Source organism: Neorhizobium sp. P1_A6 (assembly GCF_056406795.1).
This window is the reverse complement of record NZ_JBFTZM010000001.1, coordinates 57,672-115,342: the sequence shown is the minus strand read 5'-3', so window position 1 is coordinate 115,342 and position 57,671 is coordinate 57,672. Positions and strand designations below refer to the sequence as shown.

Annotated in this window: 46 protein-coding genes (2 of these 46 cut by a window edge); 24 read left to right on the top strand and 22 right to left on the bottom strand. The window is 60.0% G+C overall.

What is annotated here, in order from left to right; all coding sequences use genetic code 11:
* Both AC1D3C_RS00475 and AC1D3C_RS00470 read right to left on the bottom strand, forming a co-directional pair.
* On the bottom strand, positions 1-1,469 hold the 5' portion of the coding sequence (locus tag AC1D3C_RS00475; RefSeq protein WP_477481528.1) for an autotransporter family protein. Its footprint begins 1,141 nt before the window's first position; only the first 1,469 of its 2,610 coding nucleotides appear in the window; it begins with the start codon at positions 1,467-1,469; the stop codon falls past the left edge of the window.
* Positions 1,470-1,826: 357 nt separating this feature from the next.
* Entirely contained in the window at positions 1,827-2,867 is a 1,041-nt protein-coding gene (locus tag AC1D3C_RS00470; protein WP_477481527.1) for an SMP-30/gluconolactonase/LRE family protein, read from the bottom strand.
* A 346-nt stretch (positions 2,868-3,213) separates the two neighbouring features.
* Between AC1D3C_RS00470 and AC1D3C_RS00465 the strand changes: the two genes are divergently transcribed.
* Entirely contained in the window at positions 3,214-5,136 is a 1,923-nt protein-coding gene (locus AC1D3C_RS00465) for a methyl-accepting chemotaxis protein (protein WP_477481526.1), read from the top strand.
* A gap of 32 nt (positions 5,137-5,168) precedes the next feature.
* On the opposite strand, the gene AC1D3C_RS00460 is transcribed toward AC1D3C_RS00465, so the two are convergent.
* Positions 5,169-6,101, bottom strand: coding sequence for a GlxA family transcriptional regulator (locus AC1D3C_RS00460; RefSeq protein ID WP_477481525.1), 933 nt, complete (start codon positions 6,099-6,101; stop codon positions 5,169-5,171).
* Positions 6,102-6,196: 95 nt separating this feature from the next.
* On the opposite strand from AC1D3C_RS00460, the gene AC1D3C_RS00455 reads away from it, so the two are divergent.
* The 3 genes from AC1D3C_RS00455 to AC1D3C_RS00445 are packed head-to-tail and all read left to right on the top strand — an operon-like array spanning position 6,197 to position 8,995.
* Complete coding sequence (locus AC1D3C_RS00455) at positions 6,197-7,342, top strand: DJ-1/PfpI family protein (RefSeq protein WP_477481524.1); 1,146 nt, start codon at positions 6,197-6,199, stop codon at positions 7,340-7,342.
* 53 nt (positions 7,343-7,395) lie between these two features.
* A complete protein-coding gene (locus AC1D3C_RS00450) occupies positions 7,396-8,625 on the top strand; it encodes a flavin-dependent oxidoreductase (RefSeq protein WP_247035783.1) in 1,230 nt (409 codons plus the stop codon).
* A gap of 10 nt (positions 8,626-8,635) precedes the next feature.
* Positions 8,636-8,995, top strand: a complete 360-nt coding sequence (locus AC1D3C_RS00445; protein WP_477481523.1) for a hypothetical protein — start codon at positions 8,636-8,638, stop codon at positions 8,993-8,995.
* Position 8,996: 1 nt separating this feature from the next.
* Here the strand turns inward: AC1D3C_RS00445 and AC1D3C_RS00440 are convergent, their stop codons facing one another.
* Both AC1D3C_RS00440 and AC1D3C_RS00435 read right to left on the bottom strand, forming a co-directional pair.
* Entirely contained in the window at positions 8,997-10,460 is a 1,464-nt protein-coding gene (locus AC1D3C_RS00440) for a sulfatase family protein (RefSeq protein WP_477481522.1), read from the bottom strand.
* Positions 10,461-10,476: 16 nt separating this feature from the next.
* Positions 10,477-11,430, bottom strand: a complete 954-nt coding sequence (locus AC1D3C_RS00435) for a dihydrodipicolinate synthase family protein (RefSeq protein WP_477481521.1) — start codon at positions 11,428-11,430, stop codon at positions 10,477-10,479.
* Positions 11,431-11,562: 132 nt separating this feature from the next.
* On the opposite strand from AC1D3C_RS00435, the gene AC1D3C_RS00430 reads away from it, so the two are divergent.
* The 9 genes from AC1D3C_RS00430 to AC1D3C_RS00390 all read left to right on the top strand — a co-directional run bounded on the left by AC1D3C_RS00430 (position 11,563) and on the right by AC1D3C_RS00390 (position 20,344).
* Positions 11,563-12,285, top strand: coding sequence for a FadR/GntR family transcriptional regulator (locus AC1D3C_RS00430; RefSeq protein WP_477481520.1), 723 nt, complete (start codon positions 11,563-11,565; stop codon positions 12,283-12,285).
* A 32-nt stretch (positions 12,286-12,317) separates the two neighbouring features.
* Positions 12,318-13,904 (top strand): ABC transporter substrate-binding protein, encoded by a 1,587-nt coding sequence (locus tag AC1D3C_RS00425; RefSeq protein WP_477481519.1) that lies wholly within the window; start codon positions 12,318-12,320, stop codon positions 13,902-13,904.
* 73 nt (positions 13,905-13,977) lie between these two features.
* Positions 13,978-14,937: an ABC transporter permease gene (locus AC1D3C_RS00420; RefSeq protein WP_477481518.1), complete on the top strand. Its 960-nt coding sequence runs from the start codon at positions 13,978-13,980 to the stop codon at positions 14,935-14,937.
* Entirely contained in the window at positions 14,903-15,814 is a 912-nt protein-coding gene (locus AC1D3C_RS00415) for an ABC transporter permease (RefSeq protein WP_477481517.1), read from the top strand. The genes AC1D3C_RS00420 and AC1D3C_RS00415 overlap by 35 nt, the downstream gene beginning before the upstream one ends.
* Before the next feature lie 10 nt (positions 15,815-15,824).
* Complete coding sequence (locus AC1D3C_RS00410; protein WP_477481516.1) at positions 15,825-16,742, top strand: dihydrodipicolinate synthase family protein; 918 nt, start codon at positions 15,825-15,827, stop codon at positions 16,740-16,742.
* Positions 16,743-16,744: 2 nt separating this feature from the next.
* Complete coding sequence (locus AC1D3C_RS00405) at positions 16,745-17,755, top strand: ABC transporter ATP-binding protein (protein ID WP_477481515.1); 1,011 nt, start codon at positions 16,745-16,747, stop codon at positions 17,753-17,755.
* 3 nt (positions 17,756-17,758) lie between these two features.
* Positions 17,759-18,727 carry an ABC transporter ATP-binding protein gene (locus tag AC1D3C_RS00400; RefSeq protein ID WP_477481514.1) on the top strand — a complete coding sequence of 323 codons (969 nt, stop codon included), beginning with the start codon at positions 17,759-17,761 and terminating at the stop codon, positions 18,725-18,727.
* A gap of 557 nt (positions 18,728-19,284) precedes the next feature.
* Positions 19,285-19,446, top strand: a complete 162-nt coding sequence (locus AC1D3C_RS00395; protein ID WP_157885335.1) for a hypothetical protein — start codon at positions 19,285-19,287, stop codon at positions 19,444-19,446.
* Positions 19,447-19,747: 301 nt separating this feature from the next.
* Entirely contained in the window at positions 19,748-20,344 is a 597-nt protein-coding gene (locus tag AC1D3C_RS00390; protein WP_477481513.1) for a hypothetical protein, read from the top strand.
* 20 nt (positions 20,345-20,364) lie between these two features.
* On the opposite strand, the gene AC1D3C_RS00385 is transcribed toward AC1D3C_RS00390, so the two are convergent.
* Together AC1D3C_RS00385 and AC1D3C_RS00380 are read right to left on the bottom strand one after the other, a co-directional pair.
* A complete protein-coding gene (locus tag AC1D3C_RS00385) occupies positions 20,365-21,441 on the bottom strand; it encodes a glycosyltransferase family 4 protein (protein WP_477481512.1) in 1,077 nt (358 codons plus the stop codon).
* Between the two features lie 7 nt (positions 21,442-21,448).
* The gene (locus AC1D3C_RS00380) at positions 21,449-22,867 is read right to left on the bottom strand and encodes an NAD(P)-binding protein (protein WP_477481511.1); all 1,419 of its coding nucleotides are present in this window, start codon (positions 22,865-22,867) and stop codon (positions 21,449-21,451) included.
* A gap of 304 nt (positions 22,868-23,171) precedes the next feature.
* Here AC1D3C_RS00380 and AC1D3C_RS00375 point away from each other — a divergent pair, with 304 nt between their 5' ends.
* Both AC1D3C_RS00375 and AC1D3C_RS00370 read left to right on the top strand, forming a co-directional pair.
* Positions 23,172-25,136 carry a hydrolase gene (locus tag AC1D3C_RS00375; protein WP_477481510.1) on the top strand — a complete coding sequence of 655 codons (1,965 nt, stop codon included), beginning with the start codon at positions 23,172-23,174 and terminating at the stop codon, positions 25,134-25,136.
* 86 nt (positions 25,137-25,222) lie between these two features.
* Positions 25,223-26,659, top strand: coding sequence for a lipopolysaccharide biosynthesis protein (locus AC1D3C_RS00370; protein ID WP_477481509.1), 1,437 nt, complete (start codon positions 25,223-25,225; stop codon positions 26,657-26,659).
* Between the two features lie 5 nt (positions 26,660-26,664).
* Here AC1D3C_RS00370 and AC1D3C_RS00365 read toward each other — a convergent pair whose 3' ends face one another.
* From AC1D3C_RS00365 to AC1D3C_RS00350, 4 genes are all read right to left on the bottom strand, one after another.
* Positions 26,665-27,753 carry a glycosyltransferase family 2 protein gene (locus AC1D3C_RS00365; protein ID WP_477481508.1) on the bottom strand — a complete coding sequence of 363 codons (1,089 nt, stop codon included), beginning with the start codon at positions 27,751-27,753 and terminating at the stop codon, positions 26,665-26,667.
* Entirely contained in the window at positions 27,750-29,423 is a 1,674-nt protein-coding gene (locus tag AC1D3C_RS00360; RefSeq protein WP_477481507.1) for a Wzz/FepE/Etk N-terminal domain-containing protein, read from the bottom strand. The genes AC1D3C_RS00365 and AC1D3C_RS00360 overlap by 4 nt, the downstream gene beginning before the upstream one ends.
* Complete coding sequence (locus AC1D3C_RS00355; protein ID WP_477481506.1) at positions 29,420-31,450, bottom strand: glycosyltransferase; 2,031 nt, start codon at positions 31,448-31,450, stop codon at positions 29,420-29,422. Before AC1D3C_RS00355 ends, AC1D3C_RS00360 begins: the two co-directional genes overlap by 4 nt.
* Positions 31,451-31,739: 289 nt before the next feature.
* Entirely contained in the window at positions 31,740-32,459 is a 720-nt protein-coding gene (locus AC1D3C_RS00350) for a sugar transferase (RefSeq protein ID WP_080719378.1), read from the bottom strand.
* Between the two features lie 285 nt (positions 32,460-32,744).
* On the opposite strand from AC1D3C_RS00350, the gene AC1D3C_RS00345 reads away from it, so the two are divergent.
* From AC1D3C_RS00345 to AC1D3C_RS00335, 3 genes are all read left to right on the top strand, one after another.
* A complete protein-coding gene (locus tag AC1D3C_RS00345) occupies positions 32,745-33,863 on the top strand; it encodes a glycosyltransferase (protein ID WP_477481505.1) in 1,119 nt (372 codons plus the stop codon).
* A gap of 27 nt (positions 33,864-33,890) precedes the next feature.
* Complete coding sequence (locus AC1D3C_RS00340; protein ID WP_477481504.1) at positions 33,891-35,225, top strand: polysaccharide biosynthesis/export family protein; 1,335 nt, start codon at positions 33,891-33,893, stop codon at positions 35,223-35,225.
* A gap of 140 nt (positions 35,226-35,365) precedes the next feature.
* Positions 35,366-35,659: a hypothetical protein gene (locus AC1D3C_RS00335; RefSeq protein ID WP_247135172.1), complete on the top strand. Its 294-nt coding sequence runs from the start codon at positions 35,366-35,368 to the stop codon at positions 35,657-35,659.
* Positions 35,660-35,703: 44 nt separating this feature from the next.
* Here the strand turns inward: AC1D3C_RS00335 and AC1D3C_RS00330 are convergent, their stop codons facing one another.
* Both AC1D3C_RS00330 and AC1D3C_RS00325 read right to left on the bottom strand, forming a co-directional pair.
* Positions 35,704-36,717 carry an NAD-dependent epimerase/dehydratase family protein gene (locus AC1D3C_RS00330; protein WP_477481503.1) on the bottom strand — a complete coding sequence of 338 codons (1,014 nt, stop codon included), beginning with the start codon at positions 36,715-36,717 and terminating at the stop codon, positions 35,704-35,706.
* Positions 36,701-38,347 carry a GMC oxidoreductase gene (locus tag AC1D3C_RS00325; RefSeq protein ID WP_477481502.1) on the bottom strand — a complete coding sequence of 549 codons (1,647 nt, stop codon included), beginning with the start codon at positions 38,345-38,347 and terminating at the stop codon, positions 36,701-36,703. Before AC1D3C_RS00325 ends, AC1D3C_RS00330 begins: the two co-directional genes overlap by 17 nt.
* Before the next feature lie 199 nt (positions 38,348-38,546).
* Here AC1D3C_RS00325 and AC1D3C_RS00320 point away from each other — a divergent pair, with 199 nt between their 5' ends.
* The gene (locus AC1D3C_RS00320; protein ID WP_477481978.1) at positions 38,547-39,671 is read left to right on the top strand and encodes a glycosyltransferase; all 1,125 of its coding nucleotides are present in this window, start codon (positions 38,547-38,549) and stop codon (positions 39,669-39,671) included.
* 42 nt (positions 39,672-39,713) lie between these two features.
* Positions 39,714-40,643, top strand: coding sequence for a glycoside hydrolase family 16 protein (locus AC1D3C_RS00315; RefSeq protein WP_477481501.1), 930 nt, complete (start codon positions 39,714-39,716; stop codon positions 40,641-40,643).
* Between the two features lie 22 nt (positions 40,644-40,665).
* Here the strand turns inward: AC1D3C_RS00315 and AC1D3C_RS00310 are convergent, their stop codons facing one another.
* Both AC1D3C_RS00310 and AC1D3C_RS00305 read right to left on the bottom strand, forming a co-directional pair.
* Positions 40,666-42,069 (bottom strand): hypothetical protein, encoded by a 1,404-nt coding sequence (locus tag AC1D3C_RS00310; RefSeq protein ID WP_477481500.1) that lies wholly within the window; start codon positions 42,067-42,069, stop codon positions 40,666-40,668.
* Positions 42,070-42,097: 28 nt separating this feature from the next.
* On the bottom strand, positions 42,098-43,213 hold the full coding sequence (locus AC1D3C_RS00305; protein WP_477481499.1) for a sterol desaturase family protein: 1,116 nt from the start codon (positions 43,211-43,213) through the stop codon (positions 42,098-42,100).
* Positions 43,214-43,769: 556 nt separating this feature from the next.
* Here AC1D3C_RS00305 and AC1D3C_RS00300 point away from each other — a divergent pair.
* Complete coding sequence (locus AC1D3C_RS00300) at positions 43,770-44,696, top strand: ArsR/SmtB family transcription factor (protein WP_477481498.1); 927 nt, start codon at positions 43,770-43,772, stop codon at positions 44,694-44,696.
* A 40-nt stretch (positions 44,697-44,736) separates the two neighbouring features.
* Here AC1D3C_RS00300 and arfA read toward each other — a convergent pair whose 3' ends face one another.
* The 7 genes from arfA to AC1D3C_RS00265 all read right to left on the bottom strand — a co-directional run bounded on the left by arfA (position 44,737) and on the right by AC1D3C_RS00265 (position 53,413).
* On the bottom strand, positions 44,737-46,284 hold the full coding sequence (gene arfA, locus AC1D3C_RS00295; RefSeq protein ID WP_477481977.1) for an arabinosylfuranosidase ArfA: 1,548 nt from the start codon (positions 46,282-46,284) through the stop codon (positions 44,737-44,739).
* Between the two features lie 45 nt (positions 46,285-46,329).
* Positions 46,330-47,226, bottom strand: a complete 897-nt coding sequence (locus tag AC1D3C_RS00290; RefSeq protein WP_477481497.1) for an ABC transporter ATP-binding protein — start codon at positions 47,224-47,226, stop codon at positions 46,330-46,332.
* Complete coding sequence (locus AC1D3C_RS00285; RefSeq protein ID WP_477481496.1) at positions 47,223-48,290, bottom strand: ABC transporter ATP-binding protein; 1,068 nt, start codon at positions 48,288-48,290, stop codon at positions 47,223-47,225. The genes AC1D3C_RS00290 and AC1D3C_RS00285 overlap by 4 nt, the downstream gene beginning before the upstream one ends.
* A complete protein-coding gene (locus AC1D3C_RS00280) occupies positions 48,290-49,150 on the bottom strand; it encodes an ABC transporter permease (RefSeq protein ID WP_477481495.1) in 861 nt (286 codons plus the stop codon). Before AC1D3C_RS00280 ends, AC1D3C_RS00285 begins: the two co-directional genes overlap by 1 nt.
* Positions 49,147-50,154, bottom strand: a complete 1,008-nt coding sequence (locus AC1D3C_RS00275) for an ABC transporter permease (protein ID WP_247135161.1) — start codon at positions 50,152-50,154, stop codon at positions 49,147-49,149. The genes AC1D3C_RS00280 and AC1D3C_RS00275 overlap by 4 nt, the downstream gene beginning before the upstream one ends.
* Positions 50,155-50,218: 64 nt before the next feature.
* The gene (locus AC1D3C_RS00270; protein WP_477481494.1) at positions 50,219-52,117 is read right to left on the bottom strand and encodes an ABC transporter substrate-binding protein; all 1,899 of its coding nucleotides are present in this window, start codon (positions 52,115-52,117) and stop codon (positions 50,219-50,221) included.
* A 264-nt stretch (positions 52,118-52,381) separates the two neighbouring features.
* Positions 52,382-53,413 carry a LacI family DNA-binding transcriptional regulator gene (locus AC1D3C_RS00265; RefSeq protein WP_162182364.1) on the bottom strand — a complete coding sequence of 344 codons (1,032 nt, stop codon included), beginning with the start codon at positions 53,411-53,413 and terminating at the stop codon, positions 52,382-52,384.
* Between the two features lie 178 nt (positions 53,414-53,591).
* On the opposite strand from AC1D3C_RS00265, the gene AC1D3C_RS00260 reads away from it, so the two are divergent.
* The 3 genes from AC1D3C_RS00260 to AC1D3C_RS00250 all read left to right on the top strand — a co-directional run.
* Positions 53,592-55,976: a CaiB/BaiF CoA transferase family protein gene (locus AC1D3C_RS00260; RefSeq protein WP_477481493.1), complete on the top strand. Its 2,385-nt coding sequence runs from the start codon at positions 53,592-53,594 to the stop codon at positions 55,974-55,976.
* 3 nt (positions 55,977-55,979) lie between these two features.
* Positions 55,980-56,819 carry a hypothetical protein gene (locus AC1D3C_RS00255; RefSeq protein WP_477481492.1) on the top strand — a complete coding sequence of 280 codons (840 nt, stop codon included), beginning with the start codon at positions 55,980-55,982 and terminating at the stop codon, positions 56,817-56,819.
* Positions 56,820-57,063: 244 nt separating this feature from the next.
* Positions 57,064-57,671 carry the 5' portion of a mandelate racemase/muconate lactonizing enzyme family protein gene (locus tag AC1D3C_RS00250; RefSeq protein ID WP_477481491.1) on the top strand. It continues 505 nt past the right edge of the window, so only the first 608 of its 1,113 coding nucleotides appear in the window; it begins with the start codon at positions 57,064-57,066; its stop codon lies off the right edge, out of view.

The following is a 57,671-nucleotide window of genomic DNA, read 5'->3' as shown; positions in this document are numbered from 1 at the left end:
GCGCCCCCGACATCGACGATCTTGATGCCCTCGACGGTCTGCCCTCCGCCGCCGCCGAGATTGGTGACCGTGACGTTGGTCGTGCCTGCGGTATTGCCCGTCACCACGAGGAGGTCGGTCGGCGAGGCGTCGCCGCCGAGCACGGTTTCGATCGCGAGCGTGCCGCCGGCGCCGGTATAGTTGCCGGCGATCGTCAGCGTGCCGATCGAATTGCCGGGCGCCACCACGCCGGCATTGGTCACATCGCCGAAGATCGTGCCGGTGCCGCCGAGAATGCCGGCCCCCGAGGTCGCGACCGGGCTGGTGATCGAGCCGTTGACGGCCAGCCTGCCGCCGCTCACCGTCGTCGCGCCGGTATAGGTGTTGACGCCCGAAAGCGTCTGGCTGCCGCCGGTGACGGTCAATCCGCCCGTGCCGCCGATGACGCCTGCGAACGTGTCGTTGGCATTGGTGATCGTCAGGGTTTGCGCCCCGAGCAGCACGGAGCCGCTGCCGGCGAGGCTGCGGATGGTCGGGGTCGCGGCTGCCGAAACGTTAAAAGTGCCGTTTGCGACGACCCGGCTGGAATTGGCGACGGCGCCGACGCCGGTCAGGGCGAGGCTGCTGCCGAAGTCGATCTGGGTCTCGCCCGAATAAATGCTGTTTGCCTGCAGGTTGAAAATGCCGCCCCCGGTGACGGTCAGGCCGCCGATGCCGCTGAAGCCCGACGCCGCGTCGGTTCCCACGGCAAAGCCGGCGGTATCGATCGTCAGCCCGCCGGTGAGCAGGTTGAGCTCGGTGCCGGAAAATCCGTTGATGAAGGTCGCGTTGGCGGCCGTCGCGCGCAGAATGCCATCGTTGAAATTGGCCTGGCTCGCGCCGCCGCCGCCCCGCAAGGACTGCGTCTGCAGGATGCCTCCGCTGCTGATGTTGAGCGTGCCGGAAGAAGGCGAGGGGCCGCTGCCCAGCACTGTACCCAATGCCGTGGTGACTTGACCGCCGTCCGCGATATTCAGCGTGCCGGTGCCTAGAAAGCCGATGCTGAAAGTGCCGGCGGATAGGTTCCAAAGAGACCCCGGTCCGGTGACGTTGACGATCCCGGTGCTGCCGGCCGCTCTCCCTATCCGGGAGGTGACGGTGCTTGTCAGGCTGCTGCCGTTTTGGATCGTGAGGACGCCGGGCACTGTGCCGCTATCACCGATAATGATAGCCGCGACCGAGACACTGACCGGGCCACCAATGCCGAGGACGGTCTCCTTTTGCGGCGGTATGGCCGTCGTACCAATGGTAGGGTTTTGACCGGGGATGGGAGCGATTCCGGTTGACCAGTTACTCCCGTCTGTCCAATCCGCGCTTGTCGCTCCGGTCCAAACTGCGACCTGGGCCGAGGCCGGCGTTGCGAAGCAGAAGCCCAGAAGCAGCGCCGTCCCGCAGACGCCCGAAAGCAGCGCCGGTTTCCTGGTTTCGTGAAACCCACAGCCAGTCCGCATAACGTAACCCCCGTAAAATGCACTCAGAAATTGATTTCGGATAATTTGATCAAGATTCGTATCTGCTTGATAAGAAAAGACAAATGTTAAGAAAGTATGACTGACCCCTCAAAAAATGGGGGTCCGAAGGAAAAAGTGGCGACGAGGTGGCGCCCGGCGCCGCAAGGCGCCCAGCCTGATCCACATGTATTTCCTGAACAGCAACGTTCTGAAGCGGCCTGTCCGGATTCTCAAGAATCTGACGAAGCTCCGACCGCTGTCGGCGGGATACAGAAGCGAGTTTTTTGGGCTTTCCGCCGGAAAGACGGAGTAGCGGCCGGACCTGACGGCCGGCCGCTCCGGATTTCGTCGCAGTGATTAAACGGCGCCGTGGGTTTCCACGTAGATCGCGTAGACCGAGTGGCTGCTCGCCATATAGAGGCGGTTCTTCTTCGGGCCGCCGAAGACAAGGTTCGGGCACCGCTCCGGAAGCTTGATGAAGCCGATCGCCTTGCCGGCCGGGTTGAATATCTTGACGCCGTTCAGATCCTCGGGCCTGGCCCCTGCAGCGCCGTTCGATCCCCAGCCGCACCAGAGATTGCCATCGATATCGATCTTGAGGCCATCGAGAGCGCCGTTGTCGTCGGCCGTCACCAGCGCCGTCTTGTTCGACAGCTTCGCGCCGTCTGCACCGAGGTCGTAGCTCCAGATGATGCGGAATGGCGATGCGCGGCCTTCGACGATGTAGAGCTTCTTCTCATCCGGCGAAAATGCGAGCCCGTTCGGGCCTTTGAGCTCGTCGGTGACGAGGCCAAGCTTGCCGTCCGGCGATATGCGATAGACGGAATGCGGCAGCTCCGCCGTTGCCTTGTCTCCTTCCCACTCGCCGGCAATGCCGAAGGGCGGATCAGTGAACCAGATGGAGCCGTCCGACTTGCAGACAATGTCGTTCGGGGAGTTGAGCTTCTTGCCGTTGTAGTTGTCCGCGAGCACGGTGATCGAGCCGTCATATTCGGTGCGGGTGACCCGGCGGGTCAGATGTTCGCAGGAAAGCAACCGGCCCTGGCGGTCGCGGGCGTGGCCGTTGGCATAGTTGGCGTTGGCGTTGTAGACGCTCCAGCTCTCGTTAGCCTCGTCGTAGCGCATGACCCGATTGTTCGGAATGTCGCTGACAAGAAGATAGCGGCCGTCGCCGAACCAGACCGGGCCTTCCAGCCAGCGAGCGCCGGTTGCGACCTGTTCGAGCGAGCTGCTGGCGACGCGATATTTCGCAAAGCTCGGATCGAGGATTTGGATAGCCGGATCGGGGTAGATCGGGTTCGGCGTAAAGCCGATCGCTTGCGCGGATGCCATTTTCGGGAAGGTGGTTGCCAGGGCGGCCGCTGAAAGCGTCATGATGTTGCGGCGTGAAAAATTCACGTTGAAGTCCTTTGATTATGGATAGTTGATTTCATATCAATTTGCCGGGTTTGACGGGGAACCGAGACGATGGTCCGCCTCCAATTAAAGGCAGTCCATTGTGCGTCGCAACAAACAAGATTGCCTTCTGCAGCCTTTGGTTAAGCAGTGGTGAAAACCACCTGAAAGTCAGAATGTGCCTTTGATGCGCTGCGGCAAGAGTAAGATTTTATTATGAAAAAGCGCTTATGAAAAACGGAGGATCAAGTTCGATCACCCTGCGCATGATGTGCACCGTCCGGCACGGCTCCGGCATTTTTCACTTTTCGATGCACTGTCGCTCTTTCAGCGTTTTTTGAGGTATCTGATGCTCAAGAACTTAAAGATTAAAACAAAATTTCTGATGGCGATTGCCATCCTCGCGGTCATTTCCCTTGCAGGCCTGATGTATGTCACCAGCAAGTTCAGCGCCGCCAACGAGGCTTATTCCGGCTTCCTGCAGAAGGAAAGCAACGCTGCGACATTCGGACCCCGCGGCGCTGCCGGCATGTGGACCGCGACGACATGGCTGAGCCGCGCGCTGGCCCAGGACCCGGCAAGCGCGGCGTTCCAAGATCTGTCCGGCCGGTTTTCCAAGGAATTTGCTGGCGCCCGTGACCGGTTGAGCCAGATCCCGGCGCTGGTGCCGAGCCGCAAGGCTGCGATCGACGAACTGCTTGCCGGCGCCGACGCGCTGAAGGCAGTCGGCGACGATCTTCTCAAGGCCCATACCGCAGGCGACCAGGAAAAGGTCCGTACCCTTTCCGCCAAGCTCGACCAGGCCATCGTCGATCTCTCGCCGAAATTCGGCGCCAATAACGGCGCCATGGCCGAAATCCTCAACAATGGCGCCAAGACGTTGAGCCAATCGGTCTCCAGCACGATCACCTATGCGATCTGCGGCATGCTTTTAGGCATCGCGATCGCCGCCGTTCTGTCCATGACCATCGCCCACAAGGGCATCACCGCGCCGATGGCCCGCCTGCGTGAGCGCATGGCTTCGCTGGCCGCCAGCCAGACGGAAGCTGCCATCGACGGCCTCGACCGCAAGGACGAAATCGGCGAGATGGCCAAGGCCGTCGCCATCTTCCGCGACAACGCTCTGGAGCGTGCTCGCCTGGAACGTGAAGCTGAAGACAATCGCGGCCTGTCGGAGCGCGACCGCATGGAGCGCGAAGCCCAGAAGACGCGCGAAGCCGCCGAGATCAAGTTTGCCGTCGACAACCTGGCAGAGGGCCTGAGCCATCTGTCCGATGGCAACGTCTCCTATCGCATCGAAAGGCAGTTCACCGCGACGTTGGACGGTGTCCGCAACGATTTCAACGTCTCGGCCACAAAGCTGCAGACGGCCCTGGAGCAGGTGGCGGAGAATGCCCGCAGCATCCAGGCCGGTTCGGCAGAGATCAAGGCCGCCGCCGACGATCTGGCCAAGCGCACCGAGCAGCAGGCAGCTTCCGTCGAGGAAACCGCCGCAGCTCTCGAAGAGATCACCACTACCGTCAAGGACGCCACCAAGCGTGCTCAGGAGGCCGGCGCGCTGGTTGCCCGCACCCGCAGCGGCGCCGAAAACTCCGGCGAGGTCGTTCAGCGTGCCGTCAAGGCGATGGAACAGATCGAGAAGTCCTCAGGCGAGATTTCCAACATCATTGGCGTCATCGACGATATCGCCTTCCAGACCAATCTTCTGGCACTCAACGCCGGCGTCGAAGCGGCCCGTGCGGGCGATGCAGGCAAGGGTTTTGCAGTCGTCGCCCAGGAAGTGCGCGAACTCGCCCAGCGTTCCGCCAAGGCCGCCAAGGAGATCAAGGCGCTGATCACGACGTCGAATGAACAGGTCAATGCCGGGGTGCAGCTGGTGGGTCAGACCGGACAGGCGCTGGTAACGATCGTTGCGGAAGTGCAGGAAATCAACCGGCACGTCAACGCAATCGTGGAGTCGGCCCAGGAACAGTCTTCGGGCCTTCAGCAGATCAACACGGCCGTCAACCAGATGGACCAGGATACCCAGAAGAATGCCGCGATGGTCGAGGAATCGACCGCCGCAAGCCATGGTCTTGCCCGGGATGCTGCATCGCTCAACGAACTGCTGGCCCAGTTCAAGCTGCCCGGTCAGCGCCACGTTCCGCGCCCGGCTGATCGCCGCGACACGCCGGCTGCCTCGCCGGCCCGCAATCTGGCCCGCAGGGTTGCCACCGCCTTCTCCGGCGGCTCCTCGGCCGCTGCGGTCAGTAACGATTGGCAGGAGTTCTAGGCGCGCACTTGACCGGCGATCTGCGTCCGAGGCTATTTGTAGCCGCGCCTGAGCGCTTGCGGAGGCTGTCCCAGGCTTCTCAGGAACGCCCGCCGCATTCGGCCGGCGTCGCCGAAACCGGCGGCCTCGGCAATGTGTTCGAGCGGCAGGTGGCCGGTTTCGACCGCCACCCGCGCCGTTTCGAGGCGCAGGCGCTCGACAGCCTTGGCCGGCGTTGTGCCGGTTTCGGCTGCAAACGCCCTGGCAAAGTTGCGCGGGCTCATCGCCGCCTGGTCGGCGAGGCGCTCGACGGTCAGCTGGTCGGCCAGATGCTCGCGCATCCAGCCGATCAAGGCCGAGAACCTGCCCGTGTGCCCTCCAAGATCGACAAGCGCTGAAAACTGGGACTGGCCACCGGGCCGGCGTTGATGAACGACGAGCTGTTGGGCGGTTCTGCGCGCGATATCCGCGCCCAGATCATCTTCGATAAGGGCAAGCGCCAGGTCGATACCGGCAGATATTCCGGCTGACGTCCAGACATGACCGTCCTGGATATAGATACGCTCCGCATCGAGCTCTATCTTCGGGTAGCGGCGGGAAAAGTCGTGCGAACTGCCCCAATGCGTCGTGGCCCGACGTCCATCGAGGAGCCCGGCTTCGGCGAGCAGATAGGCCCCGGAACACACACTCGTCACGCGCCTTGCGCTCGTGCGTTTCAGCCATTCGAGAATTTCGCGCACTGCCTCCATGGAGCGGATGATCTCGCCGCCCGAGATCATCACCGTGTCGAAAGGCCCATCCCGGAGCGGGGCAGCCGACAGCTTGAGGCCCGACGAACTCTCGATCTCGCCGCCACCCGGCGCCATCAGGATCAGGTCGTAACTGCCCGGCCGGAATCGCTCCGCCATCTCGAAAGCCGACGTCGGCCCCGCCGTATCGAGAAGCTGGAAACCGGGATGCACGACAAGAGCAACTGTGCGAGCCATGGCAGTTTTTGCCCGATTAATGTCATTTCAGTCAGACGATAGCAGCGGTAACTTTCCCTGCAAACAGGGCAACCGATCGATCGGGCGAAACTATCATGACGTGGCGGTTTGTTCTTACAGGCGGGTTTGGGCTTGCTGCGGTCTTCCTGGTGGTCGCCGGGGGCTGGATAGTCTCTCTGCCGTCTGCGTCGCCGGCCGGGACCGTCAAGCCTATTCCCGGCGAGGAGACACGCGCCACAATCGAGGCTTTGAAACCGCCCAAACGCGTCCGCCCGGTGATCGCGATCGTCGGCATCAACGACGGGACGGAGATCACCGACTACCTGATGCCCTACGGTATCCTGCGCCGCGCCGATGTCGCGGATGTCGTGGCGCTGGCGACGCAGCCCGGGCCGATGGTTCTCTATCCGGCGTTGAAGGTCGAGCCGCAGGCGACGATCGCGGATTTCGATGCGCAGCATCCGGAAGGCGCCGATTACGTCATCGTCCCGGCGATGGTCCGCGAGGACGATCCGGCGGCATTGCGCTGGATCAGGAGCCAGGCGGAAAAAGGCGCGCTGATCGTCGGCGTCTGCGTCGGTGCCAAAGTGGTTGCTGCCACCGGCCTTCTCGACGGCCGGAAAGCGACGACCCACTGGTATTCGCTGGACGCCATGCTGAAGGAACATCCGAGCATCCGCCATGTCGCCGACCGCCGCTTCCTCGTTGACGGTCGCGTTGCGACGACGACGGGGATCAGTGCCTCCATGCCGATGTCGCTGACGCTGATTGAGGCGATCGCCGGGCAGGAGAAAGCCGAGGCTGTCGCGGCCGATCTGGGCGTCGCGAATTGGGATGCGCGACACGACAGCGGCGCCTTCACGTTCACGCGTCCTTTCGCATTGACGGCGATCGGCAATTCGCTCGCCTTCTGGCGCCGCGAAACGCTCGGCATCGAACTGTCGAAAGGCGTGGACGAGGTGTCGCTTGCGCTTGTCGCGGATGCCTGGTCGCGCACCTACCGCTCGCGCGTGATGACCTTCGCAGCCAGCGCGGATGCGGTGGAGAGCCGCAACGGCATCCGCATCATCCCCGACAAGGTGAGCGCGTCGACAACGCGCGTGCCGGCAGCGCCGCTGGGCAGCAAACCGGCGGAGGCGCTGGACGATACGCTGAAGGCCATCGCCGACCGCTATCGGGAAAACACGGCCGATTTCGTGGCCATGCAGCTCGAATACAGGAGACGAGTGACGCCGCAATAGATCGTCGCGGCTTACATCCTGCCGCTCGTCCCGCAAACGAGAAAGGACCAGTCATGAAAGCTCTCATCGCAGGCGCCGGCATCGGCGGATTGACGACCGCGCTTCAACTCCACGAAGCCGGGATCGAGGTCGAGATCTTCGAACGCGTCGGCGAGGTTCGTGAACTCGGGGTCGGCATCAACATGCTGTCGCATGCCGTGGCGGTGCTGGCCGATCTCGGACTGCAGGCCGGCCTCGACGCTGCAGGGATCCGTGTGCGGGAACTGATTTATACCAACCGTTTCGGTCAGGTCGTGTGGCAGGAATTGCGCGGCCTGGACGCCGGTCAAGAGGCGCCGCAGGTCAGCATCCATCGCGGCAAGCTGCTCGGCGTGATCCATAGGGCGGTGATCGCTCGTCTCGGACCCGACGTCATCAGAATGGGTTGCCGGGTGGAGGGCTTCGAGCAGACGGAAGATGGGGTCGCGGTTCATTTCAGCGGAACGGATGGATGGCGCGGCACGGCCCGCGGGGATCTGCTGATCGGCGCCGACGGCATCCATTCCGCGATCCGGGCGCAGCTCTATCCCGATGAGGGGCCGCCGATCTGGAGCGGGATCATGTTATGGCGCGGCGCCACACGCTGGCCGATCTGGCGCGATGGCCGGACGATGGTGATATCAGGCGGCAATTTCGCAAAATTCGTCTATTATCCGATCGGAGCCGATCCTGCGGAGCCTGAAATGCGGCTGACGAACTGGGCCGTGATGGCCAAGGTGGGCGAGCCTGGCACATCGCCACTACGCCGCGAGGACTGGAGCCGGTCCGGCCTGTCGGACGAGGTGTTGCCCTTCGTGCGCGACCGTTTTCACCTCGATTTCGTTGATCCTGCCTCCATCATCCAGGCCACCGAAAATTTCTACGAATACCCGAATTGCGATCGGGATCCCTTGCCCCGCTGGTCGTTCGAGCGGGTCACGCTGCTCGGCGATGCCGCCCATGCCATGTATCCGGTCGGTTCCAACGGAGCGAGCCAGGCAATCCTCGATGCACGCTGCCTGGCACGGCATCTCCAATCCGGGGACGGTATCGAGGCGGCCCTTTCCCGCTACGATGCCGAACGGCGGCCGGTCACGTCGCAAATCGTTCTCTCCAACCGCCTGGGCGGTCCCGAAGGGGTCATCGACATGATCGAGGCCCGTGCGCCCGACGGTTTCGACGACATCGATACCGTGGCCTCGTTCGAAGAACGTAAAGCAACGGTTCGTGGTTACGCTTCGCTCGCTCGTGGGCGGAGCCAGTGAGGATGGTTCCATGGTTGCCACCGCCGCAATGCTTTTTCTCGCCGAAACGTGTCTCTACGCGATTGCATCGCTGACCCACGCGGGCCTCCTCGTCGAGGGTCATGAGCACAGGCAAGCAATGATCGCCGAAGCCGTGATCGCAGCGATCCTGCTGCTCGGGTTGTTATCCGTCAGGCTCCGCCGGCCCTGGAGCCGCGTGGCGGCAATTTCCGCGCAGTCCCTGGCTCTGCTGGGCACGCTCGTCGGCGCATTCACCATCGCGGTCGGCGTCGGCCCACAGACGACGCTTGATTACGTCATACACGTAGTGATGATCCTGATCCTGGTCTGTGGTCTTGTCTGGTTGGTGAGGAGCCGAATTGTGTGGTGACCTACTTAATCCTGTTCTGCATCCGCTGAGCCGCATTGGGAAGGGACGATGTCGCGCGCGGTGCTGCGCCGGCGGCTTCCGCCTGCAGGAACGCGGCGATTTCGCCAAGCAGCATGAGTTCGGTCGGGGCGTAGGCAGGATTCCCGGAAAGATTGATGGTCTCCTGCGGGTCGGTCTGAAGGTCGAACAGCTCCCGCTCGCTCGATCCTCCACTCGTATAGAGTGTCAGCTTGAAGCGCTGGTCCCGGGCCATGGTTCCCCGCATCGGCGGGTCCCAGAAACTACCGCTGTCGTTGACACCGGAATTGCGGTAGGCGCAGATCGCGCTGCTGCGCCGCGTCGCGTTCCGCGATGCCATGGCCACCAGATCCTCGCTTTCCGGGCAGGATAACGTATCGAGGCCTGCTGCTGCGAGGCACGTGGCCGCCACGTCGCGACCTTGCGCAAGCGCGGTGCATCGGGTGCCGGCGTTGACGTGGCCCGGCCAACGCAGCAATAGCGGCACTCCGACGGTAGGCTCGTAGAGCGCAACTCCCTTGACGAAAAGCCCATGATCGCCAAGCTGGTCGCCATGGTCGGATAGGAATACGACCAGCGTGTCGTTGGTCATCCCCGCTTCGTCCAGTGCCGCCAGAACGCGGCCGACCTGTTTATCGAGAAAGGCTATGGAAGCGGCATAACCGAGACGGATCCTGCGGATCTCATCCGCAGAGAAGTCCGAGAAACGTCCGAGATAGGAACCCTGCTGCTCCTGGCGGACGCATCCGGGTTGTATCGCGCGTGAAACCACCGGCTCCGGAATCTTCGCTGCATCTATGCAATTTCTAAAGGTGAGGGGGTAATCCTCATAGGGGTCGTGAGGGTCGAACAGGCTCATCAGGCAAAAGAAGGGCTGCCTCTCTGCTTTCATCGACTGGATGAAGGCAATGGTCCGGTCGGCCGCCCACGTGCTCATGTGTTGCGCCTCGGGGTGATGAAGTTCCTTTCGGCCGTTGCGCTGGAGGGCAGCGAGGAAATCCGGCGCCGTCTCGCGAAGCCAGGCCGCATAGCCGTTGAAGGGGCTCCCGATCGAAACCGATGGCTCAAGACACCATTCGTAGATGTCGAAACCGTCATGCGGATGACGTTGCCGTTCTTCCTGAACACGGCTGCTGACATGCAGCTTGCCGAAAAGCGCGGTCCGATAGCCGGCCTCCCGCCGCAGCCGTTCGGTGAACAGAACTTCGTCCGGCGGCAGGTTGTCATGCACCCGCTGGACCGCATGACCCGGCACGGGCTTGCCGGTGAAGATGCTGGCCCGGGAAGGCGTGCAGATCGGGTTGTCGACCGTGCAGTGCTCGAATACCGCTCCGGCTTGGCCCAGCCGGTCGAGATGAGGTGTCGGAATCCAGTCGCAGCCATAAATGCCGAGCGTGTCCCGACGCTGCTGGTCCGTCATGATCATCAGGATGTTGGGTCGTCTCACGATGCCACCTCGACGTTCAGAGCATGATCTCGGGAAGGGTGATCCTGGCCTTCTCACGCAGTGCGGAAACGACCGATGGATCAATCCAGCGATACGGCCGGCGCAGCCGGGTGCCGATCTCCGCCCATCCCCCGATCGCAGCCAGGAGCTTGTCCAACGCGGCGTTGGAATATCCGTGCACCCTGGCAAAGGGCGCTATGTGGTCATCGAGGAAGGTGCGCAGCCGCTGTTCGATATCAAGCGCCCGGTCGATATCGTCGGCCATCGACGCGGTCCATCGCTGTGCTCCGGACGGGCTCAGGCAGGCAACGTTGGAGAATGCCCCGACTGCAACGCCCTGCTGGACACCTGTCGCAAGATGATGCCCCGGGACATAAATTCCCCACGCATCGAGATGCTTGCGGGCCTGATCGTACCAGGATGCATCTCCATCCCCAAGCTTGATGCCCACGACTTGCGGCACGCCCGCAAGGATTGCCGCCAGTTCTTCCGGGGCAAAGACGCGCTTGGCATGCGGCGGCTGGTAAAGCACCAGCGGAACCGGGCCGGCAGCGTCAGCGGCCATCTGCAGGAAATCGGTCGCCTCCGAGGCCGTCACCGGCCACCAGTCGGGAAGGATCACCTGGATTGCCTCCGGTTCGAGCGCCGCCGCCCGGCGCACCCGGTCCAGGGATATGCGGGGATCGGGCTGACACGCACCGATGACGAATGGCATCGCTGCAGGGCTGCAGCGGTCTGCCAACAATTGTTGAATCTGGTCGAACTCCGCTTCTGTCTGATTGTGGAATTCGCCGGCGGTGCCGTTCGAGTAGATGCCGTCCACCTTGGCGGCAACCAGCCGGTCGATCGCGTCGGCCAGACGCGGGAAATCGATTGAATCGTCTTCATTGATCGGCAGCAGGAGCGTTGCCCAATTTCCCCGGATGCGACCCCAGCGGTCATTCCGCCGTTCGAACTTTGTGATTGCCACACCCCACCTCCCGTTTACCGCAGCCGGATCCCGGACTTGTTCAGCTGCTTTCTGCATTTATCGACTTGCTAGATATCCTACAAGTCGATATACCTCAATCATGTTGATTGTCGAAATGTGCATGGAGCAGCATTGGCCAAGCCCATAAAACCTCTTGAGCGCCCGCCGCTTCTGCATGTCAGCGTGCAGGAAAGCCTGCGCAGCTATATCGAGGACAATGACCTGACGGCCGGCGCGGCTCTGCCGCCGGAGACGTTCCTGGCGCACCAATTGGGCGTGGGGCGCAATTCGGTTCGTGAAGCGATCAAGGCGCTGGAATCCGTTGGCATCCTCGAAACGCGGCGCGGCATTGGCGTTTTCGTCAAGGAATTCTCGTTCGCGCCGCTTCTGGACAATCTCGCCTATGGGCTGCAGGCGTCGCTGCGTGATGTGGAGGAATTGCTGGAGATTCGTCGCGTGCTGGAGACGGGCCTCATCGACAAGACCATCGAGATGATCAGCGACGATGACGTGGCCGAGCTTCGACGCCTTACCGATCGCATGCGGCAGCGCGCTGAGCGCGGCGAAAGTTTCGCCGAGGAGGACCAGCAATTTCATCAGCTTCTGTTCCGTTGCCAGAACAACAAGATGCTGAGCGCGCTGATCGATATCTTCTGGTCCGCCTTCTACAAAGCCTCGGGCTTCGCAAACCTGGCAAGTCCCACGCCCCTGGCGACCTGGCAGGATCACCACGAGATTGCAGAGGCCGTGGCGGCGAGAGATGTCGAAGCGGGCCGCAAACGCCTGAGCGTACACTATTCCGGCATCCGGAAAGTCATCGCGATCAACCGGCCCGAGGAGGTCGATCCGGTTTAGCGATAGTCGAAAATATAAAAGAGGAGGAGAGCATGCATCGACGGAATTTCGGTCGCCTTCTGGCGGCGGGAGCTTTGCTTTTTGCCACGACTGCCGCAATGGTGCCCGCGACGGCCCAGGCGCAGACGGGCAAGACCATTGTCGGCGGGTTCGACGTGGGTCCAGGCGGTTTCCAGGGCAATTTCAACCCGCTGACTGCGACAGCCGGCTTCACCTGGCTCAATACCTATTTCGAGCCGCTGGTCATCTACACATCCGATTTGTCGAAGCTTACCGGCGCGCTGGCTTCAGAGTTCACCCTCGGCCAGGACAACCTGACATATACGTTCAAGCTCGCCGAGACGAATTGGCATGACGGCACGCCTTTTACCTCGGCGGACGTCAAGTTCACCCTGGAGCTTGCCAAGAATGCCGAGAGCGGCAGCATTTTTGCCGCGCGGCTTGCCGATATCGCATCGGTCGAGACGCCGGATGCGCACACGGCAGTCGTCAAGCTCAGCAAGCCGAACTCGGCATTCCTCTCCGTTCTGTCGCAGTTGATGATGCTGCCGCAGCATGCATTGTCGTCGGTGAACGTCAAGGAGGTTGCCAAGAGCCCGTGGTGGTCCACCCAGCCGGTCGGAACCGGTCCATTCAAGTTCGTGAAGCATGTCAGCGACCAGTATGTCGAACTGGCTGCCTATGACGGCTATCGGGGCGGAAAGCCGAAAGCGGCTCGCCTGATCAACCGCTATTTCGCAAATCCGGCTGCGGCCGTCGCGGCCCTCAGGGCGGGAGAGATCCAGTTCACCTTCGCCGAACCCGACGACGCCAAGACCTTCAAGGGCAATGGCGGTTTCCGGGTCATCGAGGGCGATTCCTACGTGGTGAACTATATCGGCTTCAATCACCGCGCCGGAATCTGGGACGACCTTCGCGTCCGTCAGGCGGTCATGTACGCCATCGACCGAAACGCCATCGTCTCGAGCCTGTTCGGGGGTGCCGCCAAACTCGCCAACTGCGGCTATGTCGCGCCGCAGCTTCTTACGAAGGATCTGGCTGGCTATGCCTACGATCCGCAAAAGGCAAAAGCCCTGCTGGCGGAGGCGGGCTGGGAGAAGATCAACGGCAGCAAGCCGATCCCGTGGCTGACCTACTACAATACGCCGCAGGTCGCCAACGTCATGGCGGCGGTGCAGGCGATGCTGGCGCAGGTCGGCGTCAACGTGGTTCCGCGCGCGCTCGACGTTCCGAGCTACAACGGCATCGTGCGAAGCGAAAAATGGCAGGATTTTCCGCTGGTCTATGCGGGGCTGCAGAACGGCCCCAATCCGGGATCGCTCAATGTCGGGCTGAATGCCGCACAGACACCTCCGTCCGGCAACAACATCATGCGCGTCGAAATGCCTCCGCTGACCGATGCGTTGAATGCGGCGATGGCGGAAACCGACCCGGCCAAGGCCGACGGCAGATGGCAGAAGGTCTGCAAGGAAATGAACGCTGCGCTTCCCTGGGCACCGATGTGGGTGGCGAGCCGCTACGGGGTCGTGTCCAGCAAGCTCAAGGACTTCTTCTGGACGCCCGCTCCAGGCGGTGGCCCCTACGTCTCCCATCCGGAAAAATGGGATCTCGCTCCTTGATGTGCCCGTGAGCCGGGATGCGGTCTGGTGAACAAGCCCGACCGCATCCCCTGCGGACCCTGTTGGTGAAAACATGCTGCAATACATCCTTCGCCGTACGGCTGTCGGCCTGCTGATGCTGCTGGCCCTGACGGTTCTCATCTTCACGTTGCTGCGGCTGACGCCCGGCGATCCGATCGATGCCTACGTCAATCCGTCTGTGCCGATTTCCGCGTCCGATCTCGATATGCTTCGTACCCGGCTCGGTCTCGATCGGCCGCTGCCGGTGCAATATTTCGCCTGGCTGGGCGCGGCACTGACGGGGGATTTCGGCTATTCCATCCAGTATAATGGCGAAGGAGTGCTGCCGCTTGTCCTCAGCCGCATCGGCCCGACGATCCTGCTGATGTTCAGTGGGCTTGTCATCGCCGTCGTTGTCGGCATCTCAACCGGCATCTTTGCAGCCGTCCGCCGCAACAAACTGGCCGATCTTTCACTTTCGACGGCGGCGTTCGTGGGAATTTCAAGTCCGGCTTTCCTGACCGCCCTGCTAGGCCTCTACGTATTTGCGGTCAATCTGCGCTGGGTGCCGGCCGGCGGCATGCTGACGCCGGGCGCGCCTTTCTCCGTCGGCGACCTGCTGGCCCACCTCATCCTGCCCGCCACCCTGCTTTCGATCGGCCATGGCGCATTGATCATGCGATACATGCGCTCGTCGCTGCTCGAAGTGCTGTCGCAGGACTATGTGCGCACGGCGCGCGCCAAGGGTGTCCGGGAATTCTGGGTCATCGTCAAACATGCCGTCCGCAACGCCCTGCTGCCGGTGATCACGCTGATCGGCTCCACCATCGGCATCGCGATCGGGGGCGCGATCTTCATCGAGAGCGTGTTCGACTGGCCGGGCATGGGTCTGCTGATGGTCAATGCAGTCGTCCGGCGCGATTACCCGGTCATCATGTGCGCTACGCTGCTGACTGGCGCCTGCGTCATCCTGGTCAACCTGCTGACCGACATCGCCTATGCCGCTGTCGATCCGCGCATCAAGGTGGCATGAGATGGCGAGCTTGACACATGCCGGTTCCGCCGGTCCCATCCGACGCGCACTTTCCCGCTTTTTCGAGAACGGCGCGGCCGTGGTCGGCTTGGCCATCCTGATCCCGATCCTTGTCCTGACCCTCACTTACGATCTCTGGTGGCTCCACAAGCCCAACGACATCGACCTTTTGGCGATGAACCAGGGGCCGTCGTCGGCCCATTGGCTCGGCAGCGACGGGGTGGGGCGGGATATCATGGCGCGGCTGCTGCAGGGCGGGCGAATTTCGCTGCTGGTGGCGACGGTATCGATGGCGATCTCCACGTTCCTCGGTTTCTTCATCGGAGCCATCGCCGGCTTTGCCGGACGTTTCGTTGATGGTGCCACGATGCGGTTTGTCGATCTCGCCATGACCTTGCCGCCGGTCATTTTCCTTCTGGTCCTCGCCTCGATCGTCGGCAGCGGCATAGTGCCGACGATCTTCGTGATTTCGCTGCTCTCGTGGCCGGTTCTTTCCCGCATGGTCCGGGCCCGGCTGCTGGAACTGCGTGAGCGCGACTTCGTGGTGGCATCCCGGGGCATGGGCGCAGGGCTCTGGCACCTGCTGATCCGGCATGGTCTGCCCAATACGATCGATATTCTCGTGGTCTACGCTACCCTGCAGGTGGCAAATGGGATCCTGCTGGAGGCCGGTCTCTCATTCCTGGGTCTTGGGGTCACGCCCCCGGAAGCGAGCTGGGGCAATATGCTGAACGCTGCCCGCGCCACGCATGTGCTCGAAAATTATCCCTGGCAATGGATGTTTCCGGGCGGCGCGCTCGTCGTGACCGTTCTTGCCATCAACTTCGTGGGCGATGGGCTTCGCGATGCCTTCGATCCGCGCTCCGAACTCAAGTGAAAGGTTGCACATGCCCCTCTTTACCGGCGTCATTCCGCCCGTCGTCACTCCGCTCAACACGACTTTCGAGGTGGATTATCCTTCCTTCGCGCGCGTCATAGACCACCTGCTCGATGGCGGTGTGCACGGCCTGTTCGTTCTCGGCTCGACCAGCGAAGTCGTGTTCCATGACGAAGCCACGCGCCGCAGCATCATCGAACATGCGGTCGAGCAGGTGCGCGGCCGTGTGCCGATCCTGGTCGGCGTGATCGATCCCACAACCGAGCGCGTGATCGCCCATGCAAAGGTGGCGCAGTCGGCGGGTGCCGACGCGGTTGTCGTCACGGCGCCATTCTATGCCCGGACAAACCAGGCCGAAACCATCGATCACTTCCGCTATATCCGGGAGGCGGTCGACATACCGGTCATCGCCTATGACATCCCTGTCTGCGTCCACACCAAGCTCGAACGCCGGACCACCGTGACGCTTGCCCGCGAAGGCACGATCGTGGGCGTCAAGGATTCGAGCGGCGACGACGGCAATCTTCGTTATGTCATGGCAGACACGGCCGATCTGCCGGATTTCTTCGTCATGACAGGATCCGAGATCGTCGCCGACAGCGTCGTGAACATGGGCGCGCACGGCATCGTGCCGGGCCTCGGGAATGTCGATCCGCACGGTTATGTCCGCTTGTGGGACCTCTGCCAGGCGGGTGATTTTGCCGGTGCACGGCAGGAGCAGGAACGCCTGTGCCGGCTTTTCGAGATGGTCTGGGTCAGCTTGGGCCGGACCAGTGCGGGCTCGGCCGGAGTGGGAGCCTTCAAGACCGCCATGCGCAGGCTTGGGGTTATCGACACCAATGTCATGGCTCGTCCGCAGCGATCCCTGAACGACGAAGAGGCGGCCGTCATCGACGGCATCCTGCGGCAAACCGGGCTTCTGGATTGACGATGAGCGCTGAGCCGATCCTCGAAATTTCCGGGCTCAAGACGGTGTTCCGCATCGGCGATCGGGAGATCGTCGCCGTGCGGGACCTCAGCCTTGCCGTGGCGACGGGAGAAACCGTGGCGCTGGTGGGCGAATCCGGCTCGGGGAAGTCGGTGACGAGTTTGTCGATCATGGGTCTTCTGCCGCGTGGCGTGGGCCGTATCGCTGCGGGTACGCTCCGGTTGAAGCGCAAGACGGGCGAAGTCGTCGAACTGCAGACTATTGGCGGCGACACCCTGCGCCGGGTGCGCGGCAATGATATCGGTATCGTCTTTCAGGAGCCGCTGACCAGTCTCAATCCGGTTTTTACGATCGGTGAACAGATTGCCGAGCCGATCCGCATCCATATGCGCAAATCCCATCGGGAGGCCTTGTCGGACGCCATCCAGCGGCTGGAGGATGTCGGCATTCCTGATCCGCGCCGACGTGCCGGGCAATATCCGCACGAACTCTCCGGCGGCATGCGGCAGCGAGCGACCATTGCCATGGCACTCGCATGCAACCCGACGCTGCTGATTGCCGACGAACCCACGACGGCCCTTGATGTCACCATCCAGGCGCAGATCCTCGACCTGCTCGGACGGCTGCAGAAGGAGCGTGGCATGGGCATGTTGTTCGTCACTCACAACCTTGGTGTCGTGGCCGAGATCGCCGACCGCGTGGCCGTCATGTATGCCGGTTCGCTCGTCGAGACCGGTAGCGTGGCGCGGGTCTTCTCCCATCCGCGTCATCCCTATACCAAGGGGCTGATGCGTTCGGTGCCGCAGCTTGGAACCGCGACGCTTCTCAGGGAGGCGGGCACCCCGCTGCCGACCATCGCAGGATCGGTTCCGAGCCTCATGGACCTGCCGTCAGGCTGTCCTTTCGCTCCCCGCTGTCCCTACCGCATAGAGACCTGCTCAGAAGCCTACCCGGCGTTGGCAGACGCCGGCGAGGGACAGTTCAGCCGCTGCATCCGATGGCAGGAGATCTGACCGATGTCACAGGAATTTCTCCTCGAAGTGAACCGGCTGGGCAAGGATTTTGCCCCGGTGGCATTTGCCCGCGGACCGGTCGTCCGCGCCGTCCAGGATGTCTCCTTCAACATCAAACGCGGCGAAGTCGTCGGCCTGGTTGGAGAATCCGGCAGCGGCAAGACCACCATCGGCCGCATGGTCGCGCAACTGATCGAACCCACCTCCGGCAGTATCCGTTTTGAAGGCTTGGAAACGACGAGCCTGACGCGCCGCGAACTCCGCGGCCTGCATGCGCGCGTCCAGTATATTTTCCAGGATCCCTTCGCCAGCCTCTCGCCTCGGATGACCATCGGCGAAATCCTCACGGAAGGGCTGGATATCCAGCGGATCGGCAGCAGATCGGAGCGGGCCGCAAAAGCTGCCCAGGCGCTCACCTCGGTAGATCTGCCGCCAGATGCGATTTCCCGCTACCCGCACGAGTTTTCCGGCGGCCAGCGCCAGCGCATCGGCATCGCCCGGGCGCTGACGCTTGCGCCCGAGCTGATCGTCGCCGATGAACCGGTGTCGGCGCTCGACGTGTCGATCCAGGCGCAGATCGTCAACCTGCTGCGCGACCTGCAGATGCGGCTCGGCCTGACCATGCTGTTCATCGCGCACGATCTCGCGGTGGTCGAATATGTCGCCGATACGGTGATCGTGCTCTATCTCGGGCGGATCATGGAGATGGCGCCGAGCCGCGAGCTTTATGCCAGCCCGCAGCATCCATATACGCGCGCCCTGCTTTCGGCCGTTCCGTCGCCCGACCCCTCGCGGCATGCGAACCGGCAGATACTCAAAGGGGATATCCCAAGTCCCGCCAATCCCCCAAGCGGCTGCGTCTTCCGGACCCGTTGCCCGGTTGCAGTCGACGCTTGCGCGAGTGCCGTGCCGCCACTGCGAGAGACTGCCAAGGGACACTTCAAGGCCTGCATCCGCGACGATCTCGGCTGATCCGGCAAAGCAGGCAAATCTTTGCCCATAAAAACAGGCTCCAGTCGGCATCTGGGTTGTCCGGCGCGGTCCAGACCTCGGCGCGAGTTTACGTCATTGGGCGTAGCGCATCATCACAAAGAGTTTCTTCCTTCCCGGTGCGATTTGCTGTTCGCTTCCAATTCCGAAGCGGAACCGCATTCTCGTCTTGTCTCTTCGAAGGGCGGACGCGGTGAAGCCTTGAACCATCGATGGCCTGAATGGGGTGTTGATGCACATTAGGAAGGCCAGCGAAGCGAGTGGCGCGCATGAGCTTGCTCTTGAGAAAATCGGTGAAATCGATGGCGCCAGCAGCGTTGGCGCAGATGACCATTGCCTCGATTGTCTTTGGTATAATTACATATGATTACCAAGGAAATTTCTTGAATTCATTGGTTTATACTTCGTTGTGCTTTATTTTGATGCAAGCTGGCTATTTCGCAGGTATCTTCTACATGGTGTGGTCCGAGTTTAAGCGGAAATCACCGTAGGTCGATTCTTTGGGAATGACGGATTTTATCTTGATCGAAGGGTGAGTTATGACGAGCGACATCTGGATATCCATCAGGCTGCGGCTTGAAAGAGAGTGGCGGTTGCTTGATCCGGAGCGGATGACCTCTCCGCTGCTGTTGGAAGGAAACCAGGACGATCACATGCCGGCTTTGCCCAGACGGCGTCTGCGCATCGGAAGGGTCGATTGAGCCTCGACCGTCGGCCCGCTCCGTTGTCGCCGGATGGCGTCAATAGCGGGGAGCAGGGCAATTTCAGTCAAGTCAGCTCGTTTTCCGAGTGATCCTGTTGATCGCCTGACCCTGGTGTTTCCTGATGTGTTCCAGGACAGAATCGCGTGCTGCTACGGAGCCTGCCATGTCTCATCTCAGCAATGCCAAACAGTGGCTGTCTGCGCTATCGGATGGGGATGTTCGTGGCATCGCTCATGAAATCAACAAAGACGGAATTTTTTGCGCTCCCAACTTCCTGGCAGCCGAAGATCTCAGCCAGATGCAAAATTTTGTCTCCACCACGATCACGCGCGAGGGCCGCCAGACGATTTCGCTGAAAAGCGATGAGCTCGCGGGATCAGGCCTCGACGACCTCGGCAATTCCCCGGAATTCAAGGCTCTCTTTTCCCGCCTCTATTCCATCGGTCTAGGCCGGCCAGCGCCTGACGTTAAATTCTATCAGATTCTTCGCTGCCTCACGGGTAAAAGCGCGACGGAACATTCCTTGATCTTCCACTATGATTCCTACGCGATCACGGCACTTCTACCGATCGAAATCCCGAAATTCGGCAAGCGCGGCGACTTCTTGATTATCCCCAATACCCGTGGAATCCGATCGAATTACCTCTTCAATCTCGCCGACAAAGCGATCCTCGACAATGCGCTCACCCAGCGGATCCTGCGCAGTCGCGCATCCGGCGGAAAGGGCGTGAAGCATGTGTCGTTGGTTCCCGGCAATCTCTATCTCTTCTGGGGTTACCGCAGCATTCACACGAATGAGCCTGTCGATGAAGGCGCTGTGCGGGCGACGGCGCTGTTCCATTATGCCGATCCACACGCCGACAGTTACCTGAAGCGGCAGCTCGGCCGCGGTTAATCCGATACGTCCCCCGACGACTAGGCCGGGACGACCTCGGCTCCAGGCGATAAGGCGGACTTGTAGACGCTGAGCGTCTCGCGGGCGACGCGCTCGATCGTCAGATTGTTGATATGCAGCTGACTTCTTGCCTTCCACATATCCAGCCGCTCGGGATCCGCCAGCAGGTCGCAGAGAACGGCTGCCAAGGCTTGCGGATCGCGCGGTGGGACAAGGATCCCGGCCTCTCCGAAACCGAGCAGCTGCGGGATGCCATCCACGTCCGCGCCGATCACCGCACAGGCCGCCTCACGCGCTTCCGACAGGACGAGCGGGGCAGGATCGGCATGGGAGGGAAGGACGAAGATGTCGGCGCCTAACATGTAGGGAAACGGTTCGTCGATGGCGCCGACGAATGTGATGGCGCTTGCGCAGCCCGTTTCGCTGGCCAATTGCCGGTAGGCGTCCTCAAAGGGCCCGCCGCCGGCGATATAAAGGTGGCTGTCGGGATATTGCTTGTGCGCCAGGCGGAAGGCTTCCAGGAGGTCGGGTAACCCTTTTCTGGGATGCAGCCCTCCGACGAAAAGTATGCTTGGGTTGTGAAGGGACGCGGGCGTCCTGTCGCGCCCTTCGAACCGTGCTGATCCGATTGTGCCGTTGAGAACGACGCGCAGTTTCGATGCCGATATGCCGCGCTCCTGCATCGATTTCCCGACGGCGTCGCTAACGGCAATCACGCATGTGCCAAGCCCCATCAGCACGGCGCTTTTTTCAAACGCATTGTGAACGGTGGTAATGAGCGGCGTCGACGATAAACGACAGGCAGGAACCGAAAGAACGGCGCTCGTCATCATATGCGCATGCACGATATCCGGCTTCCAGTCGCGGACGAGGCGTCGCAGCGCCCAAAGCGACTTGAGCACGGTGAGAGGCTTTCTCTGCTGATCGACGAAAACCGTTTCCACCCTGTTGCGTGCAAGCAATCCGCCGAAATCGCCTCCACCGCTTGCCATGCAGACAGTGTGGCCGAGCTTTACCTGAGCGCAGGCAAGGTCGACAGCCGCATGCACATTGCCGTTCAATCGCCGGGTGTGGTTCAGAACATGCATGATCCGCATATTGGGCTCACGGGGTTGTGGGAGAGGATATCAGAAGCGGCGAGGGTGCCGGCTCCGTCTGGGGAGAAGTCTCGACCGCTCCCGGCGGCTGAGAGACCTTCCGTTCGAATCCGAGAGCGGCTTCCGCATCGAGGGTGGAGACACGGGCTGTCGGCTGGTAGTTGAACCCGCCGTGGCGTCCGTAGGACTGGATTCCAAACGCACGCAGTGCAGCGATGGCTTCATCCGCCTGGCGCGCGGCGTCCCGGCTGTAGACGGGATAGGCATTGGTCAGGACTTGGGCGCCTTCGAGTTTCAGATCCCCTCGAAACAGCCCGTTCGCCGCAACGTGCGCCCGAAAATCCAATTCGGCCATTTCAACCGGGCTGTCCGGTCGGTCGGCAACGACTTCGACGGCGAAATATTCCCGCCCGTGGGCCTGGCCGTAGAAGTCGGAATAGACCGTCAAGCGCTTCCATGCACCATCATGCGAGAAATTGTAGATGATCGGCTGCTGAAAGCCACGCTCTCCGCTGAAGCTGAAATAGAGGCTGATGAGGGTGGTGGTATTGAGAACGTGGCGCCGCTCGATAGCGCACAGGGCCTGCACCCGCTCGATCGGGATCGTCGAAAACAGCCGGCCTGCGGTAATCACCCGGTCCTCCAGCCTCAATTGAAAGCCGTTCTCCAATCGGTCGATTGCGACTGGTTTGACGCCCAGGGCGAATTGCACCCCTCGGTTCTCCAGGTTTTGTTGAGCGAGCCGGTAAAGGGGCGCAAATCCGGATTTGGGGCGGGCGAGCTGCTTGTTGGTCGGACCCTGGCGTCGGCGACGAAAAAGGCGATGGGCGAGGTTGCCCAGCGAGGCATGTTCGCTGATCCACAGCATCCTTTTTTTTGCCAGATCGATATCGATCTGATCAAGCGCGATCCCGTAAAACCTCCGCATATAGGATTCCAGACCGGACCGCCGGAGAAGCTCGGCGCCGATCCAGTAGCGTGAAAAGTCTCTTGCGTTGCGCATTTCGCGCTGGAACAGCCGCGCATAGAACACCGACCCGAAGATGCGCATCATCCCCTTGACGCCGGCCCGCAAAATGTCGTCGCGCAGCGAAATCGGATAATCCGTGACCATCTTCTGGGGATTCAACCGTCCCCAGCGAGGCTCGATCGGCACATAGAGAGGGAGGAGTTCGGGAAAATGCGTCAGCAGAGGGGAATCGTCCTGGAAAATCAGGCTTCCGATGTCGAATGTATATCCATTCGTCGACCAGTCCATGTGGTTCCCGCCGATGTGGCCGTATTCATCGACGACCAGGATTTGCTGACATCCTTGGTTGGCCAGCACGGCGGCTGAAACGAGACCGCTAACCCCCGCTCCCAAAACAATGGCATCATACTCCAGATCGGCCGCCTTTTGAGGGGTGGGGAACTTCGCCTCCTGCATGCAGGTCTCCATCGTTTGATCTAGTACTTCCGAGTTATTACAGAACGGGAAATCCAATATATATTGCGTGTGCCTCGTTATTGTTCAAATAAATACCGGAGTGGTGATATTTTTGGCAGATATACTAATTGGTATATAGTAATTTAACTTGAAGGCATTTGTCTATGTCTGTTACACTCTGCCATCGGCACGAATGCGTTCTTCTTCTTCGGACGCGTTCGGGGGAAATTTTCTATCAGGGATTTGGATTGGCGCTGGCCCGTCAAGGCGCGCTGGTTCCAGTAATTTGCGAGGGGTATGCTGGATGCCGCGACGGAGCCTCGACGATCTCAATCGGCCCCTTCATTCCATAGAGTTGATTGCGACAGACGTGTTCGATACCCTTTTGTTGCGCAACGGCCTGTCCCGGCGGTCGCGCATCATTGCGGGTGAAAAGATGTTTGCCCGTTTTCTGCAGGGCCAGGGTTCGCCCATGTGCCCCGACGAACTGATCCGGGCCAGGCTGCTTGCCGAAAAGATGGCATATCGTGCCTTGAACATGGGAGGCGGTCGGGGCGAGGTGTGCCTTTGCGATGTCATCAGCCGCCAAGTCGCCATTCTCGGGCTGTCGCGTTCCGTGATAGAGAAGCGGATCGCTATCGAGATTGAAGTCGAAAAGCGGGCGCTTTTTGCGAATGGTGATTTTGCCATGCTGTTGCGGCGCCATCGTCAAGCCGGTGTGAGGGTCGTGGCAATCACCGATACGGGGCTGTCCGGTGAAAAAGTCGGCGAGCTCATCGACCATTTTCACGGCCCGGGCCTCCTGGACGAGATCTATTCAAGCGCGGATCTGAAGGCTAGCAAGCGGCAGGGCGACCTGTTTTCTCTGGTTCTAAAGGCTGAACGCGTGGATGCTTCGCGCGCCCTGCACATCGGTGACGACCTCCTCGCCGATTGCCTCGTCCCAAAGAGCATGGGGATACAGACCATCCATATGCCGAAGAACCGCCTCAAGCGGCTCGTTTCACGGGGCAACGGAGCTCTGGCGGAAGGGCTGCGGCAAGTCAAAAGTGGATCGGGCTCCCGCGGGGCCATACCGCCAATCGGCGATCAGGTTCACTTCGGCGAACATGTATTCGGTCCGATCGTCGCAGAATTTTGTCTCTTTTTATGGCTATATGGTCAGCAGGCGAGTTCGGACCGTGATGCGACAATGCTCTTTTGCGCGCGCGGGGGACTTGGCATACGGGAAGCTTTCGAACGCCTCCAGTCCGTGCTCGACCTGCCTCTTTCGTTGAAGCGCGAGAACATCCTGATTTCGCGTCTGATTGCTGCCCGCTCAGCGGTGGCGGCCAGAAGCCCGGCTGTCCTCGACGAACTGGAGCGCGAATTCGAATGCGCAAGTTTCGCTGCCGTTGCCCATGCGCTCGGCAACGGTTCTTATAATCTACCCGACGAGTGGCAGCAGGTTTTTGATGCGAGCCGCTTTTTCGGCATGCTCGATACAACAGCCGGCAGCGCCGTCGCGCAAGACATCGACAGTCAGAATGACTGCTTCAAGATCCACATCGCGCAAATCGCAGGTGATGCCAAACGTATTATTCTCTGCGATACCGGGCTCTACGGCAGCACCCAGAGGCTTCTGTCCGCCGGGCTGCCGGAGCATCGTTTCGAAACGGTGCAGTTTGCGCGATGCAATTACAAGGGGCTTAGCGAAGACCATTTCCCCAATGTGGCTGGTCTCGTGGTGGAGGATCGCTTCTACAATCCCTTCAAGACGAGGACAGTGGTCCTGCGGTACTGGCACATCATCGAGAGCCTTTTTGAGCCGGCCATACCTTCCGTCAAGACGCTCAGCATGGGACATGACGGCACGGTGATCGGCAATTCGGGAGAGATTCGTTTCGGCAGGCTCGATCCGGCCGTTGGCAATCCGCTTCTCACCGGCGCGCTACGCTATATCCATGGTCTCTCCAGCGGCGCTCAGGTTTTAGGCGATGCGGATCGGGCCTGGTTGAGACTTAAGCAAGCGATCATAAACCCGTCCAAGGCGGATGTGATCGCCTTGGGTGTCGCTCCCCGATCGGTTGATTTCGGGCGAGGTGAGTTCATAGCGACTGTCGCGCCGGCGACACGAGCCGGAATGGCACGAAAGTTGATGGCCGTGAAATCTCAGCTATGGCGCGAAGGAGCGATTGCGCAGGAATTTCCGCGGTTGAAGCCAGCCTTGCTCCGCGCCGTTGGAATGGCGCATGTTCTTCGAGGCTTTTCGGCCAAACTGAACCGTTAAAGAGCATTCGAGGACAATACCAACGACGGAAACGAAGCAGGCTTGCTCGTTCATGGAGCCGGCGGTGAGACAGAGGCGTGTGAAGAATGCTTGCGTTCGCAGCTCTCAAAGGTGCCAGTTGGCTCGTCTTTTCCCGCTTTGTCGGGCGGTTTATCGACTTTTTCAACGTACTCATTCTCGCCCGCCTGTTGTCCCCGACGGATTTTGGACTGGCGGCACTCGCAATGGCGCTGGTCGTCGTCATCGATACGGTTCTGGAGGTTCCGGTCACCCAGGCACTGGTGCGACTGCCGGTGCTCGATAAGAGCCACCTTGATACCGGCTTCACACTCGGCGTGTTGAGAAGTTCGGCGATCGCCGCGATCTTCCTGGTTGCGACCTGGCCGTATTCGCTGATGAATGGAAATCCCTTGCTCGTTCCGGTGATCGCCGCCATGGCGCTCGGCCCTATCGCGAAGGGATTCATGAGCCCGGCCATGGTGCATTTTGCCCGCGCGCTCGAATTCCGCCCGACATTCGCGATCGAAACGATCAGCAAGCTCTGCGCTTTTGCGGCCGCTGTCATCACCGTGGTTGCCGGAGGCGGCTATTGGGCGATCGTCGTCAATTTCGTGACCACCGCATTTGTCGCCACCATTGCCTCTTATGCCGTGGCCCCTTACAGACCCGCCTTCTCGCTGAAGCGGCTCCCGGATTTTGCCGGCTTTATCGGCTGGTTCAGTTCGGCGCAGTTGGTATCCGCCTTGAATTGGCAGTTTGATCGTTTCCTGATCGGCTCTGCCGGAAACAGCGCCATGCTCGGCCGCTACGCCGTTGCAAGTGACATCGCCGTCATCCCGACCCAGAGCATAATCGGTCCGGCGCTGCAGCCGGTCATGGCAGCTTTTTCGCAGATTAGTTCGAATGCAGACCGAATGAGGACGGGCTTCCTCAAGGCAAGTCGTTTCGCGATGCTGATTTCGCTTCCCGTTTGCGTCGGCCTCTCCCTGACGGCAGATCTCGTGACCGCTATCCTGCTCGGAGCGCAATGGAGCGACGCGGCTCCCTATCTCAGCCTGCTCGCCCTTTCAGTCATTCCGATACCGTATTTCCAGACGCTCTATTCGGCGAGCCTCGCTCTCGATCGACCCTCCGTCATTTTCAGGCTCAATACGGTCGACCTGTGCTTCCGGGTCGTTCTGATCTCCATTGGCTTCTATCTGTTCGCCGCCCATGGAGCGAGCATTGCCCGAATTCTGGTGGCTTCCGTCATGGCTGTTTTCTACATTGCCGAGGCACGGCGGCTGTTCGGGCTGGGGCCATGGCAGCAGATCCGGAACCTTTGGAAAGTTCTGGCTTCCGCGGCCGTCATGGCAATTGTCGTCATCTGGTTGCGAACGGGAATGCCGGCCTCCGGTCTGCCCGTTGTGATACAGCTTGTCGCGGTAGCGGGCGCGGGCGCAGCCACTTATATCGCGACACTGTTCGGGCTGGGCATGCGGATTGCCCTTGCATCCGGAAGACCTGACCTGGTCGATCGCTAATCCGCTCAGGTCAGCGCCCGAATGAGCCCGCGCGTCGAGCGGGTCCCGGCGCTCAGACGATAGGCAAGCGCCTTTCGGGCGCGATCTCTGGGAAGCAGACTGACGGCCGTGAAAAACAGTGTCATGGAAACCTTCATCCGCAGCGGGTTTTTGTCCCGCCACAGCCGCCCCACAAGTCCGGACAGGCTGGCAAAGGAAATCCGTTCGTCCTCCGCCACGGCTAGATAAAAGCGCCGCTCGCGATAGAAATAGGCGTGCTCGGGGGATACGAGACCGGACCGATAGCCATAGCCTGGCAGGATCCGGCGCAGATGCTCCGTCCTGGCGACGAATCTCTGAAGATCCCGATGCAAAGCCTGCGTATTCAATTCGTCACCGAAGCCGGAATCGTTGCGGTCATGGACCCGGTAAAGACCCAGCGGCTGCGGCAGGCTCACCACGTCGCCGATGAATGGAGCAGCGAACAGGATAATGCCATCGACTGCCCTGTCATAGTCGGCGTCCTTCAGGAGCTCGCACACGTCGCGTCTAAAGACGTTGCCCGAGGTCGGGGGCGTCGCGTAGACACCGGTGCGTAAGACGCGCCCGGCCAGTTCACGCCCTCTGAACGCCTGGAGTTCGGGTATCGGGCCGCTGATGACATTGCCGTCGACATCGATCCTCTTCAACGGAAACTGAAGTTTTGCAACGCCATCGTCCAGGTTGGCGATGATCATCTCCAATGCCTCGGGAAGGAGTTCGTCATCGGCATCGAGGAATAGGACGAAGGGTGCCTGTGTCTGCTCAAGGCCAAAAAGACAGGCCTTGCGTTGACCGCCATTTGCAAGCCGAAACGCACGCACTCCCAATCCGCGGATCACCTCCCACGAACCATCGGTGGAACCATCATCGATCACGAGAATCTGGCACTGCCTACACTTTTGCGAAAGGACGCTTTCAACCGCGCGCCGGATGAATTGCGAATAGTTGAAGCAGGTGATGATGATCGCGAGCTTGCAGATACTGCCTTCCGGATCATCCGCGGATCGCTCAGCTCCGAAGGAGTCCTGCACCTGCGGAGGTGTTTCTCGGGAAGTCACGGGGTCTGCGGTCATGACCTGACCCTGTTGACTACGGTGCCGATCACCGGCGCACCAGCGCGCCGCAACTGGTTGTGAACGTCTTTCACCTCGTCAATTGTCGTGCGTCCGCTTTTTGCAACGATCAAGACGGCATCGGCATGAAATGCCAGTGCCAGCGCATCCAGGGAGTTATCAAGGGCCGGAAGATCGAAGATGACATCTCCCTTCAATCGAGCCGTTTCCAGAATCCGCAACACGCTGGAATGACGGAAATCTGCAAAAATATTGATATGCGGGTCTATCGAGTGGATCGGCAGAGTGGCAATGCCATCGAGATTGCCGAACGACAGTTGATCCGCCTTCAGACCTGAGATCGCCACGTCGGCCAGGGAGGTCGAGGAACTGGATGTTTCTTCGACCATGGACGGCAGCCCCGAGTAGAAGAACGTCACATGGTGGCCGCTTCGGCTGAGAAGCTGCGCCATACTGAGAGACAGGGTCGAAACACCGGTCGCAGCCGTTGCCCCGATGAACGCGATCACGATATTTCTTTCCCGCCGTTGTGATGCGCAAGCGACATCGACGGAGGTTTTCAAGTCGCGAATGACGCTTGCGTATCGTTGAAGCGCCGGGCTATCGAAATGCCACCCGAGGCCTGCCGTTTTTCCGGTGTCCGGAACCATCGCCAAGCATGGAATGCCAGATTCCTGCGAGAGTTCCTTCGCATCGCGTACCCGGCGATCGAAGGCCACGTTGATGGCTATGGTCGACATACCGATCAGGAACCCCAACAGCCCACCCAATGCGGCGATCAGTGTCTTGCGCGGACCGGAGGGATCGAGTGGCGGAAGTGCGGCGCCGATGATCCGGGCATCGGCATCCGGTGTGGCCACCGCCGGCAACGTGCCGTTCCTCATTGCCTCCCGGGCGGCATTGACCTGGATAGCCAGCGCGTCCAGTCGTCCTTGCAGCGTGTCCGTGCCAGCTCGCGCCATCTGTTCTTTTGAGGCAATCGATTGCAGGATGTATCCCGACACCATGGCGTTTGCGACGCGGGCAGGAAGGTTCTGATTGTACGACCAGAATTCGATTTCGACGACGTAAGATTGCCCCACCCGCCGCGCGCTCAGCCGTTTGACGAAATTCGCAAAAGCAATGCGGCGTGCGTTTTCGCGGGGATCTGCGGTCGGATCCAGTGAATCCTCGGCCCGCCTCGACGTCTTCCCAAGCGTCGTCAACCCATTGTCCACGAGCGTCGACATCGTGTCCTGCACCTGAACCGCCAGGCCGCTGAATTCCTTGGGCGGCCGGGGGCCGAGTTCGGCGTCGCCTTGAAGGACAAGGCTTTCGAACACGGCGGATAGAAGCCGCTCCGAACGAATAATCTGCAATTCGCTCTCGGCGCTGTTCAGATCCAGGTTCTGCTGCCCGCTGATGTCGCGGCCTGCGGAAGCAAATTGCCGCGGCTCCAGCAGAAGCGTTGCCGTGGCATTGTACACCCGGGGAAGAGAGTTCGCATAAAGAAAGGCGAGCAGGAACCCCGCCGCCGTACACGCGATAAGCCGCATCTTGTTGCGCCACGCAAGCGCGATCATCAGGCGCAACAGCGCGAGTGGGCCCTCGCCGGCATCGCCCATCGGTTCGCGATCCATGCGCCACAGACGGGAAGCGTCCTCCAGAGGGCCGGGCCTGTTGAAAGTCATTTGGCCTTTCCTCCGGTCCGCAGCGCAAGAGCGTCGAAAACTGGCAATCGAGCAGCACGCTCAGGCTCCAGGCGCCCCCGCAAAACATCGGCAAGGCCCATGAGATTGCCTTTGACCCTCCCGCGTCGATCAATAAACGGTTCCGCCCATAACAGCCGGCCGAAATTGCTGGTGATGTTGCGCAGAACCTGGTCGGCAACCTGCGCGAGCGTCATGGTGCCCTTGCGCATCATGTAAAGCGGGTTGACGATCTGAGAATATCCCAGCCGTTCACCGCTCACGCGGCCGCTCTTGACGCCCATATGTACGCCGCAGGCCTCGTCCGATTTGACGAAGCGTCCACCCTGCCTGGCAAGTGCGGCCGCGAAGTCACGATCCTCCAGCCAGCCGTACAGGACCAGCCGTTCGTCGAACCTTGCGTCGCCGATGGCCGACATGCGGAAGGCCATGTTGCAGCCATAGGGACTGTAGGGTTCATGCCACCTCGAACCAGGGGATGGCGCGCGATCCAGAAGGCGAAGGGCCTCATCGAAGGGGATGCCGGGGCCTTTGATTCCGTCGGCGATCACGTGCCCCGTCAGCCCGACGAGGCGGCTTTCATCGCGAAACGCGCAAAGGGCGGACGCCAGCCAATTCCTATGGGCGACGAAATCGTCGTCGAAAAAGACGACCACGTCCGTTCCGGCGGGCAGGTTGGCGAGCGCTCGGTTGCGTTGGGCCGCAAGGCCGGCCTTTCCGGTGACGATCGTCACTTTGGGATCGGAGACCAGGTCGCCGACGTCGGACGTATCGACGCAGGACACCACCATCGTATCCGGTCGAACCGTCTGGGTTGCGAGAAGATGGCGCACCGTCGCGCTGACGATGGCCGGGCGGCCGCGCGTGGCGATGACAACCGCCAGGCTGAGTTCCGTCGAATTGGAGGATTTACGGGGAACGAGGCCTTTCGCAGGGTCCTGGAGCAGTTCTCGATAACCCGCTGCGGTGTTCGTCCAGGAGAAGTTGCGAACCTGCTCCAAGCCCCGGCCGCGCAACTCGCCTTTGAGCAGATCCGAGCCCTTCAGGGCCGCTATATGCCTGATCCACTCCTCCGGCTGGAAGGGAGAGGCCATCAGCGCCGCCGAACCGCATACTTCGGGCATGCTCGCGCAGTCGGACGCCACGACGGGGCAACCCAAAGCCATGGCTTCGACAATGGGCAGTCCAAAGCCCTCGGTGATGGAGGGGAACGCCAGACAGAGTGCATGTTTCAGGAAATAGGCAAGATCGTCGTCCGACACCCGCCCCACGAGGAGGAGGTTCGGCCGTTTTTCGAGAAGGTCGGAGGCAAAAATGCCGGCACTTCCACCGGCGACAACGATGTCGATATCCAGGTCGTCCAGAGCCTCCGCAGCTTTCATCAGCAAGCCAAGGTTTTTGTGCTGAGCACGGGAGGCGAGCGCCAGGACGAATTGGCGGCCTCTTGCGCTTATGGCACCGACGATTTGCGGGGCGACCTTCGCCAGCCCGGCGTCCCACTCGAGAGCGTGTTCATGGCCATTGGGAAGGACGGCAATGTCCTGCTGCCGGACAGGCAGGTAGCGGGCAAGTTGCCGCGCTGATGCGTGAGAGACCGTGGCGATGCGAGCGGACCGTCGAACCAGAAGCGGATGCAGCCGCGAGTAGGCCATACGGAAGGCGCGGCCATAACTTTCCGGGGCGGCGAAAATGTTGGCGTCATGGATGCAGACGATCTGATCCTTCTTAACAACGGGTGCCGAATTGCAAAGATTGAGCAGCGGCCCCCGGCAAGCCCGGGCAAGCACGGCCTGCTCCCACGCGTGCCCGCCGAAATCACCAGCGGTGACCAGCGGAAGTCGGGCAAAACCCGGGTCCGGTGTGCCGACGGGCGCGATTATCGGCAGGCGTTCGTCATGACCGAAGGTGCGGTCGAGAGCTTTGACGACATTCATCGCATAACGTTGAACGCCGGTCGCACTTTGCGTCAGGAACCGCCCGTTGATGGTGCAGTGCTCGATTGAGCTCACGGCTGCCCTCCATCATGGTTCGCGCGGAAGGAGGGCGCTATGTCCAAAGACCAAGGGCGGTGGACGAGGGAGCCCCGCCCATCTACAAATTTTCCGGTTTGCGAAAAACGAGGCCGCAGCGAGAAGCAGATGGCGGTCTCTTTTTGCTGAAAGTTTATGCTTACGATCTCAAAACTGGCTTGCAAGATGTGCTGATCCCTCGATGCTATTGCATTGCGTCTGCCGTATGCGCTCGATCCCGCGGAACGTCCGCCGTGTCTTAACCGCCCCCGCGGGATCGGGTGATTGATCAATAGCTGCCGTGTGCGCGCAGGACCGCCGGGACGGTCTTGGCCATGATGACGATATCCCCCCAGATGCTTTGTTCCCGGACATAACGCATGTCGAGTTCGACGCGTGCGTTGTAACTGATGTCGTTGCGCCCGCTGATCTGCCAAAGCCCAGTCAGGCCCGGCCGAACCCGGATGTAATCCACGAAGTGGCGACCATAGAACTCCGCCTCGCTCGGTACGATCGGGCGAGGGCCGACGATGCTCATCTGCCCCAGTACCACGTTCAGGAGTTGTGGTATCTCATCCGCACTGCTCTTGCGCAGCAAGGCGCCGAGCGGCGTAATCCTGGGGTCGTTCTTCAGTTTGCGCGTGGCGGCCCATTCCGCCCCGTCCGATGGATTGGCGGAGAGATGCCGAAGCAGAGCCTCGTCGGCATTGGGGACCATTGTCCTGAACTTGAGACAGGGAAACATCACCCCATTCTTGCCAATCCGGCGGTGCCCAACGAAGATCGGGCGACCCTGAACGGCATAAAGCAGGGCGATCAGCATCACGATCATCGGCGTGAGAACGATAAGGGCGATAAGGGAAATGACCGTGTCGAGAGCCCGTTTCAGATAGACTGAGAGGCGATGAGAGGCCTCGTTTCCGATCCTCGGGAAAGCGAATTGTTCGGGTGCCTGAAGATGCGTGCCGTTCATCGCATTCAAATTACCACTGACATTCATGTCATTCATCTGCGGGCTCCGTACTCTAGGAAAAAGACGAAAGGGTATGGGCAGACAATCTATAGCGGCATCCACACCACGTTAGCTCTTGGTATTTCATTTGACAATACTTTTATTGCGGCGCACTATTTAGGCAATCATGGAATGTATCGTAATATTTACCGATATATGTGCGAATTAAACTGCACATTCTGGGGTAGATAATTATATTTACTTCTTTCGATCTAGAGCGTGAGCCAAATTGCTGCAATGGCTAAAGAACTTGGCCTATTGCTCGGTCATTGGGGAGACTTCATGCGGGTGGCAATCGTCCATTACTGGTTGGTCGGAATGCGGGGCGGTGAAAAGGTCCTGGAGGCGCTCTGTCGGATTTATCCGGGCGCCGATATCTACACCCATGTGTATGATCCTGCTGTAATTTCAGCAGAAATCCGGAAGCATCGTATCCAGACGACCTTCATCGATTCCCTGCCCTATGCGAAGCGGATGTACAAAAAATATCTGCCGTTGATGCCCATGGCATTGGAGCAGCTGGACCTCAGCGGGTATGACCTCGTCATTAGTAGCGAGTCGGGACCCTCAAAAGGAGTAATACCTACCTCGCCAGCTATCCATATTTGTTACTGTCATTCGCCCATGCGATACATTTGGAACATGTACAATAAGTACTATGAAACCTCCGGCAGGTTGACGCGGATGATGATGCCGCCGCTGGCCCATTATTTGCGGACCTGGGATGTCGCGGCGGCCAGCCGTGTCGATGAATTCATCGCCAATTCCACGACGGTGGCGCAGCGGGTGAAGAGCTATTACCGCAGGGATGCGCAGATCATTCATCCGCCCGTCGATACCCAGGCTTTTCGACCGGTCGCCACCTGCGACCTCGAGGATTATTATCTGATGGCCGGGGAACTGGTGAGTTACAAACGCCCGGATCTTGCCGTGGAAGCGTTCAACCAGATGAAGGCGAAGCTGGTGGTCATCGGCGGCGGCGAAATGCTGGCTCGCCTGCGCAAGATCGCCGGACCGACCGTGACAATCATGGGTGCCCAGCCATTCGACGTCCTTCAGCACCACTATGCACGCTGCAGGGCACTGGTATTTCCGGGCGAGGAAGATTTCGGCATCGTGCCTGTTGAAGCGATGGCGAGCGGTCGCCCTGTCATCGCCTATGGACGGGGCGGAGCGACAGAAACCGTCGTCGCCGGCAAGACCGGTGTATTTTTCCCCATCCAGTCGGTCGAGGCCGTCATCGATGCCGTGGAGCGTCTCGATAAAATGGATCTCAATCCCGCCGATGCCGTGGCGCGGGCGCAAGATTTCAGGACGTCGGTTTTCATCGACAAATTCAGGTCCTACGCCAATCATCTCACCGGGCAGGGGCCGATCTGGGATGACGTGCGAATAGCGTAAGCCAACTGGAGAAACAGGAGTGACCGGATGCAGCAACTGAGTTTCTTGCAGTGCCCGTTTGCGACGGATGTCAGTGCATCAGCCGCACCAACCTCCCGGCTCTGTTACCTGGCCAAGCTTCTCCTGGTGCTGATGGCCTGGTTTACGGTTTTTTCCCCGGGCATTCCGGCAAGTGCGGCCGACTACACACTCGGGCCGCAGGACGTTCTTAAAATTCGGGTTTTCGAATGGCGGCCGAATGCCGGAGTGGCGTTCGAATGGGTGCCGTTGACCGGTGAATTCGCCGTTTCCGCCGCAGGCACGTTGTCGCTTCCGATCATCGGCACCGTTTCGGTCGCCGGCAAGACGCTGGATGACGTATCAGGCCTGATCGGGGAACAGCTTCAGAAACAGGTCGGCTTGCAAAAGCGGCCCAATGCTTCCGTGGAGGTCTCGGTCTATCGACCATTCTTCGTAACCGGCTTGGTGTCCAAGCCGGGGAAATACGGCTACGTCCCCGGCCTGACGGTGATCCAGGCAATCAGCATGGCTGGCGGGCTTGGGCAGGGAGATCCTGAAATGCTCGCTCTTCAGCGCGATGCGCTGGTCAGTCACGGAGACCTCGGCCAACTGGAATTCGAACATTATGGCCTTCTGGCGCGTCAAGCGCGTGTCGAGGCGCTTCTGGCCGGCGCGACCACGGTCTCGTTCCCGCAGGATCTGACGTCGCAAGCCTCCCGACCGGCGCTGGCGCGCGTGATGCAGGATGAGCAGGCATTGTTCGAGACCCGGCAGCATCTGATGAACACGGAGCTCGACAGGCTTGGCCAGGCCAAGATTCTGGCCACGAACCAGCTCGAAACTCTGCGGCTCAAGGAAAGCTCGCTCGCCAGGCAGACCGAAATGGCGGCAAAGGATCTGAATGCCATCAATAAGATGGTATCCCAAGGTTTGACGGTATCGTCTCGGCAACTGGGCGCAAACCAAAGCGTCGCGGATCTCGAAAGCCGCAGCCTGGATGTCTCGCTTGCAATTCTCAAGACGCAGCAGGATCTCGCCAAGCTCGATCAGGAAATGGGCGATTTTCGCCAGAAATACAGAGGTGACGCGCTGACCGAGGCCGTGGATCTGCGCGATCGATTGGCGGCCAATTCCGAAAAGGCGAAAACGGCGCGTGCGCTTCTGGCAAATATCGAATTGCGCGCTCCCGCCGCCCTTGCCGCGCTGGAAGCCGACGGCGAGCCGGCGTTTGTCATCAAGGTCAATCGGACAATCAATGGAGCGATGCAGACCCTGGTCGTCAGTGACAATGACGAGGTAGGCCCCGGCGACGTCGTGCGGGTGGAAAGACGAGCGAGAGATACTCGGCCGAAGAATTTCTAGACCGCAGCCGGAGCTGATAGCACAAAATCGCCGTCCTGCCCGAAGCTGGAAGCTAGCCGATTCCCGCTTGCTAGGGACATTCAGCACATGTTAGAATAAAATTCTCAAATACCGGAGACGAAACTGGTCAAAGGACGCTGATGACTTGGGACTTGGTCATTGCATTCATCGTCGGCTTGCTTTGCGCAGCCCGATTGCCAATTTTGATCTTCACGCTTGTCGTTCTGGCAGTCGTCATCATTCTGGCGACAGCCGCAATTGTCCTCGATTATTCGGTATCCGATGCGCTGACCTGGGCGTTCCTGGTGGCAGTGGCGCTTGAGGCGGGTTGTGTCGCCATGAATGGAATCTTCTATCTTCTCTATGTCCGGAGACGGGTAAACGAGCGGGAGCAATCCTCTTTGGGCGTGAATTCGAAATACTCCGGAGAATGAGAAGCTCAAGACCCGGCATTTGAGTGCAGTCACGCGGCGCTTCGTCACCCGGCTTCTCTATTTTCGACGCCCTTTTCGAGGGCGGAAAGCGCAAGCCGTTGGGCCTCTGCCATGCCGTAACGAAAGCGATAGCCGGCCTCCTTCAGGCGCTGGTTGGAAAAGCGCATTCGCCACAGAGGGTTTCTCAAAGGCAGGGTTCTGAATCTCAGGAAATCGTGAAGCCAGTCGGCGACTGCCGGTATCGGCACGCTTCTGTAGCGTCGGTCATGGCTGACGGCGAAAGCCTTTCGCATGAAATCGATATGCCGTGGGTCGGGGCAATCGTCCTCCGCGAGGTTATAGACCTCGACCTGCCCCGGCTGGCCGTGTCCCGCCAGGCTACGCACGACAAGCCAGATCATCGCATCGGAGACGTCGCGAACATAGATGTGATGCGCATGGCGGTGGGCGCCGAGCAGTCGCTTGATCGGGTTCCAGTCACGAATCCCGATGATCTGGTTGATGTCGACGACCACGGCAGGCCGCACGATCGTAAAGCGGGTCTGTCTTGCAACGGCGCGCAATGCAAGCTCGCCTGCCAGTTTGGTCCGCCCATACATTCGAACATAATCGAGAGCCCAGTATTGCGAGGGGATATCCCGATCAGCGGTCAATACCGGCGAGGCCTCCTCGATCTGGCGCTTTCGTCCACTCCCGTAAACCGAAACGGTGCTGGCATAACAGAAGGCGGCAATACCCTGACGCTCGCAGGCTTGCGCAAGTTGTCGGGTGGCCTCCACATTGACCCGCTGCATACGCTCCATCTTGCCGAGCTCGGCCGCAAGGTGCAGGACCGCGCAGCAGCCCTTGACCAGCCCTTCCCAATTGTCATCCGTCATGAAGTCGAACCGCCGCCACTCCAGGAGATCGTCAACCTCGCCCCTATCCGTCGCCAATGGTTTCGATGTGGTGGCACGTACGGCATAACCGCGTTCGATCAGATCCGTGACGACGATCCTGCCGATCCTGCCGGTCGCGCCGGTCACCAGAACTGGCTTTGCCTTAAGCAAATCTGGCATCGGCCGCCACCGGAACTGGTTCTCGATATGTGTGCTTCATCTTGATGTGATCGGCGAGGCGAACAGCCAGTGCGACGATCATCTGGGTGGGATTGCAGTGCCCGGCCGTTGGGAAGACAGAACTGCCCTGCACGAAGAGACCGCTGACGCCATGCACTTCGCAGTTGGCATCGACGACGCCATGCCTGGGCTGCGTGGACATGCGCGTTGTTCCGGTCGGATGAGCGACATCGACGAATGTCGAGGGAATTTCGGCGCCGTCCTTGACCCATTCCTCCAGCTTCGGCGCGGGCAGCCCGGCTTTCGGCAGTTCCTGGACAGCCAATTCCGCCATTCTGCGCATCGTGCGGGACTCGTCGCTGTGGCTGCGCCAGTCCACTCGCGGCAAGCGCATGCCCAGCCGGTCGCGTCGTTCCGACAAGGTCACGCGGCTGTCGGGATTGGGCACCTGCTCGCACATGCATTGCAGGTCGAGGTCGGTCAGCTTACGCGGGACCCCATTCTTGGCGCCCAGAAAGTCCTTCACCCCCCTGACGAGCAAATTGCTGTTCGCGATGATATGGAACAGGTCCTGCGGCAGTTTCGGGGTGCGCCCCGCCATGCGTCGCAAGGCATCCCAGGGATCATCCTTTGCCAACACCTCGCCGAGCCAGCCGGCGCAGTTGAGCAGCTGTTCGCGCCGCTGGATATCGGGACTCAGCCGAAATCCGGCGCGAAAGAAATGGCGGCTGACATTGTATCGGCCAAAGCGCTTTTGAAGAGCATCGGAACCCGGCAGCGAAAAGGTCGCCACCGAACCCCTCAGATGATCCATGAGGTAGCGCCCCACCTGGTCATGATCGTTTCCCACTCCATGAGGTTTCGTCTCGTCGGAGTTCATCAGTATGCGGGCGTTTTCTATGCCTCCGCAGCACAGGATCACGATGGATGCGGTCAATACCTGCTGGCTGCCATCGGCCGCCGCAAATCGCACGCCGCGTACGGCATCCCCCGACGCCGATATCTGGACGCTCTGCACGGTCGCCCCGGTAACGAGTGTGACATTGGGGCCGATCCGTTTGGCCACATGACGACCGAAGCGCATATATTCATAAGGGTAAGCTTCTTCCGCGTCCCGGCTGAACTGCCAGAAGAAAGGGATCAGGATTGCCGGATCGAGGTCGGGTGCCGGCCGCTGGCGGTTGGCAATCACCCAGAACCGTTCATCATTGTAGCCATTGCCGAGAGCCAGGCCGAGATGGGAGGCAGTGCGTGCCAGATAAGGTTCGAGATCCGCGCCATCGATCGGCCAGCCGGAATACGGAACCCAAGGACGCTCTTGATAATCGATGGCGTCGAAGGGGCCGCAACGTCCACCCCAGGTGTGGGAGCTTCCGCCAACGATACGATTGCGAACGGACCACTGGTCACCCGCCCGCGGACGACCGACATTGTCGATCTCGTCAAGCGCATCCATCAGGGGATCACGGGCCATGCCGCCGCTCTCCAGAAGAGTGACGCGTAGGTTCGTATTCGACAATTCCTGCGCAAGCGTCGCGCCGGCAGGTCCTGACCCGACAATGCAGATGTTGCAGGCTGGTAGCGGAAGTACAGTTTTCCCCGAAATCGCGTTTAATTCGATGACGGACATCCAGAAAACCTTTGCTGTTGCAATCTCATCGACATTGTATCAATGTTATTGCGCTAGGCGGTGAAGAATTTCTTTGTATTCCGCCAGTTTTAACTTAATGTTTCAGCAGGGATGTTTCCGACGTTTTTATAGGAGATTTTCCTTACTATACATGGTCTTCGGAAAATTCAAAGAGGTTAGGTATATGCAAATAGCAACCATGCTCTACTCCGAAAGACTTAGTGCCCATACACCTTTGAAGATTCTCTACGTCCAACCGGGTACGAGCGCTTTCGCCGGTATCGAAAGGGTCGTGGATACGATCTGCTCCGGCCTGACGGATCAGTACGGGAGCGACTTCGAAGTGGACGTCCTCTACACGTCGGTTCACAAAAATCGCCCGGAGGGCAGGAACTACACGATTATCGACCGCGTGGCTTCGAGCCGGATCGAGCTGATGCGCAACTTCCGGAAGGTCATTGCGAGCAAGGATTATGACCTTATCGTCGTGCCGCAGATCGAGCCGACGGTGATCTGCATGGCCTCCTGCATCGGCATCCGGCGCCGGTTTGCCGTCCATCTTCACGGCAATCCGAAGCTGGAGCGCAGCCATATCAAAGCCAAGATACTCTTCCTCTTGATGAAGACACTTTTCCTGCCGAAGATCGCCTCGGTTTTCGGAACCTCGCCGCGGCAGCTCACCTCATTCAATGCGATGTTCAAGAGCAAGCGGCCGCATTATTGGGTGCCGAACCCGGTGCGAAAGTTTGACCTTTCCGATGCCGGCCAAGCACGCGTCGACGATAACGTCACGTTCATCAATATCGGTCGCTTCTCCTTTCAGAAAGGCCAGGACATTCTTTTGGCCGCGTTTTCCGAGCTGAGGAAAAAACGCAGCAATGTCCTGCTGAAAATCGTCGGTTATGGAGACGGGGAGGCGGCCCTGCGCGCCGAGATCGACCGTCGCGGCCTCGCGGACGTGGTAAGCCTGGAGCATCATCCCGAAAATCCCCAGCCCGCGCTGGCGGCAAGTGACGTCTACGTCTCCACGTCCCGATGGGAGGGATGGTCGCTGGCAATCTGTGAAGCCTTGCGGTTCGGCCTGCCGGTCATCGCGACGGATTGCGAATTCGGCCCGAGCGACATCCTCGTCGACAGCAGGCTTGGCCTGCTCGTGCCGGTGGATCGTCTTGAGGAGCTCGTGAACGCGATGATCTATTATTGCGACAATCTGCGTGCCGAGCAGGCCCACGCCGGCTTCCGGCAGGAGTTCATTGACTGCTACAGCCCGGAGCGGGTGCTTGAGGTGCATGCCAACGCGTTGCGGCGTGCGGCAGCGGCATAGGTCTTTGCGGGCCAGCCTGAATGAAACGACGTGAGGTGGATCATGACGACGTTATTGTCCCGCCGCTCATTCGCCGTCGGCGCCCTGGCCTCGGCGGGCCTCGCCGGTGGTCTCGTTTGGCGATCGAAGGCATCAGCGCGCCCGGAGGACCCCACCAGCGGGCGAGCCCTGATATTCGAGGACAATTTCACCAGGCTCGATTGGTCGACCTGGAGCGCCGGTCCGAAGCCGACGACCTCCGATCCGGGCTTTTACGGCCGTTCGGCTTTCGCGAGAGATCGCGGCGAAGAGGGCTTCAACCCCTATGCGATCGTCGACGACGCGAACGCGAGCGACGGCAAGGCGTTGGAAGTGGCCGCAAAACACATCGGACGGCCGATGAAGGTCCCCAATTATTACGGCAACGACCTCGCCGAATTTCAGTGGGTATCGGGCAATATTCAGACGGCCAAGCGCGACGGCACGGTCCTCAAAGGCTGGCGGCGCGGCTATTTCGAGGCGCGGATGCTGTTTCCGAGACACCCGCTGAGCTGGCCGGCTTTCTGGATGATGAACGGACGCAGCATCCTTCGTCCTCAGACGAGCATCGAAATCGACGTCGTCGAGCACAAGGGCTGGGAGCCGACGCTCTACGGGGCCTATCTGCACGAATGGGGGCAACCCGGCGAGCATAATGAAGGAACCGGCGTGCCCACTCCAATCGACATGACCGCCGGTTATTGCCGATACGGGGTGCTGGTCACCGACACCGAATGCACCATCTATTTCGAGCGGCAGCCCATCGTTGATACCAAGACCGGAATGCCGGCGGTCTGGACGATCAACCGCTCCGCGCAACTCGACGCCGATCAGGACGTGTTCTGGCCGGTCCTCACGCTCGCGCTGCGTTCCGATGTCCCTTATCCGCAGCCGCTCTTGCCCGCGGACACGCTCACCCGCATGCGGGTCGATTATTTCCGGGTCTATGCCTGACGGACAAGCTTTAGGTGCGCAATCAACTCACCTTTGCCGTCATGTAGCGGGTCGCCGGAGCGGTCAGCGCTTCGCCATCCGGCTCGGCGCTCGAAAGGCCGGCCAGGATGAAGAACACAAGGCCGAGATCGACGGTCGGTCCCGCAACCATGGCCCCGATCATCAGGCAGGCGCAGCCGTTGCGCGCGGCAAGCCGGATATCCGAGGTGAAGGTGCGCGGCGTCCCGCGCCGTTTCGAGAATGCCGAAATCGCAAAGAGCGAAAACATGATCGTTCCGGGTATTCCCACATTGGAGAGCAGAGCGAACAGGAAGCTCGACGTGCGGGAGGTACCGAGGCCAACCCCGAGACCGTAGGAATCGAGAAAATTCTGGTATCCATAGGTGTTCCAGGAGCCGCGTTCGACCGCGGAAGACGAGGTGGACTTGCTGAAGATGAGCAGGTCAAAATAGTCGTAGAGCTGTCGGAAAAGCGCATCGTTGAGGGCAATCACCAATGCGACGAGACAAATCAGCGGCAGTGCAAACAACACGACCGACGAACTGTTCCGGGTTCCGGATTGCCCGCCGGAACGGAAGAAGGCGGTGATATACAGGATCACGAAACATAGCGGCAAAGCCAACAGGCCCGCCGACGACGTGGACCGTATTACCAGCAGGGTCGTGACAAGGAAAAGGGCGCCGCTCCATCTCAGGTCGCGCCCGCAGAGCCACAGCGTGCCGGTAAACCCGACTGAGGCGAGGCTGATGCCGGCAAATGCCGACGCCTCCGGCCATGAGCCGACGATACGCTTGACACCGGCGACGACGTCATCATCGTGAAATGTGTATTGCGCGTTGCGGATGTAGAGAAAGACGTCCTGAGCCCCAGTGCCATAGGTCGCGATGTCGAGCAGGGCAAAGAAGGCATTCGCGCCGGCGAATACCAGAACCCCGACGGTAATCGCCCTGAAGCCGGCCATGGTGGATCCGATTGCCAGGATCAGGACATAGGCAAGAAGATCTGCGGAAACGTAGACCGCCTGGGTAAAATTGCTGGAGACCGGCCCCAAAGGCACAGTGCGGCCGGTGGATGGATATTCGGAAACGCCGAGCGGGATGATGTCCGTCATGCGGGCAAACAGGCGCGGCGCGAAAAAACCCAACGCTGTTCCGTAGATCAGCAGACACGCCAGCCAGAACCCGGGCTTGGGGAAGGACAGTGCCTTGAGCGCGATGTTGAACTTGTCTCGATAGGTCAGGACGCTGAGGGCAAGGAATGCGAGAAAAAGGTGCGCCGGCTGGATGTTTGCGGATCCGATCAGGATCGCGGCTGCGGCACCGAAAACGGAAAGGCCGATGAACACGACGATGCTCGTATGGTATCCTGCAAACAGGCAATAGAGCCCCAGAACGAGCGTGAATATTCCGATGGGCTCCAAACTCATGCGCGATACCTGTCGTTGCCAGCGCCCATCAGCCGATCGTTCCGCTATTTGATGCCGGCGAAGGAGATCGTGGGCCGATGGCGGCCGGAGCCGAACCGGCCGTATCGGCGCCTTGCTCCGCCCTCTTCTGCGTTTCGATAATGAAAGTCGGCGTGTCCCTTTTGGCGCCAGGCTTGGCACGGGCGTCGGGGCGCACCTGCGCGACAATCGCCTTCCAGCTCCTCAGGACCGGATCGAAATAGGCTCCCTTGAACGTATTGAATTTCTGCAATGAGGCGTCGCTGTAGCCGGAGATGCCGAACACCGCCTTTTCTCCTCTTTCAGGCCGGTAGGCGGTTCCAAACATCCAGTCGAAGATCGAAAGGTTGGTTCCGAAATTTTTGTCCCAATGGCGCTCGACCTTGCTGTGGTGGATCTGGTGCATGTGGGGGCTGATCAGGAATCGGTCGAACCAACCCAGACTGACCGGAATATGCGAGTGCTTGAGGGGATCGAGCGTCCAGATGGTGAATATCTTGCTCGCCACGGCCCGCAGGGCGACGGCTTCGACGAGGCTGATGCCGAACAGGAACATGAACAGCCCAGCAAATGTGCCGGTGATCACACCGGCGGCGATCCCACCATAGACCAGCGGGAACGAGTGGCCGCGCTTGGATGTCAGGGGGTTGAGGAAGTCGGCCGAGTGATGGACTTTATGCAGCTCCCACAGGGCGGGCACCTTGTGTTCGAGGTAATGCACTAGGTAATCGGCGAACTCGGCGGCAATCAGCATCACGATCGTGCACGAGAACGTCACGACGTAATTGATACCCAGCGGCGAAAAATCGGCAAAGACGGATTGCAGGCCAAAATCCGTCGCGCTGGATACCAGAGCCGTGACCGCGAGCCCTGGGGCGACGAAAACGAGATCCGTCAGCTTTCTCCAGACATAGATGATGACATCCATGTGGAAACTCTTCGATGTGAGCACATTGAAAGGCACGCAGTGTTCGAACATTTCCCTGAATGAAAAGTCCGAGCGGTCTCTCCACAGCAGGAAGAAGAAGCTCAGCAAGCCCGCGCCGAAGAAGATCCCCCACGTGACGGCGAACTGCGGAAAATTCAGAAAATATGCCTGTAGATTTTCCATCGTGATCCCTTTCACTCGTTGCGTGGAGCCGAACGTGCTTCACGTCAGGACGCATTGGGGGACTGTGTATGGTCGCTATGGGTGGCAAGGCATGCAACGCAGCGACGAACTGCCGGACGATCCGTTCCAAGGCTCGTGCCCTATCCGCCCCAAGGCTCGAGCCTTCGCCATGCTTCGTAAGTTACGGCAAAACCCAAGGTCGGTCGTTTTCCGAGCCGAGCCCTAGGTTATCTCCGTATCGCCGGTGGATGGTATCGCGTTGAGCCGTCCTGGCAACAGGATCAAAAGGTTTAAGTCTTGAGCAGCTTTCCATGGGTTTGTTGGGCAAATGGCCGACGATCTGCGGAAGCCAGCCTGTCCATCCTCCGAAAGGCGTATTTTGCAGAACTGCGGAAGGATCGGCTACTTTCGCGCGATCGGGAACAGTGGTTCTGTGAAGCTACTCGGGCTGGCGTCTGTAAAACGCCTAGATCATCCGCTGACCAAGAGTATCGCCCGGTCTTCGAAAAATTTGCTCTTAGTAAATCAAAATCTCTGATACAAAGGGAGGGCAACTGCATGATCATGAAGCATGAAGCCCAATTTTCTCACCGTCTCGGCCAATACCGGCAGCTTGGTTCTCAGGGGCCTGGCTTCACCTATTCGGGTCAACATTCTTCAGCTTCTCCATGATCGCGGCAAGCTCAACGTCAATGAAATCAGCGCGGCCTTGTCGCTGCCGCAGTCGACGGTCGCCGTGAACATTCTGACCCTTGAAGAGGCCGGTCTCATCGAGACCTATTCTGTCAAGGCGACCAAGGGCAATCAGAAGGTCTGCAGCGCCAAATACGACGAAATCATCGTTCGTTTCGATACCGCCGAGAAAGCAACGAGAAACAACCAGATCGAAGTTGCGATGCCTCTGGGCCTCTACACGAGCTGCGAAGTTTCCGCGCCCTGCGGACTTTGCTCGCCAGACGGCGTCATCGGGCTGCTGGATGTTCCGGATTTCTTCCTCGATCCCGGCCGGGTGCAAGCGGCATTGATCTGGTTCGGCCGCGGCAATGTCGAATACAAATTTCCGAACAATGCCAAGCTTGTTAACTCGGCGGTCGAGGCCATCGAATTTTCGATGGAACTTTCATCGGAAGTGCCCGGCACGAACGTCAACTGGCCTTCCGACATAACGCTGTGGATCAACGAGCATCGCATCGGGACCTGGACGTCACCCGGCGACTATGGCGACAAGCGCGGGGTCTATACGCCACAGTGGTGGAAGCTTGAAGGTTCTCAATACGGCAAGCTGAAGACTTGGCGCGTCACCAAGCAGGGATCATTTATCGACGGCGTATCGATCTCCAATATCACTGTCGGCGACATCGGTTTGGCCGAGCATCATTCGATCAGGATGAAAATCGGCATAGAAGAGAATGCCCCCCACCCAGGGGGCATCAACATATTCGGTCGCGGCTTCGGCAACTACGACCAGGACATCATCATGCGGCTCTATCTTGCCTGACGGCGGATGGGGCCTGTACGGGCCGTCTTCGACTTCGGTTTCACAGGGAAGCGCCGAACCGAACGACGCTCCATGACGCCGGGGGGACGGTGATCGTGACACTGTCACTCGTCACCTCTATGTCCTTCAGATCGCGAGGCGCCACGGTGTTCGGCGCATTTTTGGTGTTACTCGCCTTGAGATCATGGTGATGCAGCGAATGTGCTCGCTGCAGCTTTAGCCCGCCGAAGCCGGTTGCCGCGATATCAACCTGCATATCGTCGGAAAGATGCCGGTTCAGGATGAAGAGGGTGACCGTCTTGTTCTCTTCCGAATGCACCGCCGAGAACTTGAGGTACGGAACCGAGTCGATCTTGTCGTACAGGTCTTCCGTGTGAGTGGGGTCGTAATAGCGGGTGGCATAGGTCGGCGTATCGACGCGGGTTCTGAGGACGCTGCCCCTGCCGAGATTGCTGAAGTCCGAGAAGGGCCAAAAGATCGTTTGCCGCCAGGCCGGTCCACCGGTTTCCGTCATGATGGGGGCGATGGCGTTTACAAGCTGGGCGAGGCATCCGGCCTTGACGCGATCGGCGTGATTGAGGAGTGAGATGCATGCGCCGCCGAAGGCAAGCGCATCCTGCATGTCGTATTCCTCCTCCAGGATGGGTGGGGCGACGGGCCAGCCTTCCTTCACGCGGTTATGTTCGCCGCGCCGAGTGCGATACCAGACGTTCCATTCATCGAAGCTCAGCATGATGCGCTTGTGGGAGCGACGTCGCGCCGCGACGGCATCGGCGATCGAAACCACCTCCTCGATAAAGCTGTCCATCAGGTCGGGACTTGCCAGGAACGACGGCGTGTCGTCGGCATAGTTGTTGAGATAGGTGTGCAGCGATATGAACTCGACGTGATCGAACGTGTGTTCGAGGACAATCCTCTCCCATTCGCCATAGGTCGCCATTTTTCGTCCGGAAGATCCGCAGGCCGCCAGTTCGATGGTTGGATCGGTCATCCGCATCATCTTTGCGGTTTCCACCGCGATGCGGCCGTATTCGTCGGCCGTTTTCGCCCCCATCTGCCAGCCGCCGTCCATTTCGTTGCCCAGGCACCAGAATTTGATGTCGTGCGGTTTTTTCCAGCCGTGCTGTTGGCGAAGGTCGGAAAGGTGAGTGCCGGAAGGATGATTGCAGTATTCGAGCAGATGGCGGGCTTCGTCTGGCCCGCGCGTGCCGAGGTTGACGGCCAACATCGGTTCGATACCGGCCACCCGGCACCAGTCCATGAATTCGTTGGTTCCGAAATGATTGGTGTCGACGGATTTCCATGCCAAGTCGAGGCGGCGTGGGCGCTGCTCGACCGGCCCCACTCCATCCTCCCAATTGTAACCGGAAACGAAGTTGCCGCCGGGGTAACGCATGATGGTGGGATTGAGCTCGCGCACGAGCTCCAGGACATCCCGCCTGAACCCCTTTTCGTCGGCCGTCGGATGGCCGGGTTCGAAAATGCCGCCATAGACGCAGCGGCCAAGATGCTCGATGAACGCACCGAACAGACGGTTGTCGGTTTCACCAATGATAAAGTCCCGGTCGAACCGGGCTTGGGCCTTGATCATCTCTCAAATCTCACTTTGCTTCAGGAAACGGGTAATTCGCCGCTAATGCGGCTGCAGCTCTGTCTCTTCGATCGACGAATCCGGCGACGCGCGTGCTTGCTGAGACGCGGCACTGTCGCCGGTCAGCACGCCGCGACCATTCGGGTCGGGGGACAGGATGGCGGACTTCAGGAGCTGCGAGTACGGATGCTGGGGGTTATCAAGGACCGAGCGCGCCTCGCCGCTTTCGACGATTTCACCCTTGCGCATGATGATGATCCTGTCGCTCACGTAATAGGCCGTCGCAAGATCGTGCGTGATGTAGATGATCGAAACCTTGAGATCATCACGCAGGGCACGAAACAGATTGACGATGGACATTCTCAGCGAGGCATCGACCATCGAAACCGGCTCGTCGGCGACAAGCATCGAAGGGCCGGGGATCAGCGCCCGGGCAATCGCCACCCGCTGGAGCTGACCTCCGGAGAGCTCGTGAGGAAACCGCCCGCGCACTTCGGCAATCGAAAGGCCGACATTGTTCAGCGCCTTGTCGGCAACGGCTTCCAGCTGTGCGGATGAACGGGCGTCGGTGAAGTTTCTTGCCGTCATGAACAGATAGCGATCGACGCGTTTCAAGGGATTGAACGCCTCGAAGGGATTCTGGAAGATCGGCTGGACCTCTTTCATGAACTTTCGCCGTGCTCCGGTCCCGCGGATCGAAACCAGGTCCCGCCCCTTGAAGAGGATCGTGCCGGCGCTTGGTCGGACCATGTTGAGGATCATCCTCGCAAGCGTCGTCTTGCCGCTTCCGGATTCGCCGATGATCGTGAAGACTTGAGGCTCATCGCCCTCCAGGCAGAACGATACATTGTCGACGGCCCGGAATTCCTGACGGCCAAGCAGGCCTCCTCGTTTGTAGAGCCTGGAGACGCCGTCGAGCTGCAGAAGAGGAGCCGTCATCGCTCGATCTCCAATTCCTCGGGCTGGTTCGGTTTCTCGTCAGGTGTCGGCAGGACGTCCGAGCTCGCCGCGAAACATGCCACCCTATGATCTTCTGCGAGGGTGGTAAGGGCCGGGTTCTCGTGTCGGCAGATCTCCATCGCCAGTGGGCATCTTGGATGGAAACGGCACCCTTTCGGAGGATCGGCCAGGTTCGGCGGGGTTCCATGAAGCCCATCGCGTGTATGCCTGTCACCGATCGTCGGCAAGCTTGCAATCAGATGGGCCGTATACGGATGCAAGGGATTGGCAAAAACGTCAGCCGTTCGCCCTTCTTCGACAAGACGGCCGGCATACATGATGCCGAGCCTGTCCGTGATGTTTGCATGAACCGTCAGGTCGTGGGTAACGAAGATCATTGACGAGTGGAATTCATGCTGTGTTTCCCGGATCATTGCCAGGACATCTTTCTGGACGACGACATCGAGTGCGGTCGTCGGTTCGTCGGCGATGATGAACTCCGGCCTGCAAAGCGTAGCGAGGGCAATACAAACGCGCTGTCGCATCCCGCCCGACAGTTCGTGCGGATAGGAGCGGAGGATCTCGGGAGCAAGGCGCAGCCGCTCCAGATGGCGCCGCACCTCCTGATCGAATTCGGCGCGTGGCAAATGCATGTGCCGGAATGCGAAATCCTCGAACGTCTTGTGAATGCGACGAACGGGATTGAGCACGTTCATCGAGCCTTGCAGGATGTAGGAGAGGTGGCGCCAGCGAATGGCTGCACGTCGTGCCGGGGGCAATGCATAGAGATCATCGTCGATGAAGCTGTATTTCACCTGCCCGCCAACAATTTCCAACGGGGGCCTGATCGCCGCCGCGATCGCCTTGATGAACGTGGTCTTGCCGCAACTGGATTCGCCCGCAATGCCATAGATCTCGTGCTTGCGCACATGCATCGAGATCCCGTCGACAGCTCTTACTTCGCGGTCGATCCCGAAATATTTCATCCGGTAGTAGGCGCGGAGATTACTTGTTTCCAGGACGTGCGCGTGTCCGTTGCCGGCTGAGACGGGGATCTGCGTCATCAGGAATTCCCCATCCGATCGAGCCGGCTGCGCGGATCGATGTATTCATTCATCGAGATGGCCAGAAGGAAGAGGCCGATGAACGTCAACGTCACGAAGAGGGTGGGAAAGAAGTACCACCACCAGACTCCGGACACCATTGCACTGTGCTGGTTGGCCCAGAAGATCATGCCGCCGACAGTCGGTGTGTCGACATCGGTAAAGCCCAGGACCGCAAGCGTGACTTCGAGCCCGATCGACCAGTTCATGTTATTCATGAAAGTCGAGAAGACGATCGGCAGCACATAGGGCAGATGTTCCTGCGTGACGATCCTCGGCATCGACATGCCGGAAAAAACGCTGGTGTTGGTGAATTCACGGGTTCTGAGGCTTATCATGACTGATCGAATAAGCCGCGCATCATAGGCCCATCCGAGGCCCGCCATGACAAGTGCCAGCACGAACCAGGTCATGTCGTCACGCAACACGAAATAGAGCAGGACCAGAAGCGGGAACAGTGGAATGACGATAAACGTATCGTTGATCGACATCAGGATGCGATCGACGATCCCGCCGACATAACCGGAGATCAGCCCGATCGTCAGGGAGAGTATGCGACTGATGAGCGCTACGATGAAGCCGAAGGTGAGAGTATTGCGGATCGCAAAGGCCAGTTGCCAGAAAATGTCCTGACCGCGCGAATTGGTTCCGAATATATATTCGAGCGATGGTGGCGCATCCAAGGCCACAACGTAGGAGTCGATCGGCTCATAGGGCGAGAAAAAGGAAGCTGCGGCAAGGCCGAGGATGATCGCCATGATCATGCATCCGATCGCGAACTCGCCGTTATAGCGGAACAGGTCTCTGAGGACGGCAATCATTGGCTCACCTGTACGCGCGGGTCGATCAGCGGATAGATGATGTCGATGATGAAGACGGCTGCCGAGACTGCGATGATGGCAATCGAGGTGATGCCCAGTACGAGCGAATAATCGGCGGCGTGGACGGCTTCCACCAGAAGGCGCCCGATCCCCGGGTATCCGAAGACCTGTTCGGTGATCACCGCGCCGTTGAAGATCGCGCCGATCGACATTGCAAGGCCGGTGATCTGTGGCAGGAATGCATTGCGCATGACGTAGGACGTTACGAGCTTTTTGTCCGGTACGCCGGCGAGCGCAGCATAGGTGACGTAGTCGTCGGTCACGATATTCGAGACCAGCGCCCGCATTCCCATGAACCAGCTTCCGACACCGACAAGGATGAGGGAGAGCGAAGGCAGAATGGAGTGCATCAGGACACTGCCCACAAATTGGGGCGTCCATCCAGTCCGAAGGTTCATCTCGTAGCCGCCGCTGCTCGGCAGGATCGGCAAGAGGAATGTGAAGACGATCAACAGAACGAAGGCAACAATATAGTAGGGTACCGGATGGAGCCCCATCATGATCATGCCGAGGACCCGAAGGATGCGATTGCGGCTGTAGTAGCCTGCCAGTCCGCCAAGGACATTCCCAATAAACCAGCTCAATATCGTCGACACTGTAAGCAGACCGATCGTCCATGGGATGGCTCTCCCGATCAGTTCACTCACGGGCGTCGGAAATGCCGATAGCGAGGGGCCGAAGTCGAGCATCGCCAGTCGTCGCCAGAATATGAGATACTCCTCCCACAGATTGTCGCCGACGCCGTAGAGTTCCTTAAGGGACTGCCGAAGAAGCTCAATGGATTCGGGGCTGGAAAAGCCAAATGTGCTCACTTGTGCGACGGCATGCTCGACCGGATCTATCGGCGTGAGATGCGTGATCAGAAACGTGATGCTGATGCCGACAAAAACGACCAGCGCGAACTGTAGGATGCGCTTGGCCACATAGATGGCGTAGGATCGCATTGATGCCTCGTATATCGGGATGAGGTCTCCGCCCGGTGCCTTGGAGGCTCCGGGCGGCAGTTTCTCACTTTGCCGGCTTGGTCGGCTTCAAATTGACCATCATGTATTTAGTGTTGCCCCAGTTGGGGACCGGGTCGGTGTAAGGCTTGGTTGCGAGGCTCGGGAAGCCGGTCCAATACGTCGTGTCCATGGTCGTGAAGACGTTGTAGGCCATGAGCGGAATGATCGGCATCTCTTCGGTGGCCAACTTCAGATAATCGAGACCGAGCTCGACCCCACGCGGATCGTCGAAATCGATGGTGCGGATCTCCTCGATGATCTTGTCCAGCCTCGGTTCAGCCCATCGTTGCCAGTTTCTCGGCGGTTGCACCTTGCCGACGTCGACGACAAACTGGGAATGCCAGCTGTCGAGGAAGAACGACAGGTCCGGGTGGCCGCCCCAGGTCTCGACGCTCCAGCCTATGAAGGTGTCGAAGTCGCCGACACCTCGCCTGTCAATCATCGTTCCCTGGGCGACGTCGATAACCGCATCGATGCCAAAACGCCGCCATTGCTGCGCGATGATCGATCCGGCCCGGGTCATGACCGGCCGGAGATCGCCTTCGACCATGACCTTTACCGAAAATGGCTGCCCGTTCGGCTGAAACCAGCGCTCGCCCTGTTTGGTGAAGCCGGCTTTCTGGAGAAGTTCGGTTGCCGCCTCCGGATCAGGTTTCCACCATCCCTTGCCAAACGCGGTCGCTATATCAGCCGGGTCCGATGGTATCTGGTCCTTGAGGGACGGGCGCAGCATTTCTGCGATCTGCTTGCCTGTCGTCGGGTCGTAGGGCTTGATCTTCCGCTTGCCCGTGTCGAGTTCGAAACCCGTCAGCCACTGTTCCATCGGTTCGAAATAGTATTTCGGATAAAGACCGGTGGGCGGCACGCCGATTGCGGAGATGGTGGCGGCGCCTCGATAGGAAGCCATGCTGACAGCCTTGATGTCGATCAGCAGTGCCAGAGCCCAGCGGACGTCCTTGTTCTGGAATTTTTCCAGCCGATGGTTGAAGATGACCGCAGGCAGGGTCGGGTCAGGATGCGCATAGGGAAACCCCTTGAACCAGCTGACCGAGGACGGCGAGTCCTTGGCAAGCGTGAACATGCCTTCGGGGGACAGATCGTGGATGACGTCGAGACGATGATTGAGCTGCTCGATAACCCGTTTTTCGGGCGGTCCCGGGTCAATATAGGCTAGGTAGCCAGGGCCAGGTTCACCGAACCGGGCGACCGTGGTGCGCTTCCAATCCTCGCGTTTCTTCCAGATGAACCACTTGCCGCCGCGGTCGAAATTGTGGAGCGTATAGGCACCAAGCCCAACCGGCGGGTTGAAGTCGAACTTGAGAACGTCACCGACTTTCTCAAACACATGCTTCGGCATCATCCACATGGCGTTCCAGCGAACCGTGAACAGTGCATGGAAGCGCGAATTGGGCTTTTTGAGCTTGAAGAGCACTTCTGTCGGGCTCTTCTTCTCGATCGCCGCGACGTTGATCTGAACCGGTGCACTCCAGCGCAGGCCGCTGGTCTTCATGTGGGTCTCGATCGTGAACACCACGTCGTCCGCAGTGAACTCCACGCCATCGCTCCAGAAGATGCCGGAGCGGAGCTTCACGGTCATCTCCGTGAAATTCTTGTTATAGATCGGCTTTTCTGTTGCGAGCGAATTGTCCCAGACACCATCGACACCGTGGTCGGGATCGATGTACCAGAAGGTGTCCATCATGTTCTGGTGGAGACCCGTCGTCTGCCCGCCGGCATTGATGGCCCAAATGTTGAACCATCCGGCGTTTTTGATCGTTCCTTCGGGGTTTTCGAGAATCAGCAGCTGTTCTCGGGGTAAATCATTGCTTGGCACTTGCCCAAGCGCCGGCCTGGTCGCGAGAAATGTCCCCGCGAGCCACATAAATGTCCTTCTCGAAAGCATGCCGTATTCCTCCCAGTTTCCAGCGTGCTGATCGGCTACCCGACTAAACGAATACTGCCTGGGCGGTGCGGAAAGTCAACCGTTTTCGTGATTTGTATCACGTTTCGTGATATATTCGGTCGTCCGCCGATGAGCTCGAGACCCGGGAGTTGGCTCGCGAGCGTGGTACGCTGTGCAAAAATCGGCTGCCCCGACTGTCAGTCGTTGGTTACCTTCGGCGATGCCGCGAGGTCTGTCGCCGACTATTCTTATGAAACGCCGGTCTTATGAAACGCCGGTCGAACCCCGCTTGATGAGCTCGCCGGAAATGCGGCGGATGACCGGCGGTTGGCCCGGAGCGCATGAACCGTTCTCCAGCATCGTCACCGCCACGTCGACGATCGTATCGATCGGCTGACGGAACGTGGTTAGATCGTAATGCGGCCAGGCGGCCATGCTTATATCATCGAAGCCTGCGACAGCGATATCTTCGGGCACGCGTACACCGCTTTCCTTAAGCGCGTCGAGGCCACCGGCCGCAAGTATGTCGTTGGCAAAAAAGATCGCGTCAGTTTCTCCTCGCGCAAGAATGTCGAGCGCAGCGGACCTTCCGGCATAGTAGCTGTATTCATTGCCATCGATCAGGGCGGAAAGCGTCATGCCATGCTCGGCGACGCGGGTGATAAAGGCGTTCTGCCGCTCCCGATTGGTTGTTGTGTGCGAAAGGCCTGCGACATAGGCGACGCGACGGCGGCCGATAGCATGAAAATGGTCGGCGATGGCCCGCGCACCCTCGGCATTGTTGCAGATCACACAACTGAGTTCGGTGTCTTCCGCCACGCGGTTGATCAGGATCGCGGCCCTGCCGTCGGTTGCCCATTGCAGCGTCGGGCCGGACAGGATGGTCGCGGAGATGATGATGACCGCATCGACATTGTAGCGCCTCAGCGCCGAAAGCTGCTCCTCGAGATCGGTGCCCCTGGTGATGTTGAACATCAGGCTCTGCAGCCCGATGCGCTGCAGGGCGCGCGATAGCTGCTCGATCAGCGCCGGATAGAACGGGTTCTGCATATCGGAGATGACGATGCCGACGATATTCGTGCGGCTCTTCGACAGCATGCTTGCAATCGCATTGGGATGGTAATCCACGTTCTCGGCAAAACGGACGATCTTTTCCCGTAACTCGGGGGCGATGCTCGCGCCCGGCGTAAAGGCGCGTGAGACCGCCGATTGGCTGACGCCGAGCATGCGGGCGAGTTCACGCGCCGTCATCGGCTTGCGTCTGCTTTTTTCGCTGGCGGTCTCATTCCTGCTCAATGACGGCTCCCCTTGGTTTGGCTGCAACCGATGCGCGCTTCTCACTATGCCTCAAACAGCCGGCCATCAATATGAAAAATTGAGATAGTTCCCGATCTTGCATCCGTATGCAACGCGCGTTAGGTTCGGCATCGGTCGGGAGAACACCCGACCAGACAATCGGATGGTGGAGACGCGGATGTCCAAAGCCCTGGACGGCCTGCGGGTCGTCGATTTTTCGGATACCCTGGCGGGACAGTTTTGCGCGCGGCTGCTGGCGGATTTCGGCGCCGAGGTAATGCTGATCGAACCTCCGGAAGGCTCATCTATCCGGCATATGCCGCCGTTTTCCTTGACCGATCCGACCCTCTCGCTGCGATTTTGGCATCTGAACACCGGCAAAAATTCCGTCGTCATCGATCGGACAGGCACTGGTGGGCAGGAGGTGTTGGACGCCATGCTTTGCGGGGCGGACATCGCCATCCTGCCGGAGGATTTCGATCCCGAGAAGGTCATGCGCCTCAATCCCGCCTGCATCGCGGTCTGTGTCACCGCCTTTGGTTGCGACGGGCCGCTGAAGGAGTGGCGCGGGCCGGAGATCGTTCTTCAGGCCCTGTCCGGGATGATGAACAACAATGGCGCCTACGGGCGGGAACCTCTCTATGGCGTCGGCGAGCGTGCATCCTTTGCCGCAGGGCAGGCGGCCTATATCGGCATCATGACGGCGTTGCACGAACGCCATTCCAGCGGTCTCGGCCAGATCGTGGCGATCGATGCCGCCGAAACCGCTGCGGCCATGTGTTTCCCTTATGTCATGCGTCACATCTATAACGGTTCGATCCATACGAGGCAGGACCAGACGATCCCGGCAGGGCAAGTGAAGTGCCGCGATGGTTGGGTTTGCATCTGGATCTACAATCACCGTTGGCGCGCGGTCTGCACCGCGCTCGATCTGCTCCCTCTGGAAACCGACCCGCGCTTTTCCGAACCCCAGGTGCGGCGGGCAAATTGGGATACCCTTTACGAGATCATCCAGGACAAGGTCGAGAACTGGTCTGCTGAGGACCTGGTGGATCGGCTGCAGAAAGCCCAGGTCATTGCCGCAAAAGCCTATCGTCCATCCGAGCAGATCCATAACCGTCACCTGAACGGCCGACACTATTGGGAAAAGGTCGAGGACCGGCTGATCCTTGGCCCGCCGTTCCGCTTGAGCGCCACGCCGCGCGTGGTCAGATCCGGCGCGCCCGCACTTGGGAAGCTGAAGATCGATCCCGCGGTCTGGGAGGCCAAAAGCCGGCAGCCGCGGCAATCGTCGAGATCTTCAAAAGTGCCGCCGCTCGATGGTCTGAGAGTGATTGAGATCACCACGGCCTGGGCAGGCCCGATGGCGGGCCGGGTCCTTGCCTATTTCGGTGCGCAGTCAATCCATGTGGAATCACCGAACCGCGTGAATTCCTGGCGGCTCAACAAGGAGAGGCCGAACCCGATCAATTTTCCGGATGGCGAACCGGGCGCCCGCCCGTTCGACCGGTCCTTTCTCTTCAACTCGCAGAATGTCAACAAGCTCTCCTGCATCCTCAACCTGAAGACGGAGGAGGGGCGCAGTACGCTGCGCCGGCTCGTCGCCGTCGCCGATATATTGATCTGCAATTTCAGGCCCGGCACGCTCGCAAAACTCGGGCTCGATTACGAAAGCCTCACAGCAATCAAGCCGGACATCATCGTTGCGGAGCTCCCTGCTTTCGGAGGCAGCGGCCCGATGTCGGGATACGCGGCGCTTGGCCCAACCATGGAGATGGCAACCGGCATGTCGGCAATGATGGCCTATCCGGGTGGGCAGCCGGAAAACAGCGGGCCTTCCTACCTCGATCCGATCGGCGGCTTCAACGCGGCTGCGGCGATCCTGACGGCGCTTCATTATCGGGACCGGACGGGCAGGGGCCAGTATGTCGAGGTGCCCCAGGTCGAAGCGGCGATGCAGTTCATCGGCGCGGAACTCCTGCTGGCGGCCGAAAGCGGGGTCGACCCCCTCCCGGATGGCAACCGCGTTGCGAACATGTCGCCGCATGACGCTTTTCCGGCAAGGGGCGAAGACCAATGGGTGGTCATCGCTGCCGAAAACCAGGCGCAATGGCAGGCGCTCTGTTTCGCCATCGGGCACCCTGGGCTCGCAACCGACCCACGGTTCTCCGATCTCGCGGCACGCAAGCGCCATGAAACGGAACTGACTGCGATACTGTCCGAGTGGACTGCTGTGCGAAACAAGCACGCGGTCGCAAGGCTTCTTCAATATGCCGGGGTCGCCGCCGCCCCGGTTGCCAATGCCGCCGATGTCGCCTCCAGCACCTATCTTGCCCATCGGGGGTTCTTCACGGAGCTCAATCATCCGGATGCCGGGCGGCATCGTCATCCCGGCCTGCCGATCCACCTCAGCCGGACGCCGGGCAGCCAGCGCCGCCCGGCCCCGCAGTTCGGCGGAGACAATCGGTACGTCCTCGAAGATATCCTCGCCCTGCCTGCCCTTGAAATCGACCGCGTTTCGGCAGGCGACGTTATGGCCACGGTCCCTTTTCCGGACGGTTGATGGATGGATCAGGACGATATGCCCCCAGTTTTCCCCAGAGATCTGACTGTCGATATCCAGCTCGACAACGACCCGCGTTATGTCGGCACGATCCACGATGATGCCGTCGCCCAGGCGCGGGGTTACAAGGCTGCGCTCATTCCGGGGGCTTTCGTTTACGGTCACATAAGTCGCGTTGCACTGCAGGCCTGGGGAGAGGCCTGGACGGGACGCGGCGGCATGGGTGCTCGCTTTCGCCGGCCCGTCTATAACGGCGATCGTCTCCTCATCCGTGCCGGAATCCTGGAGGGCGACGCAGCCATGCGCCGTGCGCAGGTTTCGGTGACCAACGAGGAGGGAGAAGAGGTGGCCAGCGGCTGGGTCGGCCTGCCTGACGCGGCTCCGGTCGTGCCCGATATATCGGCGTTTGCGCCTATTCCGAGACCGGCGGTTCCCTCGAAAGGCGACGTGGGAAGCCTCCGTCCGGGCATGTCACTGACCACGGCCAACCGGGTGCTGACCCAGGGTGATTTCGAGGCATCTCTGCGCGCTTTCGGAGAGGGCGAACCTTTCTACAAGCGTGAGGGCATCGTCCACTCCGGCTGCGCCATGCGTCTTGCGATGGGAGATGCGCATAATAGTTTCCGGTTTCCCTCGCCGATCGTCTTGACCGAGATCGAGACCCAGCACTTTGCGCAGGTCAGGCCCGGCCAGCGGCTTGCAACGGTAGGGCAGGTCGCCCAGGTCTATCAGCGCAAGGGCAAGCATTATCTGGGGACCGAGGAATTCCTGCTGGCGGATGGGCTTCTCGTCGCGCGCTTTCGGCGCACCCAGATCTATGCCTATGACACTCCCGGCCCATGACTGCCTCAACCATATTTTTTGGAAAGCAGCGCTTGCATACGGATGCAAACTGCGCAATGCTGCAATGACGGAAGAGGGTGACGGCATCAAGTCGGTCACATGATCGATGCGGCCGGGGAGGGGCGTACGATGTCAGCGAACTGCATGTCGGCATCGGGCTAACGGCCATTATGGACGGACATGGCTCCTATCGAGATTTTGGGACCGGCTTTGACCGGGTGATTTCGTTTTAATGAGGTGCGCAGTGGCGACGGCGACGACGATCAAATCCATCGAGGCTTTCCAGGTTAGCTGGGAACCGAACGAGCCGCCGGGTCGGCGTAGCGCCATCGTCCGCGTGACGACCACCGACGGCATTGTCGGGCACGGAGAGGCCTCGCCGATGATGGGTGGCGAACACTCGCTCGGGGTGGTTCGTGATTTTGCATCTTCGCTGGTTGGCGTTGACGCTCTGGACCATGCGGTCCTCTACGACAAGCTGCTGCATAAATATGTGAAGCTTGGCCCGGAAGGGGCCGTCACCGGTGCGCTCGCGGCCCTCGATATTGCGCTCTGGGACATCAAGGGCAAATATTTCGGCCAGCCGATCTTCAAGCTGCTCGGCGGTGGTTGGCGCACGGAAATACCGTTCTATGCCTCGATCGGGGGAAATGCCGGACGCACCGTCGACGAGACCGTGAAGGCGGTCGAGGCGCGCTGGAAATCCGAGACGCCCGCTGCCATCAAGATCCGCTGGGACGGCGACCGCACTCGGCAGGACTATGACATTCCGGGCGATATCGCCAAGGCCAAGGCAGTGCGCAAGCTGGTCGGCGACGATTTCCCGCTCGCCTTCGACGCCAACAATCAATA

Coding starts and splice junctions, on each gene's coding strand:
- AC1D3C_RS00465 (WP_477481526.1), top strand. CDS start 3,214: ATGCTCAAGAACTTAAAGATTAAAACAAAATTTCTGATGGCGATTGCC.
- AC1D3C_RS00460 (WP_477481525.1), bottom strand. CDS start 6,101: ATGGCTCGCACAGTTGCTCTTGTCGTGCATCCCGGTTTCCAGCTTCTC.
- AC1D3C_RS00455 (WP_477481524.1), top strand. CDS start 6,197: ATGACGTGGCGGTTTGTTCTTACAGGCGGGTTTGGGCTTGCTGCGGTC.
- AC1D3C_RS00450 (WP_247035783.1), top strand. CDS start 7,396: ATGAAAGCTCTCATCGCAGGCGCCGGCATCGGCGGATTGACGACCGCG.
- AC1D3C_RS00445 (WP_477481523.1), top strand. CDS start 8,636: ATGGTTGCCACCGCCGCAATGCTTTTTCTCGCCGAAACGTGTCTCTAC.
- AC1D3C_RS00425 (WP_477481519.1), top strand. CDS start 12,318: ATGCATCGACGGAATTTCGGTCGCCTTCTGGCGGCGGGAGCTTTGCTT.
- AC1D3C_RS00420 (WP_477481518.1), top strand. CDS start 13,978: ATGCTGCAATACATCCTTCGCCGTACGGCTGTCGGCCTGCTGATGCTG.
- AC1D3C_RS00415 (WP_477481517.1), top strand. CDS start 14,903: ATGCCGCTGTCGATCCGCGCATCAAGGTGGCATGAGATGGCGAGCTTG.
- AC1D3C_RS00410 (WP_477481516.1), top strand. CDS start 15,825: ATGCCCCTCTTTACCGGCGTCATTCCGCCCGTCGTCACTCCGCTCAAC.
- AC1D3C_RS00405 (WP_477481515.1), top strand. CDS start 16,745: ATGAGCGCTGAGCCGATCCTCGAAATTTCCGGGCTCAAGACGGTGTTC.
- AC1D3C_RS00400 (WP_477481514.1), top strand. CDS start 17,759: ATGTCACAGGAATTTCTCCTCGAAGTGAACCGGCTGGGCAAGGATTTT.
- AC1D3C_RS00395 (WP_157885335.1), top strand. CDS start 19,285: ATGACGAGCGACATCTGGATATCCATCAGGCTGCGGCTTGAAAGAGAG.
- AC1D3C_RS00390 (WP_477481513.1), top strand. CDS start 19,748: ATGCAAAATTTTGTCTCCACCACGATCACGCGCGAGGGCCGCCAGACG.
- AC1D3C_RS00385 (WP_477481512.1), bottom strand. CDS start 21,441: ATGCGGATCATGCATGTTCTGAACCACACCCGGCGATTGAACGGCAAT.
- AC1D3C_RS00380 (WP_477481511.1), bottom strand. CDS start 22,867: ATGCAGGAGGCGAAGTTCCCCACCCCTCAAAAGGCGGCCGATCTGGAG.
- AC1D3C_RS00375 (WP_477481510.1), top strand. CDS start 23,172: ATGCCGCGACGGAGCCTCGACGATCTCAATCGGCCCCTTCATTCCATA.
- AC1D3C_RS00370 (WP_477481509.1), top strand. CDS start 25,223: ATGCTTGCGTTCGCAGCTCTCAAAGGTGCCAGTTGGCTCGTCTTTTCC.
- AC1D3C_RS00365 (WP_477481508.1), bottom strand. CDS start 27,753: ATGACCGCAGACCCCGTGACTTCCCGAGAAACACCTCCGCAGGTGCAG.
- AC1D3C_RS00360 (WP_477481507.1), bottom strand. CDS start 29,423: ATGACTTTCAACAGGCCCGGCCCTCTGGAGGACGCTTCCCGTCTGTGG.
- AC1D3C_RS00350 (WP_080719378.1), bottom strand. CDS start 32,459: ATGAATGACATGAATGTCAGTGGTAATTTGAATGCGATGAACGGCACG.
- AC1D3C_RS00345 (WP_477481505.1), top strand. CDS start 32,745: ATGCGGGTGGCAATCGTCCATTACTGGTTGGTCGGAATGCGGGGCGGT.
- AC1D3C_RS00340 (WP_477481504.1), top strand. CDS start 33,891: ATGCAGCAACTGAGTTTCTTGCAGTGCCCGTTTGCGACGGATGTCAGT.
- AC1D3C_RS00335 (WP_247135172.1), top strand. CDS start 35,366: ATGACTTGGGACTTGGTCATTGCATTCATCGTCGGCTTGCTTTGCGCA.
- AC1D3C_RS00330 (WP_477481503.1), bottom strand. CDS start 36,717: ATGCCAGATTTGCTTAAGGCAAAGCCAGTTCTGGTGACCGGCGCGACC.
- AC1D3C_RS00325 (WP_477481502.1), bottom strand. CDS start 38,347: ATGTCCGTCATCGAATTAAACGCGATTTCGGGGAAAACTGTACTTCCG.
- AC1D3C_RS00320 (WP_477481978.1), top strand. CDS start 38,547: ATGCTCTACTCCGAAAGACTTAGTGCCCATACACCTTTGAAGATTCTC.
- AC1D3C_RS00315 (WP_477481501.1), top strand. CDS start 39,714: ATGACGACGTTATTGTCCCGCCGCTCATTCGCCGTCGGCGCCCTGGCC.
- AC1D3C_RS00310 (WP_477481500.1), bottom strand. CDS start 42,069: ATGAGTTTGGAGCCCATCGGAATATTCACGCTCGTTCTGGGGCTCTAT.
- AC1D3C_RS00300 (WP_477481498.1), top strand. CDS start 43,770: ATGAAGCCCAATTTTCTCACCGTCTCGGCCAATACCGGCAGCTTGGTT.
- AC1D3C_RS00290 (WP_477481497.1), bottom strand. CDS start 47,226: ATGACGGCTCCTCTTCTGCAGCTCGACGGCGTCTCCAGGCTCTACAAA.
- AC1D3C_RS00285 (WP_477481496.1), bottom strand. CDS start 48,290: ATGACGCAGATCCCCGTCTCAGCCGGCAACGGACACGCGCACGTCCTG.
- AC1D3C_RS00280 (WP_477481495.1), bottom strand. CDS start 49,150: ATGATTGCCGTCCTCAGAGACCTGTTCCGCTATAACGGCGAGTTCGCG.
- AC1D3C_RS00275 (WP_247135161.1), bottom strand. CDS start 50,154: ATGCGATCCTACGCCATCTATGTGGCCAAGCGCATCCTACAGTTCGCG.
- AC1D3C_RS00270 (WP_477481494.1), bottom strand. CDS start 52,117: ATGCTTTCGAGAAGGACATTTATGTGGCTCGCGGGGACATTTCTCGCG.
- AC1D3C_RS00260 (WP_477481493.1), top strand. CDS start 53,592: ATGTCCAAAGCCCTGGACGGCCTGCGGGTCGTCGATTTTTCGGATACC.
- AC1D3C_RS00255 (WP_477481492.1), top strand. CDS start 55,980: ATGGATCAGGACGATATGCCCCCAGTTTTCCCCAGAGATCTGACTGTC.